The 56,643-nt window shown below is 74.2% G+C and carries 49 protein-coding genes and 1 riboswitch (2 of these 50 running past the window's edge); of the genes, 34 read left to right on the top strand and 15 right to left on the bottom strand.

Annotated features, from left to right (window positions below; all coding sequences use genetic code 11):
- Together ITX44_RS24220 and ITX44_RS24215 are read right to left on the bottom strand one after the other, a co-directional pair.
- On the bottom strand, nucleotides 1-321 hold the 5' end (the start) of the coding sequence (locus ITX44_RS24220) for a nucleotidyl transferase AbiEii/AbiGii toxin family protein (RefSeq protein ID WP_205359448.1). 984 nt of this gene lie to the left of the window's left edge; only the first 321 of its 1,305 coding nucleotides appear in the window; it begins with the start codon at nucleotides 319-321; its stop codon lies beyond the left edge, outside the window.
- Nucleotides 318-1,019: a hypothetical protein gene (locus tag ITX44_RS24215; protein ID WP_205359447.1), complete on the bottom strand. Its 702-nt coding sequence runs from the start codon at nucleotides 1,017-1,019 to the stop codon at nucleotides 318-320. Before ITX44_RS24215 ends, ITX44_RS24220 begins: the two co-directional genes overlap by 4 nt.
- A 310-nt stretch (nucleotides 1,020-1,329) precedes the next feature.
- Here ITX44_RS24215 and ITX44_RS24210 point away from each other — a divergent pair, with 310 nt between their 5' ends.
- The 3 genes from ITX44_RS24210 (at nucleotide 1,330) to ITX44_RS24200 (ending at nucleotide 4,833) form a co-directional block, all read left to right on the top strand.
- Nucleotides 1,330-3,138, top strand: a complete 1,809-nt coding sequence (locus ITX44_RS24210; protein WP_205359446.1) for an FUSC family protein — start codon at nucleotides 1,330-1,332, stop codon at nucleotides 3,136-3,138.
- A 103-nt stretch (nucleotides 3,139-3,241) separates the two neighbouring features.
- The gene (locus ITX44_RS24205; protein WP_205359445.1) at nucleotides 3,242-4,105 is read left to right on the top strand and encodes a metallophosphoesterase; all 864 of its coding nucleotides are present in this window, start codon (nucleotides 3,242-3,244) and stop codon (nucleotides 4,103-4,105) included.
- On the top strand, nucleotides 4,102-4,833 hold the full coding sequence (locus ITX44_RS24200; RefSeq protein WP_205359444.1) for a 4'-phosphopantetheinyl transferase family protein: 732 nt from the start codon (nucleotides 4,102-4,104) through the stop codon (nucleotides 4,831-4,833). The genes ITX44_RS24205 and ITX44_RS24200 overlap by 4 nt, the downstream gene beginning before the upstream one ends.
- 107 nt (nucleotides 4,834-4,940) lie before the next feature.
- On the opposite strand, the gene ITX44_RS24195 is transcribed toward ITX44_RS24200, so the two are convergent.
- Together ITX44_RS24195 and ITX44_RS24190 are read right to left on the bottom strand one after the other, a co-directional pair.
- Nucleotides 4,941-5,993: a LacI family DNA-binding transcriptional regulator gene (locus ITX44_RS24195; protein WP_205359443.1), complete on the bottom strand. Its 1,053-nt coding sequence runs from the start codon at nucleotides 5,991-5,993 to the stop codon at nucleotides 4,941-4,943.
- 215 nt (nucleotides 5,994-6,208) lie between these two features.
- Nucleotides 6,209-9,247, bottom strand: coding sequence for a discoidin domain-containing protein (locus ITX44_RS24190; RefSeq protein ID WP_205359442.1), 3,039 nt, complete (start codon nucleotides 9,245-9,247; stop codon nucleotides 6,209-6,211).
- Nucleotides 9,248-9,879: 632 nt separating this feature from the next.
- Here ITX44_RS24190 and ITX44_RS24185 point away from each other — a divergent pair.
- The 4 genes from ITX44_RS24185 (at nucleotide 9,880) to ITX44_RS24170 (ending at nucleotide 14,507) form a co-directional block, all read left to right on the top strand.
- Nucleotides 9,880-11,154, top strand: a complete 1,275-nt coding sequence (locus tag ITX44_RS24185; RefSeq protein ID WP_205359441.1) for an alpha-L-fucosidase — start codon at nucleotides 9,880-9,882, stop codon at nucleotides 11,152-11,154.
- 299 nt (nucleotides 11,155-11,453) lie between these two features.
- The gene (locus ITX44_RS24180; RefSeq protein WP_307795462.1) at nucleotides 11,454-12,638 is read left to right on the top strand and encodes an ROK family transcriptional regulator; all 1,185 of its coding nucleotides are present in this window, start codon (nucleotides 11,454-11,456) and stop codon (nucleotides 12,636-12,638) included.
- A 6-nt stretch (nucleotides 12,639-12,644) separates the two neighbouring features.
- Entirely contained in the window at nucleotides 12,645-13,166 is a 522-nt protein-coding gene (locus ITX44_RS24175) for a hypothetical protein (RefSeq protein WP_205359440.1), read from the top strand.
- A gap of 141 nt (nucleotides 13,167-13,307) precedes the next feature.
- The gene (locus ITX44_RS24170) at nucleotides 13,308-14,507 is read left to right on the top strand and encodes a glycoside hydrolase family 6 protein (RefSeq protein ID WP_205359439.1); all 1,200 of its coding nucleotides are present in this window, start codon (nucleotides 13,308-13,310) and stop codon (nucleotides 14,505-14,507) included.
- A 120-nt stretch (nucleotides 14,508-14,627) separates the two neighbouring features.
- Here ITX44_RS24170 and ITX44_RS24165 read toward each other — a convergent pair whose 3' ends face one another.
- On the bottom strand, nucleotides 14,628-15,179 hold the full coding sequence (locus ITX44_RS24165; protein ID WP_205359438.1) for a YceI family protein: 552 nt from the start codon (nucleotides 15,177-15,179) through the stop codon (nucleotides 14,628-14,630).
- A 179-nt stretch (nucleotides 15,180-15,358) separates the two neighbouring features.
- Here ITX44_RS24165 and ITX44_RS41390 point away from each other — a divergent pair, with 179 nt between their 5' ends.
- Nucleotides 15,359-15,889 carry a MarR family winged helix-turn-helix transcriptional regulator gene (locus tag ITX44_RS41390; protein ID WP_236061425.1) on the top strand — a complete coding sequence of 177 codons (531 nt, stop codon included), beginning with the start codon at nucleotides 15,359-15,361 and terminating at the stop codon, nucleotides 15,887-15,889.
- A gap of 433 nt (nucleotides 15,890-16,322) precedes the next feature.
- Entirely contained in the window at nucleotides 16,323-17,294 is a 972-nt protein-coding gene (locus tag ITX44_RS24155) for a hypothetical protein (RefSeq protein ID WP_205359437.1), read from the top strand.
- Nucleotides 17,295-17,331: 37 nt separating this feature from the next.
- Here ITX44_RS24155 and ITX44_RS24150 read toward each other — a convergent pair whose 3' ends face one another.
- The 3 genes from ITX44_RS24150 to ITX44_RS24140 form a co-directional block, all read right to left on the bottom strand.
- Entirely contained in the window at nucleotides 17,332-18,132 is an 801-nt protein-coding gene (locus ITX44_RS24150; RefSeq protein WP_205359436.1) for a DUF6227 family protein, read from the bottom strand.
- Nucleotides 18,133-18,325: 193 nt separating this feature from the next.
- Nucleotides 18,326-19,342 carry an AraC family transcriptional regulator ligand-binding domain-containing protein gene (locus tag ITX44_RS24145; RefSeq protein WP_205359435.1) on the bottom strand — a complete coding sequence of 339 codons (1,017 nt, stop codon included), beginning with the start codon at nucleotides 19,340-19,342 and terminating at the stop codon, nucleotides 18,326-18,328.
- Between the two features lie 342 nt (nucleotides 19,343-19,684).
- A complete protein-coding gene (locus ITX44_RS24140; protein ID WP_205359434.1) occupies nucleotides 19,685-20,320 on the bottom strand; it encodes a TetR family transcriptional regulator in 636 nt (211 codons plus the stop codon).
- A 103-nt stretch (nucleotides 20,321-20,423) separates the two neighbouring features.
- On the opposite strand from ITX44_RS24140, the gene ITX44_RS24135 reads away from it, so the two are divergent.
- Together ITX44_RS24135 and ITX44_RS41385 are read left to right on the top strand one after the other, a co-directional pair.
- Nucleotides 20,424-20,576: a hypothetical protein gene (locus ITX44_RS24135; RefSeq protein ID WP_205359433.1), complete on the top strand. Its 153-nt coding sequence runs from the start codon at nucleotides 20,424-20,426 to the stop codon at nucleotides 20,574-20,576.
- Nucleotides 20,577-20,734: 158 nt separating this feature from the next.
- Nucleotides 20,735-20,950 (top strand): DUF4190 domain-containing protein, encoded by a 216-nt coding sequence (locus tag ITX44_RS41385; protein ID WP_205359432.1) that lies wholly within the window; start codon nucleotides 20,735-20,737, stop codon nucleotides 20,948-20,950.
- Nucleotides 20,951-21,103: 153 nt separating this feature from the next.
- On the opposite strand, the gene ITX44_RS24125 is transcribed toward ITX44_RS41385, so the two are convergent.
- On the bottom strand, nucleotides 21,104-22,579 hold the full coding sequence (locus tag ITX44_RS24125) for a glycine hydroxymethyltransferase (RefSeq protein ID WP_205359523.1): 1,476 nt from the start codon (nucleotides 22,577-22,579) through the stop codon (nucleotides 21,104-21,106).
- Between the two features lie 21 nt (nucleotides 22,580-22,600).
- Nucleotides 22,601-22,693, bottom strand: a riboswitch (ZMP/ZTP riboswitch).
- 63 nt (nucleotides 22,694-22,756) lie between these two features.
- Here ITX44_RS24125 and ITX44_RS24120 point away from each other — a divergent pair.
- From ITX44_RS24120 to ITX44_RS24075, 10 genes are all read left to right on the top strand, one after another.
- Entirely contained in the window at nucleotides 22,757-23,812 is a 1,056-nt protein-coding gene (locus ITX44_RS24120; protein ID WP_236061424.1) for an enoyl-CoA hydratase/isomerase family protein, read from the top strand.
- A gap of 142 nt (nucleotides 23,813-23,954) precedes the next feature.
- Nucleotides 23,955-24,704, top strand: a complete 750-nt coding sequence (locus ITX44_RS24115; protein ID WP_205359431.1) for a class I SAM-dependent methyltransferase — start codon at nucleotides 23,955-23,957, stop codon at nucleotides 24,702-24,704.
- 213 nt (nucleotides 24,705-24,917) lie between these two features.
- Entirely contained in the window at nucleotides 24,918-25,943 is a 1,026-nt protein-coding gene (locus tag ITX44_RS24110) for a LacI family DNA-binding transcriptional regulator (RefSeq protein WP_205359430.1), read from the top strand.
- Between the two features lie 527 nt (nucleotides 25,944-26,470).
- Complete coding sequence (locus ITX44_RS24105) at nucleotides 26,471-28,318, top strand: ricin-type beta-trefoil lectin domain protein (RefSeq protein WP_236061422.1); 1,848 nt, start codon at nucleotides 26,471-26,473, stop codon at nucleotides 28,316-28,318.
- A gap of 349 nt (nucleotides 28,319-28,667) precedes the next feature.
- Entirely contained in the window at nucleotides 28,668-29,324 is a 657-nt protein-coding gene (locus tag ITX44_RS24100; protein ID WP_205359428.1) for a hypothetical protein, read from the top strand.
- Nucleotides 29,325-29,493: 169 nt separating this feature from the next.
- A complete protein-coding gene (locus ITX44_RS24095) occupies nucleotides 29,494-30,471 on the top strand; it encodes a lysylphosphatidylglycerol synthase transmembrane domain-containing protein (RefSeq protein ID WP_307795460.1) in 978 nt (325 codons plus the stop codon).
- Between the two features lie 257 nt (nucleotides 30,472-30,728).
- Nucleotides 30,729-32,000, top strand: coding sequence for a glycoside hydrolase family 16 protein (locus ITX44_RS24090; RefSeq protein ID WP_205359427.1), 1,272 nt, complete (start codon nucleotides 30,729-30,731; stop codon nucleotides 31,998-32,000).
- On the top strand, nucleotides 32,000-33,373 hold the full coding sequence (locus ITX44_RS24085) for a chitinase (protein WP_205359426.1): 1,374 nt from the start codon (nucleotides 32,000-32,002) through the stop codon (nucleotides 33,371-33,373). Before ITX44_RS24090 ends, ITX44_RS24085 begins: the two co-directional genes overlap by 1 nt.
- A gap of 100 nt (nucleotides 33,374-33,473) precedes the next feature.
- Nucleotides 33,474-34,208: a response regulator transcription factor gene (locus ITX44_RS24080; RefSeq protein ID WP_307795459.1), complete on the top strand. Its 735-nt coding sequence runs from the start codon at nucleotides 33,474-33,476 to the stop codon at nucleotides 34,206-34,208.
- A 13-nt stretch (nucleotides 34,209-34,221) separates the two neighbouring features.
- Entirely contained in the window at nucleotides 34,222-35,694 is a 1,473-nt protein-coding gene (locus ITX44_RS24075; protein ID WP_205359520.1) for a sensor histidine kinase, read from the top strand.
- A gap of 12 nt (nucleotides 35,695-35,706) precedes the next feature.
- Here ITX44_RS24075 and ITX44_RS24070 read toward each other — a convergent pair whose 3' ends face one another.
- On the bottom strand, nucleotides 35,707-36,099 hold the full coding sequence (locus ITX44_RS24070; RefSeq protein ID WP_205359424.1) for a cupin domain-containing protein: 393 nt from the start codon (nucleotides 36,097-36,099) through the stop codon (nucleotides 35,707-35,709).
- 45 nt (nucleotides 36,100-36,144) lie between these two features.
- On the opposite strand from ITX44_RS24070, the gene ITX44_RS24065 reads away from it, so the two are divergent.
- From ITX44_RS24065 to ITX44_RS24055, 3 genes are all read left to right on the top strand, one after another.
- Nucleotides 36,145-36,729, top strand: a complete 585-nt coding sequence (locus ITX44_RS24065) for a nucleosidase (protein WP_205359423.1) — start codon at nucleotides 36,145-36,147, stop codon at nucleotides 36,727-36,729.
- Nucleotides 36,730-36,858: 129 nt separating this feature from the next.
- Entirely contained in the window at nucleotides 36,859-37,305 is a 447-nt protein-coding gene (locus ITX44_RS24060; RefSeq protein ID WP_205359422.1) for a hypothetical protein, read from the top strand.
- Nucleotides 37,302-37,541: a hypothetical protein gene (locus ITX44_RS24055; RefSeq protein WP_205359421.1), complete on the top strand. Its 240-nt coding sequence runs from the start codon at nucleotides 37,302-37,304 to the stop codon at nucleotides 37,539-37,541. Before ITX44_RS24060 ends, ITX44_RS24055 begins: the two co-directional genes overlap by 4 nt.
- A 70-nt stretch (nucleotides 37,542-37,611) precedes the next feature.
- On the opposite strand, the gene ITX44_RS24050 is transcribed toward ITX44_RS24055, so the two are convergent.
- From ITX44_RS24050 to ITX44_RS24040, 3 genes are all read right to left on the bottom strand, one after another.
- Entirely contained in the window at nucleotides 37,612-39,282 is a 1,671-nt protein-coding gene (locus tag ITX44_RS24050) for a bifunctional 3'-5' exonuclease/DNA polymerase (RefSeq protein WP_205359420.1), read from the bottom strand.
- A gap of 113 nt (nucleotides 39,283-39,395) precedes the next feature.
- Complete coding sequence (trxA, locus tag ITX44_RS24045; protein WP_205359419.1) at nucleotides 39,396-39,764, bottom strand: thioredoxin; 369 nt, start codon at nucleotides 39,762-39,764, stop codon at nucleotides 39,396-39,398.
- Nucleotides 39,765-39,894: 130 nt separating this feature from the next.
- Nucleotides 39,895-41,151 carry a citrate/2-methylcitrate synthase gene (locus tag ITX44_RS24040; protein ID WP_205359418.1) on the bottom strand — a complete coding sequence of 419 codons (1,257 nt, stop codon included), beginning with the start codon at nucleotides 41,149-41,151 and terminating at the stop codon, nucleotides 39,895-39,897.
- A 118-nt stretch (nucleotides 41,152-41,269) separates the two neighbouring features.
- Here ITX44_RS24040 and ITX44_RS24035 point away from each other — a divergent pair, with 118 nt between their 5' ends.
- The 4 genes from ITX44_RS24035 (at nucleotide 41,270) to pspAB (ending at nucleotide 45,247) form a co-directional block, all read left to right on the top strand.
- A complete protein-coding gene (locus tag ITX44_RS24035) occupies nucleotides 41,270-42,430 on the top strand; it encodes a citrate synthase/methylcitrate synthase (protein WP_205359417.1) in 1,161 nt (386 codons plus the stop codon).
- A gap of 176 nt (nucleotides 42,431-42,606) precedes the next feature.
- The gene (locus ITX44_RS24030) at nucleotides 42,607-43,563 is read left to right on the top strand and encodes a quinone oxidoreductase family protein (RefSeq protein ID WP_205359416.1); all 957 of its coding nucleotides are present in this window, start codon (nucleotides 42,607-42,609) and stop codon (nucleotides 43,561-43,563) included.
- A gap of 230 nt (nucleotides 43,564-43,793) precedes the next feature.
- Nucleotides 43,794-44,696 carry a zinc metalloprotease HtpX gene (htpX, locus tag ITX44_RS24025; protein ID WP_205359415.1) on the top strand — a complete coding sequence of 301 codons (903 nt, stop codon included), beginning with the start codon at nucleotides 43,794-43,796 and terminating at the stop codon, nucleotides 44,694-44,696.
- Entirely contained in the window at nucleotides 44,696-45,247 is a 552-nt protein-coding gene (gene pspAB, locus ITX44_RS24020; protein ID WP_205359414.1) for a PspA-associated protein PspAB, read from the top strand. Before htpX ends, pspAB begins: the two co-directional genes overlap by 1 nt.
- A gap of 69 nt (nucleotides 45,248-45,316) precedes the next feature.
- Here pspAB and ITX44_RS24015 read toward each other — a convergent pair whose 3' ends face one another.
- Together ITX44_RS24015 and ITX44_RS24010 are read right to left on the bottom strand one after the other, a co-directional pair.
- A complete protein-coding gene (locus ITX44_RS24015) occupies nucleotides 45,317-46,780 on the bottom strand; it encodes an MFS transporter (protein ID WP_205359413.1) in 1,464 nt (487 codons plus the stop codon).
- A gap of 362 nt (nucleotides 46,781-47,142) precedes the next feature.
- A complete protein-coding gene (locus tag ITX44_RS24010; protein WP_236061420.1) occupies nucleotides 47,143-48,576 on the bottom strand; it encodes an NsdA family TPR-like regulatory protein in 1,434 nt (477 codons plus the stop codon).
- Between the two features lie 234 nt (nucleotides 48,577-48,810).
- Between ITX44_RS24010 and ITX44_RS24005 the strand changes: the two genes are divergently transcribed.
- The 6 genes from ITX44_RS24005 to ITX44_RS23980 all read left to right on the top strand — a co-directional run.
- Nucleotides 48,811-49,767: a hypothetical protein gene (locus tag ITX44_RS24005; protein ID WP_205359411.1), complete on the top strand. Its 957-nt coding sequence runs from the start codon at nucleotides 48,811-48,813 to the stop codon at nucleotides 49,765-49,767.
- A gap of 37 nt (nucleotides 49,768-49,804) precedes the next feature.
- Complete coding sequence (locus ITX44_RS24000; RefSeq protein ID WP_205359410.1) at nucleotides 49,805-51,334, top strand: APC family permease; 1,530 nt, start codon at nucleotides 49,805-49,807, stop codon at nucleotides 51,332-51,334.
- 192 nt (nucleotides 51,335-51,526) lie between these two features.
- Nucleotides 51,527-53,497, top strand: a complete 1,971-nt coding sequence (locus ITX44_RS23995; RefSeq protein WP_205359409.1) for a primary-amine oxidase — start codon at nucleotides 51,527-51,529, stop codon at nucleotides 53,495-53,497.
- Nucleotides 53,498-53,731: 234 nt separating this feature from the next.
- Entirely contained in the window at nucleotides 53,732-54,880 is a 1,149-nt protein-coding gene (locus tag ITX44_RS42735) for a helix-turn-helix transcriptional regulator (protein WP_205359408.1), read from the top strand.
- Between the two features lie 256 nt (nucleotides 54,881-55,136).
- Nucleotides 55,137-56,261 (top strand): CaiB/BaiF CoA transferase family protein, encoded by a 1,125-nt coding sequence (locus ITX44_RS23985; protein WP_236061473.1) that lies wholly within the window; start codon nucleotides 55,137-55,139, stop codon nucleotides 56,259-56,261.
- On the top strand, nucleotides 56,258-56,643 hold the start of the coding sequence (locus ITX44_RS23980; RefSeq protein WP_205359406.1) for an acetyl-CoA C-acetyltransferase. The gene runs 829 nt beyond the window's last position; the window shows 386 of its 1,215 coding nt (coding positions 1-386); its start codon is at nucleotides 56,258-56,260; its stop codon lies off the right edge, out of view. The genes ITX44_RS23985 and ITX44_RS23980 overlap by 4 nt, the downstream gene beginning before the upstream one ends.

The following is a 56,643-nucleotide window of genomic DNA, read 5'->3' as shown; positions in this document are numbered from 1 at the left end:
GAGCAGCACGCTGCCGCGCAGCACGAGATGATCACGCCAGGGCGAGGCGGCGACCGAGGCCAGCACGAGGTCCATCGCCGTGCGGCGCGCCGTCAGCCACGCCGTCCGGGCGGCCGGGTCCGCGAAGTCCGGGTCGCTCGCGCGGAAGGCGTTGGCGTGGTGCTTGAGCGCCGGATCGAAGACCGGCCGCTGGAGAGCGCTCTCGTCGTCGATCCGGCGCAGGGTCGGTGGCAGCTGGAGCCGGGCCAGCTCCTCCCCGGTCAGGGGCCCGCGCGGCACGCGCTGCTGCCACGTGCCCAGGGACTCCCAGCTCTTGCTCATCGCCGCGCCGCCTCGTCCGCCGTCATGACGATCCACCCTTCGTCGACTGCCAGGTTGCTGTCGTGGACCACGAATTCCTGCTCCACCTCGGCGATCTCGACGCCGAGGTCCACCACCGAGCGCTTCAGCGCCGCCAGCCGTGCCCGGGCGGTCGGCAGCCCGACCCCGTGGCAGCGCTGGGTGACGAACCGTTCCTCGCGGCCGGTGCCGGCACGGATCCGCCGCGCGTTCCACGACACGTGCGCGTCATGGGCGACAGCCGTCGCGGTGAGCGCGTCCAGGAGCACCGCGGCGTCCGGGGCACCCGGGGTGAGCAGCACTTTCAGGTGATGCTCGAAGTACCGGCCGGCGCCGTCGGCCCGGCCGCCGAGGCCGCCCGGCAGCAGCGCCTGCGCGTCGGAGCGCGGCACGACCGGATCCCACGGCGGGACCTCGATCTTCACCCGCACCGGCGGGAAACCCGCCGCCCGCAGCGCCCCCGCGGCCCGGCGGCAGACGCGCACCTGCTCCTCGTACGACCCGCGGCCGCGCAGCGTGACCATGGGCTGCGACGGCACGCGCCCCCGCGCCAGCACGATGTGCGTGAACTTCCAGCCCCGCTCGGCCGACCACCGCGCCAGCCGGATCGCCGCAGCGGCACCGTCGGGGCAGCGGACGGTGATGTGCGCCTCGAACTCGCCGAACTCGCCGACCGTCATGCCCGGATGATCTCAAACAGGTGTGCGGAGCAGGAAACGACTTTCCCGCGGATCGCCTGGGGCTTCCCGCCTCCGATGCGGCCGGCCGGCGCGGTGGTCCGCTCCCGACACGTCCCCTCCCGGCAGCCCGGAGCGACCGACGGGGGACAGGCCGTACGGACCCGCCGTACGCGAGCCCCAGGTGTCACCGGACCGGCACACGCGGCGCGCCGGAGCGTTACACGCCGCCCCGTACCATGGAGGAACCGCCGGGCCGAGGTCGTCCGCAGGCGAGACCCTCCGCCCGCAGCCCCTCAGGAGCCCTCCCCGTATGCGCGTACAGCGATTCACGCTGCCCGTCTGGCTCGCCCACACCCTGCACTGGCAACGCGGCCCCGTCCCCTGGCAGGCCGTCGTACGCAGCACCCTGAGCGCCGGGGCGCTGCTGGCCGTCGGCGGCGCCGCGGGCCACCCGACGAGCGGGGTGATCGCGGCGCTCGGCGCGATGCTGACCACCTTCGCCGACCGGCCCGGCAGCCGCCGCCGCTCCGTCCCGCACCTGGGCCTGCCCGCGCTGGCCGGAGCCGTCGGGATGCTCGCCGGCACCCCGCTGAGCGGTTCGCCCCTGCTCACCCTCGCGCTGACCGGCCTCGCCCTCGTGGCGGGAGCGCTCAGCGCGGCCGGCCCGGTCGCCTCGACGGCCGGCACCCAGTTCCTCATCACCGCCGTGCTCGCCGCGGGAATGCCGCTGCCCGAACCCGCCTGGCAGCGCGCCGCGCTCTTCCTGGCGGGCGCCTGCTGGACGGTGCTGCTGCGGGTGGCCCTGCCCGCCCCCGGCGCCCGGCTGGACTTCCTCGACGGGGAGCGCGCCGCGGTCGCCGCCGCCTATGACGCGGTCGCCGACCTGCTGGCGGCCGCCGGGGGGCCGCACGCCCTGGCCCGCCGGGCCGCGCTGACCGCCGCCCTGGACCGCGCCCAGGACGCGCTCGCCGCACCCCGCCGGTGGCACCGGCCGACCGCCACCGAACGCCTGCTGCGCGCCCGGTTCACCGCCGTCCTGCCGCTGGCCGAGGCCGCCACCGCCCTGACCTGGGCCGCCGCCCTTGTGCCCGCCCGCGCCGCCGAGGGCCCGCGCCGGCTGGCCGCCGCCGTACGCTCCGGCACCCTGCCCGGGCCGCTGCCCGCGCCGCTGCGGGAGGGCCCCGGGCTGCGCGCGCTGGACGACGCCCTGCTGCGGGCCGCCGTGGCGTTCGGCTCCACACCCCCGGCGAGGATGCCGCGCCATCCGCGGCCGGCCGCGCATGAGGACCCGGCGCCCCTGCGCACGGCGGCCCGTCGCGTGTTCGGACCGGCCGGACGGGAGTACGGGGTGCGTGTGGCCGGCTGCGTCGCGGCCAGCACCGCAGCCGCGCAGGCCCTGCACCCGCACCACTGGTACTGGCTGCCGGTCACCGCGGTCTTCCTGGTCAAGCCCGACCTCGGCCCGCTCGCCTCCCGCGCCATCAACCGCGCCCTGGGCACGGTCGCCGGCGCCCTGCTCTTCGCCGTCCCGGCCGCCGCGCTGCCGGCCGGCGGCCCCTGGCCCTACGCCCTCGCCCTGGCCTGCTCCGCGGCGCTCCCGGTCGCCGGTCGGCACTTCGCCGCGCAGACCGGCGTGGTCACCCTCATGGCGCTGGCCTTCGTCACCGTCGGCGGCGACAAGGGCGCGTACTGGAACCGGATCGGCGACACCCTGCTCGCCTGCGCCATCGTGCTGCTCGTCGGCCACCTGCCGTGGCCGGTACGGCGCGGCGCCGACGTCCGCGCCCGGCTGACCGACGCCGCCGCGGCCACCGACGCCTACCTCGGACACGTCCTGGACGGCCCCGGCGACCGCGAGCACCGCTTCGCCCTGCGCCGCGCCGCCTACCGGTCGCTGGCCCACGCGCGCAGCGCCGCCGAACTCGCCGCGGCCGAACTGCCGTCGCTGGCCCGGCACTCCCGGGGCGCCACCGGGCGCGTCGCCGACCTGGAACGGTTGGTCGACGCCGCCACCGCCACCGCCGTGCACCTCGACCACGGCGACCCGGCGGCCCGCGCCCGGCTGCTGGAACTGGCCGGCGAGCGCTCCCCCCGGCCCGCCGCCCGGACCGCCCCGTAGCCCCGCGACCCGCATTCCCCCAGGCCGGAGCGTACTTGGCCACCGGCCCCCGGTCTGGGAGAATGATTCACGTGCATAGACCTCCACGTGGCCGGGCGGAGCGGTGAGCGCCCCGGGCGGGGCGCAGCTCCTCGCGATCAGTGACCTGCACGTCGGATACGAGGCGAACCGCTCGATCGTCGAGGACCTCAGACCCGACACCGACGAGGACTGGCTGATCGTCGCCGGCGACGTGGGAGAGCGCTCCACCGACATCCTGTGGGCGCTCACCACGCTGAAGAACAACTTCGGCACCGTGATCTGGCTGCCCGGCAACCACGAGCTGTGGACCCCGCAGGGCGACCCGCTCCCGCTGCGCGGCCAGGCCCGCTACGACCACCTGGTCGCCGAACTGCGCCGGATCGGCGTCCACACCCCCGAGGACCCCTACCTGCTGTGGGAGGGCCCCACCGGGCCGGTCGCGGTCTGCCCGCTGTTCACGCTCTACGACTACACGTGGCGGGACGGCACCCCGGGCGCCACCACCAAGGAGGAAGCGCTCGCCCACTCCCGCGAGCTGGGCGTGGTGTGCACCGACGAGTACTTCCTGCACCCCGACCCGCTGCCCGCCATCGACGACTGGTGCCGCGCCCGGGTCGCCGCCACCGCCCGCCGCCTGGACGCCCTCGACCCGTCGCTGCAGACCGTCCTCGCCAGCCACTGGCCGCTGCGCCGCGACCCCACCGCCGTCCTGCACTACCCCTCCTTCGCCCTGTGGTGCGGCACCGAACTCACCGAGGACTGGCACCTGCGCTACCGCGCCGCCGAGGTCGTCTACGGCCACCTGCACATCCCCCGGGTGATCCACCGCGACAACGTGCGCTTCACCGAGGTCTCCCTCGGCTACCCGCGCGAATGGGGCCGCCGCCCGGCCGGCCCCTCCGGCCCGCGCCGCATCATGGCCGGCCGCCAGGGGGTGGCCCGGTGATCGAGCACCTGGTGCCCGCCGAAGTACGCTCCCGCGCCGCCTACGGCACCGAACTCGACGACGCCCCCCTGTTCCCCGAGGAAGCCGTCCACGTCGCCAAGGCCGTCGCCAAGCGCCGCGCCGAGTACGCCGCCGGACGCGCCTGCGCTCGCGCCGCGCTCGCCGCCCTGGGCACCGAACCCGGCCCCATCCTGCGCGACCCGCAGCGCGGCGCCCCGCAGTGGCCGGCCGGCGTCGTCGGCAGCATCACCCACTGCGACGGCTACCGCGCCGCCGCCGTGGCCCGCGCCACCGACATCCTCACCCTCGGCATCGACGCCGAACCGCACGGCCCGCTGCCCGAAGGCGTCCTGGACCTGGTGCTGTCCACCCCCGCCGAACGCGCCGCCCTGGACGACCTGACCGCCGTCGCCCCCGCCCTCCACTGGGGCCGGCTGCTGTTCAGCGCCAAGGAGACCGTCTACAAGGCGTGGTACCCCTACCACCGGCGCATGCTCGGCTTCAAAGAGGCCGAACTCCTCTTCGCCCGCGACCCCGGCGCCGCCGACCGCGGCACCTACACCGCCCGGCTGCTCATCCCCGGCCCGCTGCTCGCCGAGGGCACCGGCCCCGACGTGTTCAGCGGCCGCTGGATCGTCCGCGACGGTTTGGTCGTCACCGCCATCGTGGTGCCCAACGAGGACCGCGCCGGCACCGGCGGCCCCACGGACCGCCGCGTCGCCGTGTAGCTCCCGCGCGCAGGCCGGCGGACACCGCGACCGTAACTCCTGAAACGACCAGGCTGAAGCGATCAGGAGAGCGCTCTCCCGCGCCCCGGGGAGCGCCCCGCCCCCGCTCACGCCGACTCGCGCGCCACCAGCGTCGTCTTGAAGATCACCGACCGGGTCCGGTGCTCCGGGTCGTCGATCAGCGCCAGCAGCAGCCGGGCCATCTCGGCGGCCATGTCCTCCACCGGCTGCCGCACCGTGGTCAGCAGCGGCCGGGCCGCCAGCGCCGCACTGCTGTCGTCGAACCCGACCACCGCCACGTCCTGCGGCACCCGCCGTCCGAAGTCCCGCAGCACCAGCAGCGCGCCCTGTGCCATCAGGTCGTTGGCCACGAACACCCCGTCCAGGTCCGGCTGCTCGGCGAGCAGGGCCCGCATCGCCCCCTCGCCGCCCTTCTGGGTGAAGCCGCCCTCGACGCTCGGCACGTACGCCACCCCGTGCTCGGCCATCGCCTGCCGGAACCCGGTCAGCCGTTCCTGCCCGGCCGCCGAGTCGTACGGGCCCGCGATGGTCACGATCCGCCGGCAGCCGCGCGCCACCAGGTGGTCCGCGGCCAGCCGGGCGCCCGCCTGCTGCGAGATGTCCACGTAGCTCACCGGCGTCGGGGTGGGCGGCCGCCCGAACAGCACCGTCGGCAGCCCCGCCTCGGTGAGCATGAACGGCAGCGGGTCGCCCGGCGCTATCGACACCAGCACCACTCCGTCGGCGTGCTCCTGCCGCAGCGTCGAGACCAGGCTGTGCCGGGCGTCGTCGGAGTCCGCGAGCATCAGCACCGGGTGCACCCCGCGCGGCCGCAGCACCGTCAGCAGGCCGCCCACTATCCGGCCGAAGAACGGATCGCTGAACACCTGCCCCAGGAACGGGTCGTCGGCCGCCTGGTGGTCCGGCACCGAGAAGATCAGCGCCACCGAGTCGGTGCGGCGGGTCACCAGCGAACGCGCCGCGCGGTTGGGCACGTAACCCGTCGCCGCCACGGCCTCCTGCACGATCCGCTGGATCTCCGGATCGACATTGCGCGTGCCGTTGACCACCCGCGACACCGTCGCCCGGGACACCCCCGCCTCCTTGGCGACGTCTTCCAGCGTGGGCGGTCGCTGGCCGGCCGGGCGGCTGCTCGTCATGGTGCAGTTATACCACGTCGGAGAGCGCTCTCCCGAGTACGCCACGCCGCGCGAGCGCAGATGGGGCGGGGTGCGGCGGCCCACAGCAGCCCGCCGCACCTCGCCCCCGGATCACGGTCAGGACGTGATCCGCTTCACCCCTTCATCACCCCCGCGCAACCCGGGGAGAACCCCGGGCACCCGAGGAGCCACAGACGCCCGACCGGCCGGCCGGATCAGGCGTACACGCCGAACTCGTACAGCGAGTCGCCGTACGTCGTCCCGCGCTGCGTCATCGTCACCCGCACGTACCGCCCGGAGCCCGACACGTCCAGCGTGTCCACCCCGCCGCCGCCGGACGCCGTGCTGTACACGGTCGTCCACGACGAGCCGTCCGACGACACCTGCACCTGGTAGGCCTTCGCGTACGCCGCCTCCCAGCCGAGTTGCACGTGCCGTATCGCCGTCGTCTGCCCGAGGTCCACCTGGATCCACTGCGGGTCGCTCCAGTCGCTCGCCCACCGGGTGTCCCACTTCCCGTCCGTCGCGTTCGACGGCGGGTAGGGCGCGCCCGTCCCGGTCTGCTGGTACGACGAGGCGGTCGTCGGGCGGCCCAGCGCCACGTTCGTGCCCGCCACCGGCGGCGCCACCACCCGCAGCGACCTGGTCTCGATCCCGACGTTGCCGTGCCCGTCGTAGGCGTACACGTACACCTTCCACACCCCGAGTGTCTTCGGTGCGGTGACCGTGAACTGCCCGTCGCCGGTCTGCGTGAACGTCGCCTGCTGCAGCCCGGTGCCGCTGTCCACGTACTTCGAGGAGTACAGGAGCTGGTAACGCACCAGGTCGCCGTCGGGGTCGGTGGCCGGCGCGCCGACCGTGAAGGTGCCCCCGGCCGGCACCGAGGAGGTGTTGCTCAGCGTCATCGAGCCGATCACCGGCGGGGTGTTCGCCTGCGGGCTGCCGCCGTAGGCCCGCGCCACGGCGTAGTACGACAGCCGCTTCCAGCCGCCCGGGCGCAGGTTGAACCACACCCCGCCGAAGTCGTTCTCCTCGCCGTAGTTGAACAGCGTCGCGCCCAGTGCGACCCCGGTGTGCCCGGCGATGCAGTTCCACGCCGAGGTGTAGCCGTCGCGTGTCTGGGTGTCGGTCGGCTCGTTCGGCACCCCGTTGGCGTCGCCCGGCACCTCCCACTCACCCGGCTCACCGGACTCGGTCACGATGTACGGCTTGGTGTAGCCGCCGTTGATCCAGTCCTGCCGCACATTGCACACCGCGCCGTAGGAGTTGACCGCGTACAGGTCCAGCGACGGCGTGTACTGCTTGTAGTACGGCCACGCCCCCGTCCACGCGTCGGTCGACGTCACCGGGTGGTTCGGGTCGATCGCGTGGATCGCCTGCACCACCTGCTCCACGAACTGCGCGTACGCGATCCGCTCCTGCTCGACCTGCGCGCCGCTGTAGTGGTCCTGGGTGGTGAGGATGACCTCGTTGCCCACGTCCCACATCAGCACGCCCGGATGGTCCTTGTACGTCGTCACCCAGTTCCGCACGTCGCTGAGCACGCTGTTCTTGTACGCCGTGTCGTTGACGTAGTCCGCGCCCTGGTTGAGCCAGAAGCCGTTGACCACCTTCATGCCGTACGCCGCCGCCGCGTCCAGCAGCGGCTTGCTGGAGGCGTCCGTGCCCCAGGTGCGCAGCGTGTTGACGCCCAGCGCCTTCAGGTCCCGCATGTGCGCGTCCGCCGTCGAGGTCGCCGGACCCCAGGTGACGCCCTTGACCTGCCACGGCTTGCCGTCGACCGTGAGCTGCCAGTTGCCCTGCGAACCCGTGACGTGCACGTTGCTCGCCCCGGACGGCACCGGCGGGTCGGCCAGCGGCGGCGGGGTGGTGCCGGTCGCGGTGGAGACCGTCACGTTGTCGATGCTCAGCGTCCCGCCGGAGGAGGTGTCGTCCGACGGCGAGGTGCACCCGCACACCGCGTTCGGGTACGAACCGCCGATCGCCAGCGCGAACTCCAGGAACACCCCGTGGTGCACCGCCGCGTTCCAGGTGGCGGTGCCCACCTGCGACTCGCTGACCTGCCAGACCTGCCGGCCGTCCAGGTACCACCGGATCTGCTCGTCCGACAGCGTGCGGTCCACCACCTCCGCATACGTGTGGTAGCCCGCCTGGCAGCCGACGCAGCTCGCCAGGCCGCTGGTCAGGCCGTTGTACTCCGCGCAGTTGCCGCCCGGCGCGGTGCCGCAGTGGAAGGTCGCCGACAACTGGTCGCGGCCGTTGACGTCCTCCATGATGTCGCTCTCGCCGACCCCCGGCCACGCCGAGAGATTGCCCCGGTAGGCGGCGCCGATCGCCCGGAACGAGGGCCAATAGCCCAGCGCCTTTGCCGGGTTCGGCTGCTTCACGGTCGCCGAGACCTGCAACTGGCCGCCGGCCGGCGCCGCGAAGTCGGTGCGCCTGGTCTCGATCCGGCCCGAGGTCCAGGCCGAACCCGACTTCAGAGCGGTCAGGTCGAGGTGGCCGCTGCCGTCCAGGCCCACGTTCGCCGGCGCCGCCGAGGCCGTCTCCACCTCGCCGGTGCCCCAGGCCGCCGGGCCGCCCGGGTAGCCGGTGCCGGTGTCGGTGATCCAGTCGGAGGCGTTGGGGGCGCCGCCGGCCGAGCCGTTGAAGTCGTCGCTCCAGACCGTGGTCCAGTTGCCGGGCGGCGGGGTGCCGGTGCCGCCGGTCGTACCGCCCGTGCCGCCGGTCGTGCCACCAGTGGTGCCACCGGTGCCGCCCGGGGTGCCGTACACCTGGAACTCCCACAGCGAATAGCCGTAGCCGTTCTCACGCGTGGTGCCGTACATCCGCACATAGCGGCCGGTGCCGGAGACCGTCAGGGTCTGCACGCCGCCGGTGCCGGTGGTCGTCGAGTAGACGGTGCTCCACGAGGCGCCGTCGCCGGACACCTGGATCTGGTACGCCGTCCCGTAGTTCTCCCAGTTGAGGACCACTTTGTCGATGGTGGCCGTGGCACCCAGGTCCACCTGGAGCCACTGCGGGTCGCTCCACGCGCTGGCCCAGCGGGTCCCCGCGTCGCCGTCCACGGCGGCGGAGGCCGCGTAACCGGCGCCCTCGGTGCTGGAGGCCGTCGCGGGTCTGCCCTGCGACAGCAGCGAGTCCGCCGCGCGGGCCGGCGCGGCGGGAACGGCCAAGGCGTATACGGCCAGCGCCACGGCGACCAGACCGAGAACGGCGGCGCGGAGCGGCGGGGCCAGGGATGGTGCGCGCATGTCACTCCGTTGGGGGGAGGGTCGGAGGGTCATGGAGGGGACGGGGCCGGGGCCGGAGCGGGTGGGGGGAGAGGCGCCGGCGGTTCTGTGCTGGGAGAGCGGGAGAGCGCTCTCCCAGTCGCCCCGAGGTTGCCCCGGCGTTTCCGGGGTGTCAAGGGTCCGGCTCGATCCGGGCTCGGGACGGTGAGGCGGAGGGCGGGGCGCAGTGGGGCGGAGGCGGGAGTGGGGGAGCGGGCCGCTGAGTGGGAACGTGGGCGCCCCCGCGCAGGGTTGACGGGGTGCGCCGGGGGCGGAAGGGTTGGCGAAGTGAGCGGAGAGCGCTCTCCGGAGCTCCGACCTGCGGCCCGACCCGGCCCCCGGGCCGTCCCGGCGCGGGGTCGGTGCGAGGTTCGGCCAGGGGCCGGTGCGGGGTCGGCCCGGCACCGGCACCGCCGCGGTACGGCACCTGCGCCCCGTCCGTACCGCGCCCGTACCGCCTCCGCGGGGAGCGGTCGCCGCCGGCCTCGCCGTACCGCCCCGGCGCCCCGCCCCGGCGGGGATTGATCACCGATGGGAGGCCGGCTTAGGCTCGGCTCGAACCACCACACATCCGATGAATCGTCCAGTCGTCGTCCAGTCGAGGAACCGCTCCCATGCCCATGCAGCCCTGGTTTCCCGAGGCCAAACTCGGGATCTTCGTCCACTACGGCATCTACGCGGTGGCCGGCGTGCCCGAGTCGTGGTCGTTCTACCAGGGGCAGCTCAGCAGGGAGGAGTACATGAAGCAGCTCGGCTCCTTCACCGCCGCCGCCTACGACCCGGAGAGCTGGGCGGCGCTCTTCAAGCGGGCCGGCGCGAAGTACGCCGTGCTGACCGCCCGTCACCACGACGGAGTGGCGTTGTGGGACACCGCGCAGGACGGCCTGTCCGTGGCCCGCGACACTCCGGCCGGCCGCGACCTGCTCGCCGGATACGCCGACGCCCTGCGCCGCCACGGCCTGCGGGTCGGCCTCTACTACTCGCACTCCGACTGGTCGCACCCGGACTACCCGACGGTCCGCCATCCCGCGCCGGACCCCGAGCAGGTGGCGGTGAACGACAACCGGTTCAGCACCCCCGAGCCGGGCGCGGAGGACCCCGCCTGGCGCCGTTTCCTGGCCTACCGCGACGCCCAGGTCCAGGAGCTGATGGAGCGCTACCGCCCCGACCTGCTGTGGTTCGACGGCGAATGGGAACGCGCCGAGGAGCAGTGGGGCATCGACGAACTGGCCGCCCGGATCCTCGCCGTACGCCCCGACACCGTGCTCAACGCCCGCATGCTCAGCCGGGGCGACTACGCCACCCCCGAACAGGGCGTGCCGATGCGGGCGCCCGACGGCCCGTGGGAGCTGTGCCTGACCGTCAACGACTCGTGGGGTTACCAGCACCACGACCACCGCCACAAGTCGGTCGGCCAGCTCGTGCGCTACTTCACCGAGACCATCGGCGCCGGCGGCAACCTGCTGCTCGACGTCGGCCCCCGCGAGGACGGCACCATCACCCCCGAGCAGACCGCCCGCCTGGAAGGGCTCGGCGCCTGGATCGCCCGGCACACCGACGCCGTCCACGGCACCGTCGCAGGGCCCCCGGCTGGCCACCACTACGGTCCCGGCACCCTGTCCGCCGACCGCCGCACCCTGTACCTGACCTGCTTCGACGCCCCGCGCGAGACCGTGTCCGTGCGGGGCCTGCGCAACGCGGTACGCAGGGTGTCCGTGGTCGGCACCGGCGCCGCACTCGGCCACCACGTGACCGGCGGCCTGGGCGAGGTGCCCGGCGTGCTGTGGATCGACGCACCCGCCGCCGCCGATCTCGACCCGCACGCCACCGTGCTGGCCGTCGAACTCGACGGCGAACTCGACCTCTACCGCGGCACCGGCCGTGTCTGACCCGCCGGCGCCGCCGCGCCCGCGGTCCGCGCCCCTGCCCGCGGCGGCGGCCCGCCCGCCCTTACCGGCGGCCAGGCATCGGATCTCTGCGCGAGCGGCTGGCTACCGGCCGTTCGGAGAGCGCTCCCACACCGGCGTCGGTCCGTCCCCGATCTGGCACTATGTGCCTGTAGGGCGATCCGACGGGGGATGTCGTGTCACGTAGCGGATCCGCGGCGTCACCGTCGGCCGACCCCTCGTCCCGGGCGGTCCGGCCGGTCCGCCGGGGCGCCGGTGCGGACATCGTGAGGGGGATCCCGGTGAAGCGCGACGGGCGCCAGACCACCAGAGATCTGCGCCGGCACAACCGTACGGCCGTGCTGGCCCGGCTCTACCTGCACGGCCCCGCCAGCCGTTTCGACCTGATGGGCGCCACCGGCCTGTCCTCGGCCACCGTCAGCAACGTCGTGACCGACCTGGTCGCCGACGGCCTGGTCGCCGAGGCCGGCCTGCTCGACTCCGATGGTGGCCGCCCCCGCACCCTGCTGGAAGTACGGCCCGGATACGCGCAGGTCGCAGGCGTCGACATCGGCGAGACCCACGTCGAGGTCGGGCTGTTCGACTGGACCCTGGACGACACGCTGGCCACCGCCACCTACCCCATCGACGAGGGCGCCCCCGACCCCGCGGTGCTCGCCGGCCTGGTCACCGCCGGCATCGAGGAGGTCACCGCCAAGGCGGGCGCCGACCCGGCCGGGCTGCTCGGCGTCGGTGTCGGCGTGCCCGGCACCGTACTGCCCGACGGCCTGGTGCACGCGCCCACCCTCGGCTGGTCCGGCGTGCCCTTCGACACCCTGATCAAGCCGCACGTCGCCGCGCCTTTGCACCTGGACAACTGCGCCCGCACCCTCGGCCAGGCCGAGATGTGGCGGGGCGCCGGGCGCGGGGCCGAACGCGCCATCGTGGCCCTGCTCGCCGTTGGCGTCGGCGCCGCGGTCGCCACCGGCTCGCCCAGCGGAGTCACCAGCACCACCAGCGAGTGGGGGCACACCGTCGTCGAGGCCGGTGGCGCGCCGTGCCGCTGCGGGTCGCGCGGCTGCCTGGAGGCCTACGTCGGCGCCGACGCGATTCTGGCCCATTACGATTCGCTGCCCGGCGCCCCGGCGCTGCCCGGCACCGGCTCCGAGGCCCGGATCACCGCCCTGGGCGACGCCGCCGCGCACCCCGGAGCCGCCGCCGACACCGTCCGCCGCGCCGCGGAATACCTCGGGATCGGCATCGCCAACCTCATCAACCTCCTCAGCCCCGACCGCGTCATCCTGTCCGGCTGGACCAGCGCGACCCTCGGCCCCGCCATGCTGCCCGCCGTCCAGGACGCGGTCCGCCGCCACGCCCTCGACTACATGGCCGCCGCCACCAGCCTCGACCTCGGCCGCCTCGGCCCCGAAGCGGTCGCCCTGGGCGCGGCCACCCTCCCGGTCCATGAACTGCTGACCGCGCAATAGCGCCGCATGGACCCGCACGACGCCGCCCCGGACGAGCCCGCCGAACACCTCCGCTTCGCCGCCTGGTTGCGCGACCTGGAGCAGGTCGCGGACGCCGACGAGGCCGCCCTGGTCGGCGCCGTCCTGCGCGATCCGGACCGGGTGATGGCCGAGTCCGCCGTCGTACGCCACCTGGACCGCCGGGCCGGCGACCTCCACCTCGGCCCGGCCTGGGAACCCTGGGCGGAATCGATGGCCCGGGCCACCACCGGCCGCCCCTTCCTGGCCCGCCGCCTGCGGGAATGGGCTCTCCTCCGGGCCATCGCCCTGCGCCGGCCCTGGTGCTCCGACGCCCTGCTCGCCGCGTCCGACTGGCTCCAGCGCAAAGCGGCCGCCACACCGAACGCCACCGCCCTGGAGATCCTCGCCGAGCACGGCCGCACCAGGCGGATCCGCAACGCCGCGAGGACGGGCCTTCGGGAGAGCGCTCACCGCACCGTCCCGCGCCCGGCGCCGGGTTCACTTTCTGAAGGCGGCACAGGGGATTGACGCCGCGCCGGTACGAGGAGTTAATTCCTTGTGCCGCACTGTGGGAGCGCTCCCAAGGTTGCTCGGGCTCCCCAACCGCGGCCGGTCCGGACCCCGTTCGGACCCGACCGGCCCCACCCGGAACCCGAGGAGCTCACCCGCATGACCGTACGCGCCCGCCGCGCCCGTACCCTGGCCGCCGTTGTGGCCGGGGCGGCGCTGGCCGCCGTCTGCGCCGCCCTGCCGGCCTCCGCGCACACCCCGCCGCCCGTGCCCGCGCACCGCTCCGCCGCCCTCTACACCCCGCCGGCCAACGCGCAGGCCGGGCCGCAGATCGCGGACCTGCTCAAGCAGGGGCAGGTACGGGACGCGGCAGGCGTCGCGGCCATGGTCCGTACGCCCCAGGCGGTCTGGTACACCGGCGGCACCCCCGACCAGGTACGCGCGTCGGTCGACAGCACGGTCACGGCCGCGAACCGCCGGCACCAGTTGCCCGTGCTCGCCGTGTACGACATCCCCGGCCGCGACTGCTCGCAGTACTCGGCGGGTGGCGCCGCGGACACCGCCGCGTACCAGGCGTGGATCGACGCGATCCGGGCCGGCATCGGCGGCCGCCCGGCCGCGATCATCCTCGAACCCGACTCCCTGGCCCTGCTGCCCTCCGACTGCGGCCAGGACGACGCGCAGGGCAGCCGTACCGCCGACCGTTACGCGCAGATCCGCTACGCCGTGCACGCCCTGGAACCGCTCTCCCGCACCAAGGTCTACCTCGACGCCGGGCACAGCGGCTGGCACAGCGTCAACGACATCGTGCCCCGCCTGGTCGCCGGCGGCATCGACGAGGCCAGCGGCTACTTCCTCAACGTCTCCAACTACCGCAGCGACGACGAACTCGCCTGGTACGGCACCCTCGTGTCCTCCTGCCTGGCCTACGTGGCCGGCGGCGGCGCGGCCGCGGACTGCCCCAACCAGTGGTGGCCGCAGGACGACGCCCGGGCCTGGCTGATCGCGAACGTGCACACGGCGCCCGCGGCGATGAAGCACTTCGTCACCGACACCAGCCGCAACGGGCAGGGCCCGTGGACCCCGCCGGCCGGCGTCTACTCCGACCCGCAGGACTGGTGCAACCCGCCCGGCCGCGGCCTCGGCGCCCGCCCGACCCTCGACACCGGCAACCCGCTGCAGGACGCCCGGTTCTGGATCAAGATCCCCGGCGAGTCCGACGGCCAGTGCACCCGCGGCACCGCGGGACCGGCCGACCCCGAGCGCGGCTACCAGGACCCGGCGGCCGGCGCCTGGTTCCCGCAGCAGGCCCTGGAACTGGTGCACCAGGCCGTCCCCCCGCTGCTGCCGACCCGGTGACAGCCGTGACGGGGCCGACGGTCGCGACGGAGGTACGGGGTGTCGCCGCGGTACGGGCGCAGGCGACGCGGCCGGTGACGGTGCGCGTCGCCGCCCGGGCGACGACCTCGGGCCCGCCTATCAGCCCTCGTGACGGAAGCGGGCCGCGATGGTGACGGTGGTCGCGCCCTTGATCATGCCGAGCTGGTTCCAGGTCATGCCGAACTCGGCACGGTCCAGGGCCGTCTCCGCCTCCAGGGTGACGTCCTGGGCGGAGGAGACGGTCAGCCGGGCGGCGAAGGCCACCGGGCGCGAGACGCCGCGCACCGTCAGTTCGCCGGCGACCTCGGCGGTGCCGTTGCCGCTCGGGGTCACCGAGCGGGCGGTGAAGACCAGGTCGGGGTGCTCGTCGGCGCCGAAGAAGTCGGCCGAGCGCAGGTGGGTGTCGCGCTTGGCGTTGCCGGTGTCGATCGAGGCGGCGCGGACGGTGAGGCTGCCGCTCGCCGTGCCGCCGGGCAGCACCTCGCCCTGGCCGGTCACGTCGGCGAACTCGCCCTTGACGGTCACGAGCCCCCACATCGTCTTGCTCGCGATCCGCACCGAGGACTGCGCCGGGTCCAGGACCCAGTGGCCGGCCGCCGCGTCCGTGGCGGCCGGGCGGTCGGTGTTCGGGGTGCCGGTGGGGTTCGACATGGCAGTGGTCCTTCCAAGGGGACGGCGGGAGAGCGCTCCACCCCCGCATTTGATTGAGCGCTCAATACGCTACCAGATATTAGGTAACCAGCGAGATATTAGCCGGATGGCTATCCTGGAAGCGGCGGGTCACGGGGCAGCCGGCCGAAGGCGAGCGGTGGAAGCGGGGAGTGTGCGGCATGGCGGAACCGGTGCGGACGCGCCCATCCGAAGCGGCGTGCCCCGGGGACGAGTCACCCGTCGAGGCCCTGGCGATCGGGGTGGACGCCGCGGATCTGGCGCTGCTCCAGCAGTGGCACACCCTGGAGTCGGGGGTCCGCCGGCTGACCGACGGCCTGTTCGCCGACGTCGAGGCGGCCAACGGCCTCGCGCCCTCCTCCTACAAAGCCCTGCTCTACCTGGTCGCCGCCCCCGGCCGGGCCGCCCCCATGAACCAGCTCGCCCAGACCCTCGGCTTCTCCACCGCGGGCACCACCAAAGTGGTCGACCGGCTCGCCGAGGCCGGGCTGGTGGAACGCCGCCCCTCGGACGGCGACCGCCGGGTCACCTTCACCGCGCTGACCCCGGCCGGCACCGCGACCGTGCTCGCCGTCACCCGCTCCCTGGCCAAGGCGCTGCGCGCCCAGGTGGTCGACCGGGTCGGCGAGGACCTGGTCGGCTCCTTCGCCGAGGCGGTGCAGAAGCTCGACCCCGCGGCCGGCGAGTGCTGAACCGCGGCCCGGCTGCCGCGTTGCCGGTGTGACTGCTGTGACGTTTTATGTCTCCTGTGCGCTGTGAGGTCTGGGACCGCGTGCCCGAGGGCGGTACGCGGTCCCGTCACCGCGCTGCAACCCCGCCCTCGATCCGACGGAAGGGGGCAACCGCGTGACAAACGCATCCGCCCCCGGCGAGCGGCCCCGCGAACGCCCGCGGGAGGAGCGGCCCGCCGCCGGGGCGTCCCGTGACCGGCGGGTCCTGGAAGAGGAGAGAGAGCGCTCTCCGGACCCCGCGGCGGCGGGGACCGCTTCGGGCCCTCCGCGAGCCCTGGACGTTTCGGGTGAGCGCTCTCCCGGCCCCCGCTCTGATGATTCGCCGCACCGCCCGTCCCCCCATCCGCACGCCCGCACCCCGGGCCCGCCCGCGCCCTGGCCGGCGCCGGGCCGGGTGGAGGACCTGCTCGCGGGCGCCCCGGCCGACCCGGGCGATCCCGGCGAGGCCCGGCTCGCCGGGGTGATCCGGGCGTTGGGTGCCGCCCGCCGGGACGAGGTGCCGGACCCGGACCGGGAAGACGCCGCCGTGGCGGCGTTCCGGGCCGCGCGTTCCCGCCCGGACGGCGGCCGCGCGGCTCGCCCCGATCTGCCGCCGGTGCCCGCGGCGCCGGAAACACGCAGGGAAACGGCCGGTGCGCTGCTCACCCGTACCCCGCCGTCCGGCACAGTGGACGCCATGCTCACCGAAGTGCCCTCGCCGCACGACCCCCACCTGCGGCACCTGCGCCGGCTGTTCCTCGCCGTGGTCACCGCGAGCTTCCTGTTCCTCATCCCGTGGATCGGCTACCTGTCGGCGAGCCTGCCCAACCACCACGAGGTCAGCCAGTGGCGGCTGGCCTGGGTCGGCTTCGACGCCGCGCTGATCGTGGTCATCGGGGTGACCGCGGTGTGCGCGTGGCGGCGGCTGCAGATCTTCATCCCGTGGGCGGTGATGACCGCCACCCTGCTGTGCTGCGACGCCTGGTTCGACATCGTGCTGGACTGGAACAGCGACGAGTTCACCGGCGCGGTCCTCACCGCCGTCTTCGCCGAACTCCCGCTCGCGCTCCTGCTTTTCTACGTCGCCCGCAAGGTGATCCGGCTGACCGTGATCATCGCCTGGTACCGGGCCGGCCGCACCGAACCCGTGCCCCCGCTGTCCCGGCTGACCATGTCGGTGCTCACCGAACAGGAGGAGTCCGAGCGGGAACGCGAGCTGCGCACCACCGTCGGCACCGCGCGGCCCGCCGCCCCCGGCCGCACCCCGGGCGAGCCGGACCACCCCCTGGGCCGGCCCGCCGGACCGGGCCCGCACGGCGCGCACCCCGCGGACCGTATCGACCACGCCCACCCCGCCGACCCCGCCGACCGGGACACCGGCCACTGAAACCGCCGCGCCCGCGCCCGGCGGGGCCGTACCGGAGTCAGCCGGCCTCGATGCGGCGGATCGCGGTGTCCAGCGCCGCGTCCTGGGAGACGTACACCTCGCACACCGGTGCGCCGCTGGGCGTCCGCGTGTGGTCGATCTCCCACAGGCTCAGCTCGGTGCCGTCCATCAGCAGGAACGCGTGCTCGTAGAGCGACCAGCACACCAGGCGCCCGGCGATCAGGGCACTGCGCCGGGCGACGATGGCGATGTCGTGCGCGATCGCGGCGTGCAGCCGGGCCGCGATGCCCGGGCCCGGGGCATTGGGGTTGGCCGCGCGGCGCAGCAGCCGGCGGGCGTGCTCGGCGGATTCGCCCTCGGGGTACGGGCGGCGCCGCCGGCGACCGGGGTCCGGCACCGCGGGCTCGTCCGGAACGGAGAGCGCTGTCCCGAGGCCGTACGGGTCGTCCGCCGCCAGTTCGGGCACCCCCACCGGACCGCCGAAGGGCAGGTCGGCGTCCCACTCGGCCAGCGCCAGGGTCTCCCGCTCGGTGACGAGGCTGCGCCGCGTCACCCCGTCGGCGCCGGTGTCGTACTCCAGCTCCCACACCACCCGTACGTCACCGTCGGGCAGCAGGAAACTGTGCCGGAAGGTGCGCCGGTCCATCCGCCGCGGCGGCCCGTTGGTGTGCCGGCACGACTGGAGTCCGCAGTAGTGCATCAGCGCCGATTCGGCCCCGGCCAGGTGCCGTTCGGCCTGCTCCCGGCTGTCCGCCCGCGCCAGCAGCGCGGCCAGCTGATCGGCCGGGCACCCCCCGGTCCGTACCACCGGCCCCGCCCGCCCGGGTTCCGCCTCCATGCGTCCGCCTCCTGGCTCCGGCGTCCACCGCGGCGTGCCCGGCCGCGACTCCCGGCCGCCGCGCAATTGCATTGCCCTGATGGGGAATCAGATTAGCGGTCCCGGGCCCGGTTTGGCGCGTCGCGTACCCGAATTGCGGGCGCGCGGTGAAGACGCGCGCCCCCCGGTCCGGCGGCGCGGTCGGACGGTGCGGTCAGACGGCGTCGCGGTCGCGGGCGTCCCAGCGGTTCATCGCACGGCGCAGCGACCGGGACTCGGCGAAACCGAGCCGGGCCGCGCGGGTCTGGGCGCAGCTGCCGTCGGGCCACAGGCCGGCCGATTGCTCGCGGCGCACCGCGTCCAGTTCGGCCCGCCAGGTCGTGCCCGCCTCGGTGAGCCGGCGCTGAAGAGTGCGGGTGCTGACCGCGAGCCGCCGGGCCGCCTCGGCCAGCGAGGGCCGCCCGCCCGGCAGTTGAGCGATGATCACCTCGCGCAGCCCCGGTACCGGGCCGCCGTCCGGCGGCCGGGGCGGCCGGACGGCCTCGGCGGCGCGCCGGATGATCGCCGCGAGCGCCGGGTCGGCGGTGACCAGTGGCCGCTCGAGGTCGGCCCGGCGCAGCGTGATCGAGTCCGCCGCGGCGCCGAACTCCAGCCCGGCCGGCCCGAAGACCCGCCGGTACGCGCCCGCCCGGCGCGGCGCTCGGTGGGTCAGGGACACCCGGAGCGGGGAGAGCGCTGTCCCGGTGGCCCAGCGCAATTGCGCGGTGACCACGCCGAGCGCGAACTCGGCCACCACGCCCCGCAGTTCCTCGTCCCCGCACAGCACCCCGTAGCCGATCTCCACCTCGTCGCCGCGCACCGTCGTGCTCAGCGCCGAGTTGCTGCTCACCAGGTGGATGCCGGCCGCGGCCCGGGCCAGGCCCTCACCGACGGTGGGCGCGGTGCTCAGCAGGTAGTCGAACAGGTCCAGCCGGCCCGGCCGGTAGTCCGCGGCGGCCAGCAGCCCCGCATCCGGCCGCCCGTGCGCCGCCAGCACCGCGCCCCACAGCCGGTACGTGGCCGCCGACGGCGAGCGCGCGGTCTCCGGATCGCGCAGTACGGTGGGCAGGCCCGCCGCCCGCAGCAGCGCCTCGGCCTCACGCGGCCCGCGGGCGGACGCGGTGGCGATGAATCGGGGCACCATGACGCTCTCGGTGAGCGAGGCGGCGGCAGGCACCGGCGCGGGGAGCATTCCGGGCACCTCCTGCGGACGACGAACGGTGGCCTCCTGGCGGGCGGTGGAGGTGTTCCCGCAGCTTACGCGTGATGTGGCGCGTTGAGTCCGCCGCTGACGCGTTCCGTCCTCCCCACCTCGCCCAGGGCGGTGCAGGATCGAGGCCGGTCGCGCCCGCGGGCACGGCCGGCCACGTTGGGGAGGGCGTGGTGGCAGCGGGGGAGAGCCGGTGCGGGCCGAGGGCGTCCGTACCGGCTCGTCCGTTTGCGGGGTGAGGGGCCGGCGGGTGTCGGCGGCTGCGCAGGGGAGAGCGCTCTCCCCGCCTGCCGCCCCCCTACCGCCCACCGCGGCCCCGCACCCTCACACCGTTTCGTCCAGCCAGTGCGCCCGCCCCAGGCTGATGATGCGCAGCCGCATCCGGGCGGCGTGCACCAAGTGGTCGCGGGCTTCGGGGTCGTCGGCGGGCACGTCGAGGAAGGCCGCGGCCGTGGACACCATGTGGTCCACGTAGAGTTCGGCGAGCACCCGCAGTTCCTCGGGGGTCCAGCCCGCCGACAGCGGCTGGGCGGCCAGGCCCGAGGCCACTTCGTCGGCGAACCGGTGGAGTTGGGCTGCGATCGCCGCCCGTACCTCGCGCACCCCGCCGTACCGCTCGCGGGCGACGAAGCGGATGTGCGGGCGGTGGCGTTCGACGTACTCGGCGATGATCGCCACCGCGCGGTCGATGAGGTCGCCCGAGTCGCTCGTCTGTGCCATCACCGCGCGCACCACGCCGTGCAGGCTGCCGAGCGCCTCCTCGACGAGGGCGACGCCGAGGGCGGCCAGGTCCGGGAAGTGGCGGTAGAAGGCGGCGGGGGAGACGCCCACTTCGCGGGTGAGTTCGCGCAGGCCCAGGCTGCTGAGGTTCTGCTGCTCCAGCAGCCGCAGGCCCGCGTCGAGCAGGGCCTGGCGTGTCTGCCGCTTCTGGGCCTGACGGACCCCGGAAGTGTGACTCATGTCATTCAGTAAACAACCGTTCGCCGAATTTCGCCACCGTAGACTGAAGAAGTCAGTGAACAAGTGTCAGCCGAAACTTCAACTCCCCGGAGACGCAGCCGACATGAGCCTCGTCGTTCTCCTGCTGGGCATGGGCATCCTGATGGGCGCCGCCGCCCACACCTCGCTCACGGTCTTCACCGTGGCCGCCGCCGGTATCGCGCTGTGGCTGATCGCCTTCGCCGTCCGCGAGCGGATCGGCCGCCATCGCGGCTGACCCCGCCGTCACCCCACGACCGTTCCACGACCGCTCCGGAGAGGAACACCGTGAAAACCGCAGCCACCGAACCGCCCGTCACCCCGACCCCGGCCCCGACCCCGGCCCGGGGAACGGAACCGGCCCCGTCCGCACCGCGGACCCGTGACGCCGACGGTATGGCCGTCGCGTCCTTCCTGCTGGGCCTGCCCGGCCTGCTCGTCCTCAACTTCGTGCTCGGCCCGGCCGCCGTCGTGCTGGCCCTGGTCGCGCTCTCCCGCGGCACCCGCCGCCGCGGCCGCGCCCTGCTGGGCCTGGCCCTGGGTGTCGCCGACCTGCTGATCGTGGTGGGACTGACCGTCGCCAATCACGGCGTCATCTGGTCCTTCGCCTGACGGGCCCTTCGCCTGACGGGCCCTTCGCCTGACGCGCCGCCTCAGCCGCCCGACGGCACAGCCCGCACAGGCCCGCACCAGCCCGGAAACGCGCCGGGGCCGTACGGTTCGGCGAACCGTACGGCCCCGGCGCATCGTCGTCCGGCCCCGGCGTCAGCTCAGGTCGATGCCCGGGTAGAGCGGAAAGCCCGCCAGCAGGTCGGAACCCCGCTTGGCCACCTGCTCGGCCACGGCCGCGTCCAGCACGTGCTTCGCCTTGGACAGACCGCCCTTGGCGGCCGGCGCGGCGCTCGCCGCCGACAGCACCGTGTCCAGCAGCCCTGCCACCTCGTCCATCTCCGCTGTGCCGAGGCCCCGCGTGGTCAGCGCCGGGGTGCCGATCCGGATGCCCGAGGTGTACCAGGCGCCGTTCGGGTCCCGCGGCACCGAGTTGCGGTTGGTGACGATGCCCGCCTCCAGCAGCGCCGCCTCGGCCTGACGGCCGGTCAGCCCGTAACCGGACACGTCGATGAGCACCAGGTGGTTGTCGGTGCCGCCGGTCACCAGCTTCGCGCCGCGCCGCAGCAGCCCCTCGGCCAGCGCCCGCGCGTTGTCCACGATCGCCTGCGCGTACGTACCGAACTCCGGGCGGCCGGCCTCCGCCAGCGCCACCGCCTTGGCCGCCATCACGTGCGGCAGCGGACCGCCCAGCACCATCGGGCAGCCCCGGTCCACGTGCTCGGCCAGCGAGTCGTCGCACAGCACCATGCCGCCGCGCGGCCCGCGCAGCGACTTGTGCGTGGTGGTGGTGACGATCTGCGCGTGCGGCACCGGGTCGAAGTCCCCGGTCAGCACCTTGCCCGCGACCAGGCCCGCGAAGTGCGCCATGTCGACCATCAAGGTGGCGCCCACCTCGTCGGCGATCTCCCGCATCAGGCGGAAGTTGACCAGCCGCGGGTAGGCGGAGTAGCCCGCCACCAGGATCAGCGGCCGGAACTCGCGGGCCGCGGCGCGCACCGCGTCGTAGTCCAGCAGTCCCGTCTCCGGGTCGGTGCCGTAGCTGCGCTGGTCGAACATCTTGCCGGAGATGTTGGGGCGGAAGCCGTGCGTGAGGTGGCCGCCAGCGTCCAGCGACATGCCGAGCATCCGCTGGTTGCCGAACTCGGCGCGCAGTCGCGCCCAGTCCTGCTCGGACAGGTCGTTGACCTGCCGGACGCCCGCCGCCGCCAGCGCCGGGGTCTCCACCCGCTGGGAGAGCACCGCCCAGAAGGCCACCAGGTTCGCGTCGATGCCCGAGTGCGGCTGCACGTACGCGTGCGCGGCGCCGAAGACCGTACGGGCGTGCTCGGCGGCCAGCGCCTCCACGGTGTCCACGTTGCGGCAGCCGGCGTAGAAGCGGCGCCCGACGGTGCCCTCGGCGTACTTGTCGCTGAACCAGTTGCCCATGGCAAGCAGCGTGGCCGGGGAGGCGTAGTTCTCGCTGGCGATCAGCTTGAGCATCTCGCGCTGGTCGGTGACCTCCTGCGCGATGGCGTCGGCCACCCGCGGCTCCACGTCGCGGATCACGTCCAGCGCGCTGCGGAAGGCGACCGAGGCGGTGGACCGCGCGGCGCCCGGCGGCGTCGTGGTGGTGGACGGCTCGATGGCCATGGGCTCCTCCGGGTTCGAGTACGGGACGGCCCAGGCGCACGGCACTTCGGCTTGGCGTTCGAGCCGCTCCCCGATGGTTGCACCCATCCCAGCGCGCCAGTCACGGCCCGTGCCGAGCCTATCCCACGACCGGGGCGGGGTGCGGCACCGCCGAACCCGGATGCTTGGATGGTCCGCATGGACCACCCGATCGATCCGGCAGCACCCACAGCACCCATGGCCGGCGCGGCCGGCGGGCGATTCGTCCGCGCCCGCGCCGCGCACGGCGCCGGGGTGATCGCGCTCGACCGCCCGGCCGCGCTCAACGCCCTGGACCTGGAAATGGTGCGCGAGCTCACCGCGACGCTGGAGGACTGGCGCAGCGACCCCGGGGTGTGGACGGTGGTGGTCCGCAGCACCTCGCCCAAGGCGTTCTGCGCCGGCGGCGACATCCGGGCGATGCGCGAGGCCGGGATGCGCGGCGACGACGCGGCCGTGACGGCGTACTTCTCCGCCGAGTACGCGCTCGACGCGCTGATCGCCGGCTACCCCAAGCCGTTCGTCGCGCTGATCGACGGCTACGCCATGGGCGGCGGCCTGGGCATATCGGTGCACGGCTCGGCCCGGGTGGTCACCGAACGCGCCGTGCTGGCCATGCCGGAGACCTCGATCGGCTTCTTCCCCGACATCGGCGCCAGCTTCTTCCTGCCGCGGCTGCCCGGGGGCCTCGGGATGTACCTCGGGCTGACCGGGGTGCGCATATCCGGCGCGGCGGCCGTCGAGTGCGGTCTGGCCACGCATTACGTGCCCGCCGCCGATCTGCCCGCGCTGGAGCGGGCGCTGACCGGTCCCGGGGCGGGGGACTGGGACCCGGAACTGCTGCTCGACCGGTTCGCGGTCGTGCCGCCGCCCTCCGAACTGGCCGGCCGGCGCGCGGCCGTCGACCGCTGCTTCGGCCCGGACGTGCCCGACCTGGCCGCGGTACGGGCCCGGCTGGCGGCCGAGGAGCAGCACCGCGAGTGGGCCGCGGACACCCTCGCCGCCCTCGACGCCGCCTCGCCGATGAGCCTGGCGGCGACCTTCGACCTGCTGCGGGCCGGCGCCGGCGCGCAGCTGTGGGAGTGCCTGGACCGCGAACTCGCCCTGGCCCGCCGGGTCGCCCGCGACCCGGACTTCCACGAGGGGGTGCGCGCGGCCTTGGTGGACAAGGACCGCGCGCCGCGCTGGCCGTCCCGGCCGGCCACCGCCATCTGACGCATCCGATCGATCCGACCAATCTGACCAATACGTGAGACGAGGGTGTCACCATCCGGACCGACCGGCGTACGGTGCCGACGGGCCGTGACCACCGGGTCCGCCGTGGCCCGGCGGGCCGCAGCAGGCAAGGAGTGACGCCATGACCCGGGACTGGGACGCGACCACCTACGACGCGCTGCCGCTGCCGCACCTGCGCTGGGGCCGGCGCACCCTGGACCGGCTCGCGCCCCGCGGCGACGAACGCGTACTGGACGCCGGATGCGGCACCGGGCGGGACACCGAAGGACTGCTGGACCTGCTGCCGCACGGGCGGGTGGTGGCCGTGGACGGTTCCGTCCGCATGCTGGACCGGCTGCGCGAGCGGCTGGCCGGCCGACTGGACCGGGTCGAGGTGGTGCACGCCGACCTCACCGGGCCGCTGCCGTTCGAGGGCGAGGTCGACGCGGTGTTCAGCGTCGCCGCCTTCCACTGGATCGAGGACCACGCCGCCCTGTTCGCGTCCCTGGCCGCCCGGATGCGGCCCGGCGCCCGGCTGGTCGCCGAGTGCGGGGGCCGCGGCAACATCGACGCGGTGAACGCGGCCGTCGCCGACGTGCTCGGCACACGCTCGGACACCTGGGAGTTCGCCGGCGTCGACGACACCCGGCAGCGGCTGAAGGCGGCCGGCTTCACCGACATCGACGTGACACTGCGGCCCGACCCCGCGGTCTTCGAGCCCGGCGCACAACTGGAGGCGTTCCTCGCCACCGTGATCCTCGGCCCGTACCTGGACGACATGGCCGAGGACGAGCATGCCCCGTTCGTGACGGCCGTCGCCGCGCGGCTCGCCGAACCGGTCGCGGACTACGTACGGCTGGAGATCGGCGCGGTGCGGGGCCCCGGGAGCTGAGGGTGCGCGGCGCCGGGAGCCGAGCCGGCACCGCGGCGGGGCGGTGGCCCCGTAAAGGACGAGGCAGGTGAGAGGCGGTGAACCGGTTCACGACCGGTTCCGTCCCGGCCGCCCGGGCCCGCTTACGGGCGCCGATTCAGCGTTGTTAAGGTGAACGAGGCATTACCTCACGTCACGGCCCGCCGGACGGGCCCCGCCCCTTGCGAGGCCCGTATGAGTCCCGTCAAGCGCCCCACGATCGCGGACATCGCCGAGGCGGCGGGCGTGTCGAAGGGCGCGGTGTCGTACGCGCTCAACGGCAAGGCGGGCGTGTCGGACCGGACCCGGGAACGGATCCTGGAGATCGCCGCGCGCATGGGCTGGCACCCCAGCAGCGCCGCCCGCGCCCTGTCCGACGGGCGGGCCGGGGCGGTCGGCCTGGTGGTGGACCGGCCGGCCTGGGTGCTGGGAATCGAGCCGTTCTTCATGCAGTTGATCGCCGGGGTGCAGGCCGGGCTCGCCGAGACCGGGACCGCGCTGCTGCTCCAGGTGACCGAGGACGCCGGCGCCGAGGAGGCCGCGTACCGCCGCTGGTGGGGCGAGCGCCGGGTGGACGGGGTGCTGCTGGTGGACCTGCGCGAGTCCGACCCGCGGCTCGCCCTGCTGACCCGAGTCGGGCTGCCCGCCGTGGTGGTGGGGCACGCGACCGGCACGCCCGGGGTGCCGTCGGTGTGGATCGACGACGCGGCCGCGGTGCGCGAGACGCTGGCGTACCTGGCCGCCATGGGCCACCGCCGGATCGCCCGGGTGGCCGGACCCGCCCACTTCGTGCACACCCGCGAGCGTGGCCGGGCCTTCGACAGCGCCGCCGAGGAGGTCGGCCTGTCCGGGGTGCGCTGCGTGTACACCGACTACTCCGGCGAGGACGGCGCCCGCGCCACCCGCCGGCTGCTGTCCGGCGCCGACCGGCCCACCGCCATCGTCTACGACAACGACGTGATGGCCGTCGCCGCGCTCGGCGTCACCCAGGAGATGGGCATCGCCGTCCCGGCCGAACTGTCGGTCGTGGCCTGGGACGACAGCGAACTGTGCCGCCTGGTGCACCCCGCGCTCACCGCGGTCAGCCGCAGCGTGCCCGAGTACGGGCGGCGCGCCGTCACCGCGCTGCTGCACCTGCTCGACGGCGCCGAGGTCGGCGACATCCTCCTGCCGGCCCCGGTCCTCGTCCCGCGCGGCAGCACGGCGCCCGCCCGGCGCTGAGCGCCACCTCCGACGCCGACCGCACACCCACCCCGACGCCGATCGGAGCCCGTACCCGTCCGCGGGCCCTCCGCGGACCTTCCGCACCCCGGCCCGACCTTCGCCGCGCCCCGGCCCGAACCCCGGCCCGAACCCCGCCGCGCGCCCGCCCGTACGCCCCCGCGCACCGGCCCGCAGCCGACCCTCTGTCACATCCTTTTTGTTTCACGGCGTTTCACGCCCGCCCCTGAGGTCCAAACCTGTCGGATGCCTTGACGCACCTGAGGCCCGATAGTTAAATCACGACGCGATATAAGGCGTGAAACAAGGGGTGAAACAAGCGTGCGGACCCCCTCGCCGCACGGTCGCCGCCCCACCTCCCGCACCGGGTGCCTCCCGGCCGGGATGCATGTCAGGCACATGCCACTCATCTGCCCGCTCGGCCGCGATCGGCCCGAGTCCAGGCCCCGAGAAAGGCAACGACCCACATGAGCGCAGCAACCCGCCCCCACACGGGCAGAACGCGCCTGAGGCGCACTCTCGTCGGGATGCTGGCCGCCGGAGCGGCGGCCGTCACCCCCATGCTGGCCGCCCCGGTGGCCGCGCATGCCGCGGGGGAGAGCGTCCAGGTGTACCTCACCACCACCAACGACTCCGGCGGCCGCAACGTCGTCCAGGGGCTGGCCCAGCAGGCCCCGCTGACCTTCGGGTCGGGCACCGGGGGCTCCGGCACCAACGTCTCGGTGGACGAGGGCACCACCTACCAGCAGTTCACCGGCGGCGGCGCCTCCTTCACCGACACCGCCGCCTGGCTGATGAACTCCAGCGGCGCGCTGTCCGCGGCGACCCGCACCTCCGTGATGCAGAAGCTCTTCGACCCGGTCAACGGCATCGGGCTGGACTTCCTGCGCAACCCGATGGGCGCCTCCGACCTCGCCCGTTACAGCTACACCTACGACGACATGCCGTCCGGCCAGACCGACCCGAGCCTGGCGCACTTCTCCATCGCCCACGACCAGGCCGACGTGCTGCCGCTGACCAAGCAGGCCAAGCAGCTCAACCCGAGCCTTAAGGTGATGGGCACCCCCTGGACCCCGCCGCCGTGGATGAAGGACAACGGCAGCTACATCCAGGGCTGGCTCCAGTCGCAGTACTACGCCGCCTACGCCCAGTACTTCGTGAAGTACATCCAGGCGTACCAGGCGGCCGGCGTGCCGATCGACTACGTCACCGCGCAGAACGAGCCCACCGTCGGCGGCGACTACCCCGGCGCGAACTGGAACGGCTCGGGCCTGGCGTACTTCACCAAGAACGACCTGCTGCCCGCGCTGCACGCGGCCGGCCTGTCCACCAAGGTGCTGGCGCTGGACTGGAACTGGGACAGCTACGACAGCTATGCCGCCCCCACGGTCACCGACTCCTCCATCCGCAACGACCCGAACTTCGGCGGCGTGGCCTGGCACGGCTACGAGGGCAACGTCTCGGAGCAGACCACGATCCACAACCAGTACCCGACCCTGCCCGCCTTCGACACCGAGCACTCCGGCGGCACCTGGATCGGCAACCAGCAGAAGGAGGACATGGAGAACCTGATCGACTACACCCGTAACTGGGGTCAGAGCTGGGTCAAGTGGAGCCTGGCCGTCGATCAGAACATGGGTCCGCACAACGGCGGCTGCGGCACCTGCACCGGCCTGATCACCGTGCACAACGGCGACAGCCGCAGCGGACAGGTCGACTACACCGTCGAGTACTACACGATGGGCCACCTGACCAAGTTCGTGAAGCCGGGCGCGGTGCGGATCGCCTCCACCGACAACTCGACCATCCGTAACGTGGCCTGGAAGAACCCGGACGGCTCCAAGGCGCTCATCGCCTACAACGAGTCCTCCTCCCCGCAGCAGCTGCGCGTCAACTGGGGCAACGAGAACTTCGCCTACACCCTGCCCGGCGGCGCCTCGGCCACCTTCACCTGGGCCGGCACCCAGGGCACCGGCGGCGGCAGCACCGGCCACACCGGCACCATCACCGGCTACGGCGGCAAGTGCGTGGACGTGGCCGGCGCTAACTCCGCCAACGGCACCGCGATCCAGCTCTACGACTGCAACGGCACCACCGCCCAGCAGTGGACCGCCTCCGGCACCGCCCTCCAGGCGCTCGGCAAGTGCATGGACGTGACCGCGGCCGGTACCGCCAACGGCACCCAGGTGCAGCTCTACGACTGCAACGGCACCGCGGCCCAGCAGTGGACCAGGGGCGCGAACAACTCCCTGGTCAACGTCGGCTCCGGCCGCTGCCTGGACGCCACCGGCCCGAGCTCGGCCAACGGCACCCGGCTGCAGATCTGGGACTGCACCGGCGCCGCCAACCAGCAGTGGACGGCGCCCGCCGCCTGATCGTCGCCCACCCCTGAACGGCCGGCCGGTGGCCCTCTCAGCGCCGGCCGGTCGCACCAAGGATCAGCCGCCGGTACGTCCGCCTGTCACGGACCGGCGGCTGATCGCGCATGCCCGCAATGTGAGATACATGGCACTCGTCAGTGCTCGTCGGTGCTGGTAAGCGTTTGCCCGCATTCAGAATCGTATGGCGGCGTCTGGCGGTATATGCCGTTCGGATGCACTTCCTACGCTCTTTGACGGGCTGATGACCGTGCGCGGTGCTGCTGTTGAACAGCGGTCCCGTACGGTGGTACGGCAGGCGGGCACCGGGTGCGCCGAGGTGCCCGCACCCCCGCACGGAGGCACCATGCGCATCTCCCCGGCGGCCGGTCCGCCGGACCGCAGCGCCCTCGACCCCTGGACGACCGCCGCCGCGACGGCCGCAGTCGCGGTGTCGGTGGTGGTCACGGTCCTGGCCTCCAACGCCGGGGCGGGCGGCGTGCGCGCCTACCCGGTGGGCGACGACGGCGGGGCGGCCACCTCGGTCGCCGCCGAGAGCCATCCGGTCGGCCGGGTCTCCCGCAGCACGGTCTACCAGCCCTTCTCCCGGGCCGGCTTCAGCCTCGACGTGCCGTCCACCTGGCAGCGCACCGAACGCGCCGGGTACGCCGGCTTCGCCGACCGCCTCGACGTGGCGACCGTGGAGTGGGCCGCCGCCAAGGGCCCCCTGACCGTCAACGGCGCCACCACCAAGGAGATACCCGCCCTGGCCACCCAGGCCCGGACCTTCACCCTGCAGGCGGTCGCGCAGGTGCGGCGGCCGGCCGGCACCGCGCTGGAGATGGTGTATCTGCAAGGGGGTGCCCCCGACCTGGTGACCGGCAAGGTGGTGATCCACGCGGTGGAACGGTACGTCTTCTTCCACGACGGCACCCGCGTCACGGTGACGCTGGCCGGGCCCGAGGGAGCCGACAATTCGGCCGCCTGGCTCAGAATCACCGATTCGTTGCGCTGGGTTCACTGAACGTGCCCACCCGTGTGGCCCTGCGCGGGTAGGTCCGGGTACGTCCGGCCGCTTAACCTGGTCGAACGGCCTCACCCGATTGGTGCCCGAAGGTGACCGATCGGCACGATCGCCCCGACTCTTCCGTTCCGTCCCGCGCCGCCGTCCCTCCCCGCGACGAGGAGAACCCGTGTCCATCGCCCGCAACGAGGATGCATTCCGGCAGCGCGCGGCGGTGAAGTCGCTGGTCATGCTGGTGCCGGTGCTCGCGGTCGCGGCGCTGGCCGCCGCCAAGTGGCCGCTGATCGACTCCAGCGCCGGCCGGCTGGGATCGGCGGACGCCGAGTGGATGACGGTGGCGGGCGCGGCCGCGTTCATGACCTGGGTCTGCTCGGCCACCGCCCAGCAGGGCGCCGTGGTCGAACGCCTGCCGCCAGGGCGCCTGCTGGCCACCCAGTTCGCCGCCTCCGCGGCCAATCACGTCCTGCCCGCGGGCGTCGGCGGCAACGCGGTCAACCTGCGCTTCCTGGTGCGCCGCGGACTCACCCCGGCCCGCGCGGTGGCCGCGCTCGCGGTACGCGCCGGGTCCGCCGTGGTCGGCCGCCTGGTGCTGCTGGCGGCCCTGTTCGCGGCCTTCCCCGGGGCACTGCGGGTGAGCCGGCTGGTCTCCGGCGGCCCCGCACTGCCCGCCCATCCGCTGCTGCTGGCCGTGGGCGTGGCGCTGACCCTCGCGCTGGTGGCGGCGCTGCTGCGGTACGTGGGCCGGCTGCGCGACCGGCTGCGGGAGTTCGCCGCCGCGGCGGTCTGCGACCTGCGCATCCTGCACGGCAACCCGTCCCGGGTGGCCGCCCTGTGGGGCGGCTCGGTGGCCTTCCCCGCCGCCCACGCGGCCGTGGTCGTGGCCGTATCGCGCGCGGTGCACATGGGCGTGCCGGTGGGCGCGGTCGCGGTGGCGTACCTGTTCGCCAGCACCGCCGCCGGCTGGCTGCCCACCCCGGCCGGGCTCGGCTCGCTCGACGCGGTGCTCGCCCTGACCCTGGTGACCGCCGGCGCCTCCGGGGTCACCGCGACCTCGGCCGTGCTCGGCTACCGCTTGATGACCACCTGGCTGCCCCTGCTGCCGGGGGTTCTGGTGCTGGCGGTGCTGGTGCGGCGCCGGGTGCTGTGACCCGCCGCGCTCCGGCCCGGGTCCGTAAAAAGGTACGGACCTTCGCCGGATCTCTTGACGGCTCCGGGCGGTCCCATTTAAATCACGTCCTGAACTAAGACGTGACGTAAGTCGCCGCGCGATTCCGGAGACTTCCGCGGCACCCTTTTGCGCCCCGCGTACCGGGGTGCCCGTGTGCCTTCTCGCGTGTCAGGGGCATGACCACCCCCATGGGTCATGCCCACCCAGCCCCGCCGCCCCCGACCGAGGAGCCCGGCATGTCGGCATCACCCCCCACCCGACGGATCCGCCCGCTCGCCCTGCTCGCCGCCGCGGTGCTGCTGCTGGCCGGCTGGCTGCAGCAGTCGGCCACCGCCGCGCCGGCGGCCGTCACCCCGCACGCCGCGGCCGCGGCGGCCACCGCGACCTTCACCGACGACTTCAACGGCGCGGCCGGCAGCGCCGTGGACGGCTCCAAGTGGGGCTACGAGACCGGCGACAACGTCAACAACCACGAGCGCGAGTACTACACCAGCGGCACCCACAACGCCGCCCTCGACGGCCAGGGCGACCTGGTGATCACCGCCCGCAAGGAGAACCCGGCCAACTACCAGTGCTGGTACGGCACCTGCCAGTACACCTCGGCCCGGCTGTCCACCGCGCAGAAGTTCACCCAGGCCTACGGCCACTTCGAGACCCGGATGAAGCTGCCCCGCGGCCAGGGCATGTGGCCCGCGTTCTGGATGCTCGGCGACGACATCGGCACCGTCGGCTGGCCCAACAGCGGCGAGATCGACGTGATGGAGAACGTCGGCTTCGAGCCGGGCAGCGTCCACGGCACCATCCACGGCCCGGGCTACTCCGGTTCGGCCGGCATCGGCGCCGGCTACACCCTGCCCGGCGGGCAGAGCTTCTCCGACGCCTTCCACACCTTCGCCGTCGACTGGTCGCCGAACTCCATCTCCTGGTCGGTGGACGGAAACGTCTACGAGACCCGCACCCCGGCCGACCTGAACGGCAACCACTGGGTGTTCGACCACCCCTTCTACATCATCCTCAACCTGGCGGTCGGCGGGTACTGGCCCGGCGACCCCGACGGCAGCACCTCCTTCCCGCAGCAGCTCGTCGTCGACTACGTGCACGTCACCACCAGCTCCACCGGCACCGGAACCGGCCACGCCATCACCGGCTACGGCGGCAAGTGCGTGGACGTGGCCGCCGGCAGCTCGGCCAACGGCACCGCGGTCCAGCTCTACGACTGCAACGGCACCGCGGCCCAGCAGTGGACCGTCGGCTCCGACGGCACGCTGCGGGCGCTGGGCAAGTGCATGGACGTGACCGCGGCCGGCACCGCCAACGGCACGAAGGTGCAGCTCTACGACTGCAACGGCACCGCGGCCCAGCAATGGGTCGTCACCGCCGCCCACGACATCGTCAACCCCGCGGCCAACAAGTGCCTGGACGCCACCGGCCCCAGCTCCGCCAACGGCACCCGGCTGCAGATCTGGGACTGCACCGGCGCCGCCAACCAGAAGTGGACGGTCAACTGATGAGGAAGACCACCGGCCTGCTCGCCGCGGCCGGCCTGGCCGCCGGCCTGCTGACCACCTTCGGCCTCGCCCCCAGCGCCTCGGCCGCCGACCCCACCGGCGCCATCACCGGCTACGGCGGCAAGTGCGTGGACGTGGCCGCCGCGAGCTCCGCGAACGGTACCGCGATCCAGCTCTACGACTGCAACGGGACCACCGCCCAGCAGTGGACGGTGAGTTCGGACGGCACGCTGCGGGCGCTGGGCAAGTGCATGGACATCACCGCGGCCGGCACCGCGAACGGCACCAAGGTGCAGCTCTACGATTGCAACGGCACCGGCGCGCAGCAGTGGACCGCCAGCGGCGGCCGGCTGATCAACCCCGCCTCCGGCCGCTGCCTGGACGCCACCGGCCCGAGCTCGGCCAACGGCACCCGGCTGCAGATCTGGGACTGCACCGGCGGCGCCAACCAGAACTGGACCCTGCCCACCGGCGGCGGCACCACCCCGCCGCCCGCCACCGGGCAGGCCGTGGCGCCGTACCTCTACAACGGCTGGGGCAACCCGCCGGACCCGACCACCATCATGAACGCCACCGGCGTCAAGCGCTTCACCCTCGCCTTCGTGCTCAGCAACGGCTACTGCAACCCCCAGTGGGACGGCAGCCGCCCGCTGACCGGCGGCGTCGACCAGGCCACCATCACCAAAGTACGCAACGCCGGCGGCGACGTGGTCCCGTCCTTCGGCGGCTACAGCGGCAACAAGCTGGAGTCCTCCTGCGGCAGCGCCGGCGAACTCGCCGCCGCCTACCAGAAGGTGATCAGCGCCTACGGCCTGAAGGCCATCGACATCGACATCGAGGCCGACGCCTACAGCAACGGCACCGTCCAGCAGCGCACCGTCGACGCGCTCAAGACCGTCAAGGCCAACAACCCGGGCCTGGCCGTCTACGTCACCATCGGCACCGGCCAGAGCGGCCCCGACACCAGCCTCATCAACCGGGCCGCCGCCTCCGGGCTGACCGTCGACGCCTGGACCATCATGCCGTTCGACTTCGGCGGCGCCGGCCAGAACATGGGCAACCTCACGACCCAGGCCGCCGAGGGCCTGAAGAACGCCCTGAAGAGCGCCTACGGTTACAGCGACGACACCGCGTACCGGCACAGCGGCATCTCGTCGATGAACGGCATCACCGACCAGAACGAGACCGTCACCGTCGCCGACTTCCGCACCATCCTCGGCTACGCCCAGACCCACCACCTGGCCCGGCTCACCTTCTGGTCGGCCAACCGGGACCGGCCGTGCGCGGGTGCCTACCCCAACGACGACACCTGCTCCGGTGTGTCGCAGGCGGCGTGGGACTTCACCCGCACCTTCGCCGCGTACACCGGCTGACCCCGGCAGACCCCCGGGAGAGGGCCCTCCGCTCCCCGGCAGTGCAGCATGGTTTCCCGCGATGCAACCATGCTGCGGCCGGGGAGCGGAGGTGTGTGCGGTGACGGGAACGGTGACGGGGCCGCCGGAAGCGGGGCTTGGGCCCGCGGGCGGCGGACGGGTGCTGGTGGTCGACGACGACGCGGCCATCCGCCGCTCGCTCGGCCGCGCGCTGCGGCTGCGCGGCTTCACCGTCGCCGAGGCCGGCGGGGGACAGGCCGCGCTCGACCTGCTCACCCGTACCCCGCCCGACGTGCTCGTGCTCGACATATCCATGCCCGGCGTCGACGGCATCGAGGTCTGCCGCACCCTGCGGGCCGGCGGCAGCGACCTGCCCGTCCTGGTGCTGTCCGCCCTGGACCAGGTCGCCGACCGGGTCGCGGGCCTGCAGGCCGGCGCCGACGACTACCTCGTCAAGCCGTTCGCCCTGGAGGAGCTGGTATTGAGGCTGCACGCCCTGCTGCGCCGCCGCCCGCCGCGCCCCGACGACCAGGTACGCGCCTGCGGCCTCGTGCTCGACCCGGCCGCCCGTACCGCCACCCGGGACGGCGAACCGCTGGACCTGACCCGCCGTGAGTTCGAACTCCTCGAAGTGCTCGCCCGCAACGAGGGCCTGGTCCTCACCCGCGACCAGTTGCTCGACCGGGTGTGGGGCTACGACTTCGACGTGCGCACCGACGCGGTCGACACGTTCGTCAGCTACCTGCGCCGCAAGCTGGAGGCCGGCGGACGCCCCCGCATCCTGCACACCGTGCGCGGGGTCGGCTTCGTACTGCGGCCGGCGGCGGGGGGATGATGCGGCGGTGACGATGCGACTGTCCACCCGGATCGCGCTGGCCGTCGCGGTGGTCGTGCCGCTGCTGGTGCTGGCCTCGGGATGGATCATGGTGCGGCTGGTCGCGCACGACGTGCACGCGGCCGCCGACGCCCATTTGCGCGAGCGCGCGACGGCGGTACGTACCGACGCCCGCAATCTGCTGCGCGCGATGGCCAACGACCGCCCGGTGAGCGTGGAACAGGCCCGGCAGCGGCGGCTGTTCACCGCGGCGCTGGACGTCGGCATCCGCGTGGTGGCACCCGGCGGCACGATCACCGGCGGCCCCCAGCCCGCGGCCTCGATGCCGCTGCCGTCGCCGCAGGCCGCGGCCGGCCCGGTCACCGTGGTCGCCGGCGGCCGCAGTTGGCGGGTGCTGGCCGAACCCGTCTCGGTGCTGCGGCCGGCGGTGAGCGGCACCTTGTGGCTGTTCTCCGCGGACACCGCCGGCCAGGACCAGATCGACCGGGTACGGCGCCGGGTGCTCACCGTGGCCGTGCTGACCGCGCCCGTGGCCGGCGCCGCGGCCTGGCTGGCCGCGACCCGGCTGGCCCTGCCGCTGCGGCGCCTCCAGCGCAGCGCGAGCGGCATCGACCCGCGGGTCAGCGCCGCGCGCCTGGAGCACACCCCCACCCGGGTCGCCGAGGTCGACGAACTCGCCGGCACGCTGCGGACGGTGCTGGCCCGCTACGACGAACAGGCCGCCCGTACGGCCGAGGCGCTGGCCACCGCCCGGTCCTTCTCCGCGGCGGCCTCGCACGAACTGCGCACTCCGCTGATGAGCATGCGGATCAACCTGGACGTGCTCGACGGCTCGCCCGAGCCCGACGCGGCCGAGCGCGCCGAGATCGTCGCCGATCTGCGCGCCGAACACGCCCGCCTGCTGGGCCTGCTGGTGATGCTGCGGGCGCTGGCCGAGGGCGACCTGGTCGAGGCCGACGCCTTCGGCCCGGTGGACCTCGCCGACGTCCTCGACGCCGCCGCGGCCGACCTGCGCCGCGCTCACCCGCACGCCGAGGTCACGGTGACCGCCGTCGCGGGCTCGGTCGTCCACGGCTGGCCGCCGGGCCTGCGCTCGGCGGTGGACAACCTCCTGGTCAACGCCGCCGTGCACGGCGTCTCTCCGGACGGCACCGCCCGTATCGACGCCCGCCTCACCCCCGGCCCCGACCCGGCCACCCTCCGCCTGACCGTGGACGACGCCGGCCCCGGCATACCCCCCGCCGCCCGCGCCGCCGTCTTCCAGCGCTTCCACCGCGGCTCCACCAGCCCCGGCTCCGGCCTCGGCCTCACCCTCGTCGCCCAGCAAATGGCCCTCCACGGCGGCGCCGTCACCATCGAGGACCCGCCCACCACCCCGGGCACCCGCTTCACCCTGACCTTCCCCCGCACCCCTCCTCCCCCCACCCCCCTGCCCGGCCCCCGCACCTGGCTCACCGACCGGCCACCCCCCGACGCCGGCAGGTGACCCGGCGTCAGTTCACTGCCAGGGGCCGGCGACCGGGGTGGCCTCGTCGGGGCTGTCGGCGGGCCAGGGGGGTACTGTCGCGGCGGCCACGCGCAGGCCCTGTGCGTGGGCGCGGAACTGGAAGGCGGTGCCCAGGGGGATGGTCAGGCAGACGCCGGGGGCGAGCGGGGTGATCTCCTCGTGGCCGTCCTGGGCGCGCCAGATGTCGCCGGTGCCCGAGGTGACGAACCAGATCTCGGCCACGGTGGCGTGGGTCACCGCACGAGCCACCTGATGCGGGGCGAGTTCGAACTGCGCGAAGCTCGCCGCTCCCGGCAGTACGGACAGGGGCCGCACCGCCGATCCGTCGGGTGCGGTGACCTCGGGGGCCTCGTCCAGCCGTACCGTAGTGAAGCGCTCCGTCATGATCCCCAGAGTAGGGGCGCGGGGCGGGCCGCGTAGCGTGCTGCCATGCAGCTCACCGGAGAAATGAGCGGCGACCGGCCCCTGCTCGTGCTGGCCGTCGCCGAAGAGGCGCAGTACCTCGACACCTCACTGCCCGTCCTGCTGACCGGCATGGGCAAGGTCAACGCCGCCACCGCGCTGGCCGCGGTCCTGGCCCGGGGTCCGCTGCCCTCGGCCGTCATCAACCTCGGCACCGCGGGCGCGCTGAGCCCCGGGTGGACCGGAACGCACGTCGTGGGCACCGTGATCCAGCACGACCTGGACAGCGCCACCCTGCGCGCCCTCACCGGCGAGACGTACGGCGCGCCGCTGGCCCTGTCCGACGCGGCCGGGCCGACCCTGGCCACCGGCGACACCTTCGTCGCCGACGAGACCGCCCGGGCCCGCCTCGCCGCGCACGCCCACCTGGTCGACATGGAGGGCTACGCGCTGGCCACCGCCGCCCGCCGGGCCGGCGTCCCCGTACGCATCGTCAAGCACGTGAGCGACGACGCCGGCGAGGGTGCGGCCGGGAGCTGGCGGGAGTCGGTCGCCGAGTGCGCCCGGGCGCTGGCCGAGTGGGCGGCCGGCGCGGTCCCCGCCTACGCCTGACCGGTCCGGGACCCGGGGTCAGGGCCCGGGCGAGGCCCACAAGGTTTCCACAAAGAACGTTCCTACGGTGCGGGTCGAGCCGGCGCGGACGACGCCGGAACCGGACACGTGCTGACGGAGGAAACCCTCATGCGCACCACCCGTACCACCGTCGCGGCGGCGGCAGCCGCTGTCGCCCTGCTCGGCGCCGCGGGCCCCGCGGTGGCCGACTCCACCACCGCTCCCGCCCCCACGGCCACCACGTCCACGCCCGCCCCCGCGGCCAAGGCACCCACCGGGGACGGCGCCCGTGCCCTGTGCCGCCGCGTCCCGCGCATCGACGCGCGCATCGACCGGGCGCTGCGCCGGCTGGGCGGGCCCGCCACGGTCAAGGGTTCCGTCGCCCGGCTGCAGAAGCGGGTGGACAACGCCGCGGCCAAGGGCGACACCGCCGTCGAGACGTACCTGAAGGACCGCCTGACCTTCCGCAAGTCCCTGGTGCCGATGCTCAACCAGCGCAGCACCGACCTGGACGCCGTGCGCACCTGGTGCGCCTCGCGGGGCCAGAACACCGCAGGGGCGGGGACCGCCAAGTGACCGCCCGCACCAGGGCCCTGGCCGCACTGCCGGCCGCCGCGCTGGCCGCGGCCCTGCTCGCCGGCTGCGGCTCGGGCCCATCCGCGGGTTCGTCCGGTACGCCCGGAACCTCCGCTACGGCCGGCTCGTCCGCCGCCCCCGCGAGCTCGTCCGACCTGGCCCGGATGCAGAAACTGGTCGATCAGGCCGACTCGGCGGCGGCCCGCGCCGACTCGGACGCGGCCTCCGACAAGTGACCGGTCGGATCCGGTCGTACGGTGCCGGGCCCGGTCCGCGGCTTCGCCGACAGGCCGCCCGCCCGCCTCGCTACTTCGCGTCCGCGTAGCACTCCACCACATGGGTGTGCAGCGGGAAGACGACCCGCGTGGGGCCGAAGATCAGGCGGCGGGCCTCGTCGCCCGCCGCCGTGACCGCCGAGGAGACCGCGGGGGCCAGCTCGGCGGGGGTGTGCACCACGACCTCGTCGTGCTGGAAGAACACCAGCCGCGGGCCGGGACCGAGGGGGGTCAGTTCCCGGCGCAGGGCGGCCAGCATGGCCAGCGCCCATTCCGCGGCGGTGGCCTGGATCACGAAGTTGCGGGTGAATCGCCCCCAGGAGCGGGCCGCCCGCCGGTCCGTCCCCGGACCGTCGTCGTCGCCCGCGTCCCGCAGCCACTCCGCGGAGGGCGCGGGCGAGGTGCGGCCGAGCCGGGACCGTACGATGCCGCCCGCCTCGCCGGTGCGGGCCGCGGCCTCCACCAGGGCGAGCGCCGCGGGGAAACGGCTGCGCAGCACCGCGAGCGGCGCCGCCGCCTCGCCGCCGGTCTGCCCGTACATGGCCGCGAGCAGCCCCACCTTGGCGCGCGCCCGGTCACCGGCGAAGGCGTCCTGGGCGAGCGCCGCGTAAAGGTCGCCGTCGCCGGCCGCCCTGGTCAGGCCCGCGTCCCCGGACAGCGCGGCCAGCACCCGCGGCTCCAGCTGCCCGGCGTCCGCGACGACCAGGCGGTGCCCGGGATCGGCGACCACGGCGGCCCGCAGCAGCCGGGGGATCTGCAGCGCCCCGCCGCCGCGGGTCGCCCATCGCCCGGAGACCACGCCGCCGACCACGTACTCAGGCCGGAACCTGCCGTCGCGCACCCACGCCTCGCGCCACGCCCAGCCGTGCGCCGCGTGGATCCGGGACAGCTCCTTGTACCGGAGGAACAGCGCCGCCGCCGGGTGGTCGACCCGGCGCAGTTCGTGGGACCGGGTGGAGCTCAGCCGCACCCCGGCGCGGGCGAAGGCGGACAGCATCTGGGCGGGCGAGTCGGGGTTCACCGGCCGGCCGAGCGCCTCCTGGAGGCCCAGTGCCAGTTCGCCGAGCAGCATCGGCCGGGCGCCGCCCGCGGGCCGGGGGCCGAGCAACGAGGTCAGCAGCCGGTCGTGAACGTCCGCGCGCCAGGGAAGACCGTCGCGGCCCATCTCCACCGCGGCCAGCGCGCCCGCCGACTCGGCCGCGCACAGCAGCCGCATACGGTCCGGGTGCTCGCCCGCGGCGATCCGTTCCTGCTGACCCGCGTGCACCGCGACCAGCGCGGCCATCGGATCGGCCGCCGGAGGCAGGTGGTGGCGGTCGGCGGCGAACAGCACCGGCTGCCCGTCGGCGCCGTGCTCGGGCGAGTCCTCGGGCTCCGGGCGGCCCTCCAGCCGGGCCCAGGCCGCGCCCAGCGAACGCGGCCGCCGGTGCCGGCCCTCCTGCCCGAGCAGCAGCGATTCGACCAGTTTTACGTCATGGCAGCGGGCGAGCCGCTGTGCGCCGCGGTCCAGCAACCATGCGTACGCCTCGTCGGTGGCCGCCCATACCCAGCGCGGTGCGCTTTCTCTTTCCCGGCGGCTCACCTCTGCGGCGAGGTCGGCGTACGCCTGGGGTGGGCCGGCCGGGGTGCCGTCCTCCGTCAGCGAGAGCAGCCGTCCGCCGGACCCCACCGGGTCCGGTACGACGGCTGTTCGCTGTGTCATGCGGGCAGGCTAAAGCCGGGCACTGACAATCGGGCCGCACCCGCATTTCGACCACAGCCCCGCGCCCCTTCGGGGGGCGTCCGGCGAACCCGCTGCCAAGCGGGAGCCGACGGTCAGGAACCCTGGCGGGCGGCCTCGACGGATTTGCGGACCTCGTCCATGTCGAGGGCGCGGGCCTGGGAGATGACGTCCTCGAGGGCGGGGGCGGGGAGGGCACCCGGCTGGGCGAAGACCGCAACCTTGTCGCGGACGATCATCAGGGTGGGGATGGACTGGATCTGGAAGGCGGCGGCCAGCTCCGGCTGCGCCTCGGTGTCGACCTTGGCGAAGACGAGGTCGCCGTGGGTCTGGGACGCCTTGTCGTACACGGGCGCGAACATTTTGCACGGCCCGCACCAGTCGGCCCAGAAGTCGATGAGAACGAAGTCGTTGTTCGAAACGACCTCGTCGAAGTTCTCCTTGGTCAGCTCCACAGTGCTCATGCAGCCGTGAACGAGTGGCACCCGCCGGAAATTCCGGACCGCTCGCGTGTTCCGTGCACGCTTTTCGGCCGATGTTCCGGTGGGCCCGGCCGTGCCCGTTTCCCGTGCTCAGGGCGCGCCCGGGGCACGCTCAGGGCAGCGGCTGGTCCGGCCGGGGCCCGTCGTAGGCACCACCCAGGCGCATCCGCAGCGGGCGTTCGCCGTACTCCTCCAGGGCGTGGGCGATCCAGCCGGCGGTGCGGGCCACGGCGAAGACGGTCTCCCCGGCCTCCGGGGGCATCCCGGCGGACAGCGAGAGCACGCCGAGGGCCAGGTCGACATTGGCGTACAGCGGGGTGCGGCGGGCGGTGACGGCGATCACGTCGTCCGCGGCGGCCAGCGGTCCGGCTGCCGCGGGCACCTGGCGCAGCAGGGACAGCAGCAGGCGGGCGCGGGGATCCTCGCCCTTGTAGAGGCGGTGGCCGAGCCCGGGGACGCGCCGCCCGGCCCGCAGGTGGTCGGCGACCACGGAGGCGGCGCCGCGTTCCAGGACGTCGTTGAGCATCCGGTGGGCCAGGGCGCTGGCCTGGCCGTGCAGCGGGCCGTCGAGGGCGCCCAGTCCGGCGGACACCACCGCGTAGGGGTGGGCGCGGGCAGAGGCGGCGACCCGGGCGGCCAGTGTGGAGGCGGCCAGGTCGTGGTCGATGAGCAGCGCGAGCGCCGCGTCGAGAGCGCGCAGCGAGGCGGTGTCCGCGGGCGCGGCGGTCAGCCGGGACCACAGCCGCGCGGCCAGCGGACCGTTGGCGGCCTGCGGCTGTCCGGCGAGCGGCAGGGCGTCCACCAGGGTCGGGATCAGGGTGCGGGCCGAGCCCAGCACGGTGTCCCGGGACAGGTCGAAGCGCAGCGGGTCGCCCCCGGCGGCAGCGATGACGGCCACCCTGATCCGGTCCATCGGACCGCTGCCGGCGGGCAGGGCGGCGGCCACCTTGCGGGCGGCGGCGAGCGGCTGCGGGGCGGCGCTGAACCGGGCGCCGCGCCGCAGCACCCCGGTCCACACCCACTCGGCGACCTCCTCGTAGGTGTACGTCTCCGCGAGCGCGGTCGCGTCCACCCCGCGGTAGTAGTAGCGGTCGGTGTCGATCAGGGTGATCGAGGTGCGCACCCGGCCGCCCCAGCCGGTCTCGGTGCCGCCGTCCCCGGCCGCCGCGGGCCGCCCGCGCCGGGCGAGCTGCGCGATCTCGGCCGGGTCGAAGGTACTGCCCCGTCCGCCCGCCGCGCGGCGGCTGCTCAGCAGACCGCGGCTGACGTACGCGTACAGCGTCTCGGGCTTCACGCCCAGCCGCCGCGCCGCCTCGCGGGTGTCGATCCGGCCGTGGTCGTCCACCGGGTCCGCCGATTGCTCCGTCATGGGGTCACCGTATCCGGATGTGTCTGCCTATCGATATTGATCGGATCGCCGTTCAATCAACATTGACATCCATTCAATCAATCATGGACAGTCAAGTCCATACCCAAGGAGGACAACCATGCCGATCAACCCGCCCGCCGCCCCGATCGACGTACCCCGCGGTCTGAAGGGCGTGATCGTCACCGAGACATCCCTCGGCGACGTCCGGGGGAGCGAGGGCTTCTACCACTACCGGGAGTTCTCGGCGGTCGAACTGGCCGAGACCCGGACGTTCGAGGACGTCTGGCACCTGATGTTCCTGGGCGAGCTGCCGGACGCGGCCGGGCGGGCCGAGTTCACCGCCCGGACCGCCGCGCTGCGCCACCTGCCCGCGGACGTCCGTACGGCGCTGCCCGCCGTGGCGCGGGCGACCGCGCGCTCCGGACCGCTCGCCGGGCTGCGCACCGCGCTGTCGCTGACCGGGGCCGCGGCCGGATTCCGGCCGCTGTACGACATCGACGCCGAGCGCCGCCGGGAAGACGCCCTGGCCGCCTGCGCCGCCGTGCCGACGCTGCTCACCGCGCTGCACCGGCTGAGCCGCGGCCTGGAGCCGGTCGAGCCGCGCGACGACCTTCCGTACGCGGCGAACTACCTCTACATGCTCACCGGGCAGGAGCCGGACCCGGACCGGGCGCGGGCGATCGAGCGCTACCTGATCTCGACGGTCGACCACGGCTTCAACGCGTCCACCTTCACCGCCCGGGTCATCGCCTCCACCGGCGCCGACCTCGCCGCCTGCCTGACCGGCGCGATCGGCGCGCTGTCCGGCCCGCTGCACGGGGGCGCGCCCAGCCGCGCGCTGGACACCCTCGACGCGATCGGCACCCCGGACCGGATCGACGGCTGGCTGCGCGAGCACATCCTGGCCGGCGAGCGGATCATGGGCTTCGGACACCCCGTCTACCGCACCGAGGACCCGCGCTCGCGGATGCTCAAGCGCATCGCCCGCGGCTTCGGCGGCGACCTGGTGGACTTCGCCGTCCGGGTCGAGGAGCGCGCCGAGGCACTGCTCGCCGAGCTGAAGCCGGGCCGCGAGCTGCACATCAACGTCGAGTTCTACGCCGGCGTCGTGATGGAGCTGTGCGGGCTGCCCCGGGAGATGTTCACGCCCACCTTCGCCGCCGCCCGCGTGGTCGGCTGGAGCGCCAACATCCTGGAGCAGGCCGAGGACAGCAAGATCATCCGGCCGGCGGCGCGGTACGTGGGCCCGCCGCCCGCGCAGCCGGTCCCGGCGGCCTGACCGCCGCTGCGGGAACGCGCCGGGCGACGCCTCGGGGAGATGTCAGGGGGAGTCCTCGGGGAAGACCGCGCCATGCCGTGAGGCACGCCGGGTGGCGACATACCGACCAGTCGGTAGCATGGGAGGCCGGGCCTGGCGGAGCGCCGGGGCCACCGCGGACCACCGGAGGAGCCATCGTGCGCGCGATCCAGATCACCGAGTTCGGCGGCCCGGAAGTGCTGCACGAGGCGGAACTGCCGGACCCGGTGCCCGGCCCGGGCGAGGTGCTGGTCGAGGTGGACCACGCCGGCATCAACTACGCCGACACCCACGCGGTGGAGGACTCGTACCTCTCCCGGACCGAGCTGCCCCTGGTGCCCGGCGGGGAGATCGTCGGCCGCACCGGCGACGGGCGCCGGCTGGTCGCCCTGCTGCCCCGTAACGGTGGCTACGCACAGCGGGCCGCCGCCACCGAGGCGCTGGCCCACGAGGTGCCCGACGAGGTGACCGACGGACAGGCGCTCGCCCTGATCGTCCAGGGCGTCACCGCCTGGCACCTGCTGCGCACCTGTGCCCGCCTGGTGCCCGGCGAGAGCGTGGTCGTGCACGCGGCGGCCGGCGGCACCGGATCGCTCGCCGTCCAGCTCGCCAAGTCGTACGGCGCGGGCCGGGTGATCGCCACCGCCTCCAACGAGCGCAAGCGGGACCTCGCGCTGGAGCTCGGGGCGGACATCGCGATCGACGCCGCCCCGGAGGACCTCGAGGAACGCCTGGTCGAGGCGAACGGCGGGCACAAGGTCGACATCGTGCTGGAGATGACCGGCGGCCCGGTCTTCGACGCCTCCCTGGCCGCGCTGGCCCGCTTCGGCCGGCTGATCACCTACGGCCTGGCCTCCCGGGTCCCGCCCACCCCCGTCGCGCCCGCGAGCCTGATGGCCCACTCCCGGACGGTGACCGGCTTCTGGCTCGCCCACTGCCTGCGCCGGCCCGGCATGTTCCGCGAACCTCTCGGGGAGCTGCTGGGCATGACCGTCAAGGGGGACCTCACCCCGCGCGTCGGCGGCGTCTACCCGCTGTCGCGCGCCGCCGACGCCCACACGGACCTGCGGGCCCGCCGCACCTGGGGCAAGCTCGTCCTCGATGTGCGCCAGTAGCTCGATGTGCGCCAATGGAGGGACGCGCGTCAACAGAGGTCGGACAGAGCTCGGTCAACAGAGGTCAAAAGACATCCGGTCGAGGGCGCGGCGCGGAACGGCTGGGCGGTGCTGGCCGTTGCAGTGGTGGTAGAGGCACAATTCGAGCAGCAACACCGGCAGCACCGAACCAACGGAGTACGTCGGGCCGCGGCCCAGCGACCCGCGCCCCGCACGTCTCGGGAGGGGCTATGAACAGGAACCGCTTCGCTCCCGACCGGGGACTGACGACACGCATGGTCGTCACCATGTTCCTGATCGGACTTGTCTATGTCGTCTTCGTGGGCGCACTGCTGGCGTTGCTGCGCGGGGCGTGGCCGATGATCGTGGTCATCGCCGGCCTGCTCTTCGTCGCCCAGTTCTGGTTCAGCGACCGCATCGCCGCCTTCAGCATGGGCGCCCGCGAGGTCACCCCGGAGCAGGCTCCGGAACTGCACGGGGTGGTGGACCGCATCTGCGCGCTGGGCGACCTGCCCAAGCCGAAGGTGGCCATCGCCCAGTCCGACGTGCCCAACGCGTTCGCGACCGGCCGCAACCAGAAGAACACGGTGGTGTGCGTCACCACCGGCCTGCTGCGCCGGCTGGAGCCGGACGAGCTGGAGGGCGTCGTCGCCCACGAGCTGTCGCACGTCGCCCACAAGGACGTGGCCGTCATGACCATCGCCTCCTTCCTGGGCATCCTGGCCGGCGTCATCACCCGTATCGGCCTGTGGGGCGGCTTCCGGCGCGACACCCGCGACCAGAACGCGGCCCTGATCGCCGTCCTGATCCCGCTGGTCAGCGCGCTGGTCTACGCGATCAGCTTCCTGCTCACCCGGATGCTGTCCCGCTACCGCGAGCTGTCCGCCGACCGCAGCGCCGCCCTGCTGACCGGCCGGCCCTCCTCGCTGGCCTCGGCGCTGACCAAGGTCAACGGCGCGATGGCGGCCATCCCCACCGAGGACCTGCGCAAGGCCGAGCCCTTCAACGCCTTCTACTTCGCCCCGGCGCTCAGCTCCGGCCCGAGCCTGGGCAAGCTGCTCTCCACCCACCCCACCCTGGAGCGGCGTCTGGAGCAGCTCGCGGGGATCACCCGTGAGCTGGACCGCCGCTGATGGGGCTGCTCGACGTGCTGCTCGGCCGCAGCAAGCCGGTCAAACCCGACCTCGACCAGCTCTTCGGACTCACCTCGGCCGCCATCACCCTCGAGGCGGCCAGTGAGATGCGGCCCACCGGCCTCGGCTCGGTGTGCTTCGCCGCGGTCGAGGGCGGTGCCTTCGCCGAGATCCAGCAGGACCTGCACACCCTCCTGGGCGTGGAGTCCAGCCAGGACTCGTACGGCTACACCTGGCTGCTCTCCCGCCACCGGCCCAGCGAGGTCACCGATCTGGTCACCGACCTGCACGCGGTGAACTCCAGCCTGGAGGAGCACGGCTTCGGTCCCCAGTTGCTGTGCTCGCTGGTGGGCTTCAAGGACCCCGAGGGCCGCTCCCTGGCGCTGGTCTACCTCTACAAACGCGGTTCCTTCTACCCCTTCGCCCCGCTGCCGGGCGAGAAGCGGGACAGCGCCCTGGAGCTCCAGATCAACGCCCTGGTGGCGAACGACCTGCGGCAGGAGAAGGACCTCAGCCGCTGGTTCCCGGTGTGGGGCGCCCCGGGTCTGTGACCCCGGACGCCCCACCACCGGGCGCCTTGCCTTCGGGCGCTCTGCCACCGGGCGGCGGGCCCGGCGCCGTCACCCCTCCCGGCGCTCCGCCACCGCCATCGCCCCGGTCAGCGCGGCCAGCGTGACCTCCAGGCCGATCAGGCACAGCAGGCTCAGGCCCAGGGCGTGCGGGTAGCGGGCCGGGCCGCCGCCGTCGCCGACCGCGCCGTAGAACACGATCCCGATCAGCGCCACCCCCAGCGCGCCGCAGATCTGCTGGATGGTGGTCACCACGCCCGACGCCGCCCCCACCAGGTGCGGCGGCACCGGCGCCAGGGCCGTACGGGTCAGCGGGGCGATCACCATGCCCATCCCGACGCCGTCGGCGAACAGCCCCGGGGTCAGCTCCCACAGGCTTCCGGTGGTCCCCGAGGCGTGGACCGCCGCCCACAGCAGCCCCAGCCCCGCGGCCATCAGCAGGGCGCCCACCGGCACCGTACGGCTGCCCAACCGGGCCGCGATGCGGTGCGCGGCGGTGGAGGTGATCAGGTAGCCGATGCCGATGGACAGGAACACCGCGCCCGAGGTCAGGGCGGCCAGGCCGCGGCCCGCCTGGAGGTAGAGCGCCAGCACCAGGAAGAAGGACGCCTGGCCGGTCCAGAACACCACCTGCGCCAGCGCGCCGGGCCGAAAACCCCGATGCCGGAACAGCGCCGGATTCAGCACCGGGTCGCCGCCCGCCGCGCCCAGCCGGGACTGGTGGACGACGAAGCCCGCGGCGAGCACCGCGGCGCCCACCGGGCACAGCCAGGTCCACAGCGGCCAGCCCAGGCTGCGGCCCTGGATCAGCGGCAGCACCAGCGCGACCGTGGCCGCCGACGACAGCAGCACCCCGGTGTTGTCCAGACGGGGCCGGCGCGGCGCCCGCGACTCGGCCAGCGCCCTCGGCACCAGGGCCAGCGCGACCGCGCCCACCGGCACATTGATCAGAAAGCAGGCCCGCCAGCCCAGCCCCAGCAGGTCGGCCCGGATCAGCAGGCCCCCGATGAGCTGGCCGAACACCGCGCCGATCCCCATCACCAGCCCGTACACGCTGAACGCCCGGGCCTGCGCCCGACCTGTGTACGCGGTCTGCAGGACGGCCAGCACCTGCGGGCTCATCAGTGCGGTGGACAGCCCCTGCAGCACCCTTGCCGCGACCAGCGTCCCGGCGCCCGGCGCGCAGCCGCACGCCGCCGAGGTCACGGTGAACAGCGCCAGCCCCAGCGTGAACATCCGCCGCCGGCCGAACATGTCGCCCAGCCGTCCCGCGGTGATCAGCCCGGTGGCGACCGCCAGCCCGAAGCCCGCCACCACCCACTGCACCGACGCGCTCCCGGTGTGCAGGTCCCCCTGGATCGCGGGGATCGCCACATTGACGATGAAGATGTCCAGCGCGGCCATGAAGGTCGCGGCCATCAGGACCAGCAGGCCCAGAACCGGCCGCTCGCCGCTTTCCGGTGGCGTTCGCGGACCCGCGGCCTGGGACACGGCGATGGAGGGGGCCGAAGCCATGACGGTGCTCCTGTCTGTTCGTCCACGGATGACGGCGCCCGTCCGGCGCCTTCTTCCTGTGGGTCACGACGCTATGGAGCGCCGGCCGCGGCCGAATCGGTCGCCGTTAGGCAATGCGTACGGGGCCCTGCGGGCCGGTATCGGTAGCCGGGGGAGGGCACGACGGGGGAGCGAGGGGAGTACGGCGCCGGTCCGCCGGCGCCGGGCGCCCTCCGGAAGCGCATCGCCTCAGCGACGGGCTGAGCAATGTGTGCCGGGGCCCGCGGCTCGTATCGGTGGCTGAGGAAGTGCAGGACGGGGAGGTGACGCGGGGAATACGGTCCCGGTCCCTCGGTGCCCGGGCCCTGCGGAAGCGCATCGCCTCAGCGCCGCGCGTCGACCGCTTCCTTGAGCGTGTCCAGCGCGTCGGCCAGGCGGGGGGAGCCGCAGTAGCGGGAGAGGCGGGACGCCTCGCGGCCGAGTTCGAGGGCGGTGTCCAGGTCGCCGGTCAGGGCGTGGGCCTGGGCGGCGCGGACCGAGTAGAGGCTGCGGTCCCGGAGGAAGGCCGGGTCCTGCGCGGCCAGCGCCTTCTCCAGCAGCGGGGCGGCTTCCGCTGCCGCGCCCAGGTCGAGCAGGGCCAGTCCGGTCTGGGCGGTCAGTTCCGCCGGGTCGAACCAGTACAGCCAGGGCGGGCCCGGGTCGGTGCGGGCGGCCTCGAGGCGGCGTTCCGCCTCGGCCATCGCCCGGCGGAAGGCGCCCTCGGCGCCGAGGGCGGCGTGCGCCCGGGCCAGCCGGCTCGCGGCCAGTGCCCGTACGGCCGGCGGCGCGCTGCCGGCCGCGCGTACCGCCGCCTCGGCCGCGGCCACCGCGTCGTTCGGGCGGCCCGCGATCACCTCCTGGAGCGCCAGCCCGCCCCACAGGGCGACCGCCATCGGCCGGTCGCCGGCGGTGTGGGCCAGCCGCAGACCGGTCAGGTAGTGCCGCTGCGCCGCCCCCAGCCGGCCGGTGTCGGTGGCCGCCCACCCGCCGAGCTGCGCCAGGTCCGCGGCCACCCGCAGCAGCCGAGCCCGCGTGTCCCGCCCGCTCGGCTGTCCCCGGCGCAGCAGCCCGCACACCAGCCGCAGGTCCGCCGCGACCCGGTGCCGTACCGCCCCTCCGCCCAGCCGGTCGTCCAGCCGCCGCAGCCCCAGCACGCCGGTCTCCAGCCACTCCACCACTGTGCCGTCCACCCCGACGGGGTCGTCCCCGGGACCGACCGGGCCGCCGCCGGGCCACCCGAAGGCCTCACCGGCCGTGTCCTGCGCCGCGGGATCGTCCGCGTCGGTCAGCAGCCGCGGCGCCTCGCCCTCGCGCGGCAGGGACGGGTCAGGGGCCGGGCCGGCCTGGGCGGCGGTCCAGTCGGCCACGGCCCCGCGCAGCGTGCGCTCGTCGGTGATCGGATAGCCGCGGGGATCGTCGGCGGCGTCGTCGACCAGTGCGGACAGGGCGGTGAGGCTGCCGTCGAGGGTCCAGGCCAGCTCGTCCGGCATGCCGCCGTGCGCGGGGAGCCAGCGCGGCCAGGGCCGCAGTTCCAGCTCGCGGAAGGGGACGCCGAGCGCCCGGGCCAGTGCCCGCTGGCTGTCCGCCTCGGGCACCACGCCCCAGTGCTCCCAGCGCCACACCTTCTCCCGGCGCGCCGCCATGGGCACGCCCAGCGCCCGGGCGTGCTCGGCGATCACCTTCGCCAGGTCCTGATAGCTCCACCCGTGACGGCGCCGCACGTACGCCAGCGGATGCGTCGAAGCGGCAGAGCCCTCGCGTGCCACCTTCCCACCCATCCGCCCGTCCCAACTGCCGCGTCACGCCGCCACGATCAGGCCATCGAATACCAGGTGCTGCGGTGCCCGCGCCAGCCGGACACCCCCGTCCACACGTCCGTCCGGGGTTCAAACCCCTGCAACGATACGGGACTACACCGAGACAACAGGTGCGGCCTTGTCGATGGCGACCGCCTACCGGTTGGCTGTCTGCGATCACAAGACGTAACGCGTGCCGTGGAGGGCAGCCCGCGGATGACACCACCGCCGCCACCCTTCCGCTTCACTCGCGGCAAGGACGACCTGGCCCTGGACCCCGCGCTCGGGGACGGGGAACTCATCGCCGCCCGGGCCGCCTTGAGCCAGGGCCGGTGGACGGAGGTCCGTGCGCTGCTCGCGCGTACCGGCAGCGACTGGGACAGCCGCGGCCACCGGCTGGTCGTCCTGGGCGAGGGCCGGTCCGCCGCGGCCTGGGCGGAGGAATGGCTGATGGCCGAGCCGGAGAGCCCGGACGCCGTGGCCCTGTACGCCTGCGCGGCCGTCTTCCGGGCCGCCGACGGCAAGCAGAGCCCCGACTCCGCCCGCGAGGCGTGCCTGCGCGCCGCCCGCATGACGCCCCGCGACCCGACGCCCTGGCTCGGCCTGCTCATCCTGGCCCGCCGCACCGGCACCGACGACGAGCAGGTGCGCGCCTTCGACCAGGTCCGTGGCCGGCACCGCGGCCACCACCACGCGCACTACCTGATGACCCAGGTGCTGGCCGAGCGTCAGAAGACCGACGGCGACGACCCGTTCCACGAGGTGTACGAGTTCGCCGAGTGGGCCGCCGACGAGGCCGGGCCCGGATCGCCGCTGGCCGTCCTGCCGTTGGTCGCCCTGGTCGAGCGGTACCGGGCGCTGGCCGCCGACGGCGCGCTGCCCGCCGACCCGGCCGGACTGCCGTACTGGACCAGCGGGCGGGCCCGTACCAGCCTGCGGGCCGCCTTCGACTGGTGGCTGGACTGGGACGACCGCAGCCATCCGCGCCTGCCGCTGGACCTGAACTACCTGGCGTTCGCGAAGTTCCACTCGGGCGACACCGTGGCCGCCGCCGCCCTGTTCAACCGGATCGGCACCCTTGCCACGCAGGCGCCCTGGGCGTATCTGAACCACGACCCGAAGAAGTCGTTCCGCGCCGCGCGCAACTACGCGCTCGGTTTCGGTTCCTCGTAAGTCCCCCACCTCGAACTTCCAGGAAGGAACCGCACTCATGCTGACGGGCAGTACCTCGGAGATCAGTACCTTCAAGGGCGAGCAGAGAGCCCTGCGTGCGGACCGGATCGGTACTCCCGGCCTGCTGCTGTCGGTCCTTGCCGCGACCGCCCCGCTGATGGTCGTCGCCGGGGTGGTGCCCACCACGTTCGCCGCCGTCGGGATCGTCGGGGTGCCGCTCATCTTCCTGATCCTGGGCGTCGTCCTGGTGCTGTTCAGCTTCGGGTACGCCGAGATGAGCCGGCACGTGCACAACGCCGGTGCCTTCTACGCCTACATCGCGCGGGGCCTGGGCGGCACGGCCGGCGCCGCCGCCTCCTACGTGGCGCTGTTCTCGTACAGCATCCTCCAGATGGGCATCTTCGGGATCTTCGGCTTCGAGATCTCCAGCCAGATCGCCCAGCACTGGCACCACAACGTGGACTGGTGGTGGCCGGCGCTCGGCGGAGTGCTGCTCACCGGCGTCTTCGGTGCGCTGAAGATCGACGTCAACGCCCGGGTGCTGGGTGTGCTGCTGCTGGTGGAGACCACCCTCGTGGTGATCTTCGACATCAGCTTCCTGTCCGACGCCGGCCCGCAGGGCGTGTCGCTGCACGCCTTCGACCCCGGCACGATAGGCGGCGCCGGCTTCGGCACCGCGCTGTGCTTCTGCATCGCCGGCTTCACCGGCTTCGAGCAGGCCCCGGTCTACGCCGAGGAGACCAGCCGGCCGCAGCGGGTGGTGGCGCGCGTGATGTTCCTGGCGGTCGGATTCGCCACCCTGCTCTTCGCGTTCAGCGCGTGGGCGATCACCGTGGCCGCCGGCCCCGCGCAGGTGGTGGGCATGGCCCAGAAGAGCCCCACCATGCTGTTCGACCTCAACCAGGCCCGGATCGGCGGCACTTTCACCGACGTGCTGAACGTCTTCTTCATCACCGGGATCTTCGCCTCGATGCTGAGCTTCCACAACGTGGTGGCCCGGTACGCCTTCGCCATGGGCCGCGACGGCCTGCTGCCCGCCGCCGTCAGCCGCACCACCCGGTCCGGCGGCGCGCCCGTGGTCGGCTCGCTCATCCAGTCCACCGCGGCGCTGATCGCGGTGATCTGCTTCGCGGTGACCGACGACAAGCCCGGCGGCGACCCCTCGTTCGCCCCGATGATGCGGCTGTTCACCTGGGCCGGGAACGTCGGCGCGCTCGGTGTGGTGCTGCTGATGGCGGCCGCCTCGATCGCGGTCATCGCGTTCTTCGTCAAGCGCGGCGCCGCCCGCGTGCAGGCCTGGCGGCTGGCCACCTCCGGACTCGCGGCCGCCGCCCTGCTGGCCATCGCCTTCTACGCGGTCAAGGACTTCCGGGTGCTGCTCGGCGCCGACCCCGGCCACGGCCTGCGCTGGATCCTGCCCGGCATCATCGGGCTGGCCCTGCTGATCGGCCTGGTCTACGGTCTCGTGCTGCACAGCAAGAACCCCGCCGCGCACGCCAGGATCGGCCTGGGCAACGAGGCGTTCCAGCTGGACAAGGCGGCAACTGCCGCCGAACCCACCGCCTGACGCCGCGCGACAGCATCCCCCGAGGCCCCGGCGAACACTCCTCCCGACGCCGTACGCCCCTCCGGCCGGTGCCCCGCCCCCACGCGGGTCGCCGGCCGGACGCGGACCCAACGGCACCTGCCGGACGCGAGCCGTACGCCACCGGCGCGGGCCCGTACGGTCGCACAGCCCCCTTCGTGGTGAGGAATCCCCATGACCGACACCCCCGCGGGCACCGCGACCGGCGTCCCGCACCCGCTGGACCCGCTGACCGCGGACGAGATCGCCGCCGCGCGCGCCGTCCTCGAGGCCGCGGGCAAGGTCGGCCCGGCCACCCGCTTCCCGCTGCTGCTGCCCGACGAGCCGCCCCGGTCCGAGGTGCTGGCCCACCGCGACGGTCACCACGCCTCCCGCCGGGTCCGCGTCACCCTTCTCGACACCGCCACCGGCCGTTCCGCCGAGGCCCTGGTCGACGTCACCGCGCGGCTGCTGCTGGCCCACCGGGACCTGGACGCGGCGGCCGACGGACAACCCCCGGTGCTGTTCGAGGAGTACGAGACCTGCGACGCGATCGTGAAGGCCGACCCCGGCTGGCGGGCCGCGATGGCCGCGCGCGGGATCACCGACCTCTCGCTGGTCGTCGCCGCGCCGCTGGCCGCGGGCAACTTCGGGCGCCCCGAGGAAGCCGGCCGCCGCATGCTGCGCTCGCTCACCTTCCTGCGGTGCGAGGCCGGTGACAACCCGTTCGCCCACCCGGTCGGCGGCCTGGTCGCCGACGTCGACCTGACCGAGCGCCGGGTGATACGCCTCACCGACACCGGAATCGTCCCCACGCCGGTCGAATGCGGCCGCTACGAGCCGGAGTTCACCGGACCGGCCCGCACCGACCTGCGCCCGCTGGAGATCGTCCAGCCGCAGGGCCCCTCCTTCACCCTCGACGGCTCGTCCTTGAGCTGGCAGAACTGGCGGCTGCGGCTGGACTTCAACGCCCGCGAGGGGCTGGTGCTGCACCAGGTCGCCCACCGCGACGGCGACCGCGAACGCTCCGTGCTGCACCGCGCGTCCATCGCCGAGATGGCCGTCCCGTACGCCGAGCCCGACCCCGCCCGCAATTGGGTGTGCTACCTGGACGCGGGGGAGTACCTGCTCGGCCGCAACGCCAACGCCCTGCGCCTGGGCTGCGACTGCCTGGGCGAGATCACCTACCTCGACGCGGTCGTCGCCGACGACGAAGGCCGCCCGCAGACGCTGCCCAACGCGATCTGCGTCCACGAGGAGGACACCGGCCTGCTGTGGAAGCACACCGACATCTTCGATGGCTTCACCGCCCACAGCCGCCGCTCGCGCCGCCTGGTGATCTCGTACCTGGCCACCCTCGGCAACTACGACTACGGCTTCTACTGGTACCTGTACCAGGACGGCACCATCGCCTTCGAGGCCAAGGCCACCGGGCTGCTGCAGACCTCGGCCGCGCCGCCCGGGGCGGGCTCGCCGTACGCCACCGAGGTCGCGCCGGGCCTGCTCGCGCCCTTCCACCAGCACCTGTTCTGCGCCCGGCTGGACGTGGCGCTCGACGCGAGCGCGGAGCATCCCGGCAACACCGTCGAGGAGATCGACGTGGTGCCGCTGCCGATCGGCCCGGACAATCCCCATGGCAACGCCTTCACCATCAGGGCCACTCCCGTCGCCGACAGTGGCGAGGCCGGCCGCGTCGCCGACCCGGCGGCCGGCAGGCGCTGGCGGATCAGCAACCCGGGCGCGCACAACCGGATGGGACAGCCGGTGGCCTACACGCTGCTGCCCGATCCGCAGCCGCTGCTGCTCGCCCGGCCCGGCTCGGCGGTCGCCCGGCGCGCCGCGTACGCCACCCGGCACCTGTGGGTGACCCGCTACCGGCCCGAGCGGCACTATCCCGACGGCGATCACCCGAACCAGCACCCGGGCGGGGCCGGCGTGGCGCAGTGGTCGGAGCCGGGTGAGACCCTGACCGACACCGACCTGACGCTGTGGCACACCTTCGGCCCGACCCACCTGCCCCGGCTGGAGGACTGGCCGGTCATGCCGGTCGACATCTGCGGCTTCACCCTGAAGCCCACCGGCTTCTTCGACCGCAACCCGGCCCTGGACCTGCCGGAGTCCACCGGGCACACCGAGGGCGACCACGGTCGGCACTGCCATACCTGACGGTCTTCGCGTGACGACGCGCCGCCTGTCTCCGGTACGCCGGCCCGGGCCGTCACGTACCGGAGACAGGCTGTGGCCGCGCAACCCCCCCTGCGGGCGCGGCCGTGAACGGCAGCCCGTACGGCCGACCGAGCGGTCCCTCCCCGGCCCGCCGGTCGAACCAGTGGTCACATTAGCGGGACGTTCGCCCCGATCCCATCCCAGATGTCTGGGGTATCGCCGTACGCTGCTCGGGTGACCTCCACGCGATTAACGCGTCCCGCCGCCCGGGACGCGCTGGCCGGCGACCTCACCCGCCGGTTGTCCGGCACCGCCGGGTGCGGACCGCTGGACGTGCTGCGGACCGCGGCCTCCGTACTGCTGGCCGCGGTGCCCGCCGACGTCTGGTGCGCCGTCATGTTCGACCCGGCCACGCTGCTCGACACGGGTGGGCTGCACGAGCACGGCTTCCCCGACGAGGTGATGCCGCGGCTGTTCGAGATCGAGCACGCCGAGCAGGCCGGCGCCGACAACATCCGCGCGCTGGCCCGCCGGGCGTCGCCGGTGAGCCTGCTCAGCCGCTCGGCCGGCCCGGACCTGACCGGGAACGTCTACTACCGCGACGTGCTGCGCCCCGCCGGCCTCGCCGACGAGTTGCGGGTGCTGCTGCGCGACGGTCGCCGCGCCTGGGGACTGCTCGCGCTGTGCCGGGAGGCCGGCGCGCCGCCCTTCACCGCGGCCGACGTGGACCTGGCCGCGGCCGCCGTGGCCCCGACCACCACCGCGCTGCGCCGCTCCCTGCTGGTGTCCGGCGCCGCCGCGGACGACGGCGAGGTGCCCGACGCGGCCGGACTGGTCGTCCTCGACGACGACCGGCGGGTACGGATGAGCACGTCCACCGCCGAACGCTGGCTCGGCCTGGTCCAGGAGGCCCGGGCGGGCGGGGACGCCGGGCACCCGCGGGCGCTCGGCGCGCTCGCGGGCCGGGCGCGTACCGCCGGTCCCGGCGTGCAGGTGCGGTCCCGGGCGCTGACCCGCACCGGGCAGTGGGTCACGCTGAGCGGCTGGCGGGAGAAGGCCGGCGCCGAGGAGCTCACGTACGTCGCGCTCACGCCGAGCACCCCCGGCGAGCTGACCGCGATCGTCCTGGACGCCTACGGCCTGACCCCGCGCGAGCGAGACGTCGCCCAGCGGGTGCTGCTCGGCCGGTCCACCGCCGAGGTGGCCGCGGAGTTGCACATCGCCGAGTACACCGTTCAGGACCACCTGCGGAAGGTGTTCGACAAGGCGGGCGTGCGCAGCCGCCGCGAGTTCAGCGGCGAGTTGTTCCGGCGCTGCTACCTGCCCCGGCTCGCCGACCCGCCGCTGACCACCGACGGCCGGCTGCGTACGCGGGCGGGCTGAGACGTAGGGCCGCCGGCCGGCTCCGCGACGCACCAGTGCCGTACGGTGCCGGTCCGGGGTGTCTCGCGCCGTGGTACGCGCCGGTCCGGCGGCGTACCACAGCCGTATGGGGCGGCTGTGCACCTCACCCGGACGGCCCGCGCGAGGTGAGCGAGCGCTCAGTCAGACCTTGCCAAGACCCGAACACGTTCCTAGCATCCTTGATGTGACATCAGGACTGTCAAACCGGTCGGCGGCGCCCGCCGTCGCCGGACCGCTGGCAGACGTGCGCGTGGTGGAGCTGGCCGGCATCGGCCCCGGACCCTTCGCCGCCATGCTGCTGGCCGACCTCGGGGCCGACGTCGTGCGGGTCGACCGGCCCGGCGGCCCGGACCTGGGCATCGACCCGGCGTACGACCTGACCAACCGCAACAAGCGCTCCGTGGTGATCGACCTGAAGTCCGACGGCGGACCGGCCGCCGTGCTGGACCTCGTCGAACGCGCCGACATCCTCATCGAGGGCTACCGGCCCGGGGTCGCCGAGCGCCTGGGCGTCGGTCCCGACGCGTGCCTGGCCCGTAACCCGCGCCTGGTCTACGGCCGGATGACCGGCTGGGGGCAGCACGGCCCGCTGGCCGCCACCGCCGGCCACGACATCGGCTACATCGCCGTCACCGGCGCCCTCGGCCTCACCGGCCCCGCCGACGGCCCGCCCGCCGCGCCCGCCAACCTCCTCGGCGATTACGCCGGCGGCTCCCTCTACCTGGTCACCGGCCTGCTCGCCGCCCTCCACCACGCCCGCCTGCACGGCGAGGGCCAGGTCGTGGACGCGGCGATCGTGGACGGCACCGCCCACCTGACCACCATGATCCACGCCATGCGCGCCGCCGGCGCCTGGCAGGACCGCCGCGCCGCCAACCTGCTCGACGGCGGCGCCCCCTTCTACGGCGTCTACGAGACCGCGGACGGCGGCTGGATGGCCCTCGGCGCCCTGGAGGAACGCTTCTGGGCCCGCTTCGCCGAACTGCTGGGCCTGACCGCGGCGCAGGCCGGGCTGCGCGCGGATCCCGCCCGCTGGCCCGAACTGCGCGCCGCGGTCGCCGCCCGCTTCAAGACCCGCACCCGGCAGGAGTGGACGGGCGTGTTCACCGGCACCGACGCGTGCGTGGCGCCCGTACTCCCGCTCGGCGAGGCGCCCGACCACCCGCACCTGGCCGGGCGCGGCACCTTCGTACGGGCCGGCGGCGTCACGCAGCCCGCGCCCGCGCCCCGCTTCTCCGTCACCCCGACCGCGGTACGCCGCCCGCCCGCGCGGCCCGGCGAGCACACCGAAGAGGTGGCCCGCGACTGGGCCGCCCCCGCTCCGGCCACTCCGCCCCCTCACCGAAAGGCACGACGTTGAGCACCGAGGCCTACGTCTACGACGCCGTACGCACCCCGCGCGGGCGCGGCAAGGCGACGGGATCACTGCACGGGACCAAGCCGATCGACCTGGTCGTCGGCCTCATCCACGAGATCCGGCGGCGCCTGCCCGGCATGGACCCGGCGGCCATCGACGACATCGTGCTGGGCGTGGTCAGCCCGATCGGCGACCAGGGTTCCGACATCGCCCGGATCGCCGCCATTGCGGCGGGTCTGCCCGACACCGTGGCCGGCGTCCAGGAGAACCGCTTCTGCGCCTCCGGCCTGGAGGCGGTCAACCTGGCCGCGGCCAAGGTCCGTTCCGGCTGGGAGGACCTGGTCCTGGCCGGCGGCGTGGAGTCGATGTCCCGGGTCGCCATGGG

The sequence above is a fragment of the Actinacidiphila acididurans genome (genome assembly GCF_016918855.1).
Lineage (GTDB): Bacteria > Actinomycetota > Actinomycetes > Streptomycetales > Streptomycetaceae > Actinacidiphila > Actinacidiphila acididurans.
Note: the sequence above shows the minus strand (reverse complement) of the source record. Positions and strands in the feature narration are given on the sequence as shown.

Bases quoted from the DNA above. Each gene is read 5' to 3' on its own strand.
- ITX44_RS24215 (WP_205359447.1), bottom strand. From the start codon at position 1,019: ATGACGGTCGGCGAGTTCGGCGAGTTCGAGGCGCACATCACCGTCCGC.
- ITX44_RS24210 (WP_205359446.1), top strand. From the start codon at position 1,330: ATGCGCGTACAGCGATTCACGCTGCCCGTCTGGCTCGCCCACACCCTG.
- ITX44_RS24195 (WP_205359443.1), bottom strand. From the start codon at position 5,993: ATGACGAGCAGCCGCCCGGCCGGCCAGCGACCGCCCACGCTGGAAGAC.
- ITX44_RS24190 (WP_205359442.1), bottom strand. From the start codon at position 9,247: ATGCGCGCACCATCCCTGGCCCCGCCGCTCCGCGCCGCCGTTCTCGGT.
- ITX44_RS24185 (WP_205359441.1), top strand. From the start codon at position 9,880: ATGCCCATGCAGCCCTGGTTTCCCGAGGCCAAACTCGGGATCTTCGTC.
- ITX44_RS24175 (WP_205359440.1), top strand. From the start codon at position 12,645: ATGGACCCGCACGACGCCGCCCCGGACGAGCCCGCCGAACACCTCCGC.
- ITX44_RS24170 (WP_205359439.1), top strand. From the start codon at position 13,308: ATGACCGTACGCGCCCGCCGCGCCCGTACCCTGGCCGCCGTTGTGGCC.
- ITX44_RS24165 (WP_205359438.1), bottom strand. From the start codon at position 15,179: ATGTCGAACCCCACCGGCACCCCGAACACCGACCGCCCGGCCGCCACG.
- ITX44_RS41390 (WP_236061425.1), top strand. From the start codon at position 15,359: ATGGCGGAACCGGTGCGGACGCGCCCATCCGAAGCGGCGTGCCCCGGG.
- ITX44_RS24150 (WP_205359436.1), bottom strand. From the start codon at position 18,132: ATGGAGGCGGAACCCGGGCGGGCGGGGCCGGTGGTACGGACCGGGGGG.
- ITX44_RS24145 (WP_205359435.1), bottom strand. From the start codon at position 19,342: ATGCTCCCCGCGCCGGTGCCTGCCGCCGCCTCGCTCACCGAGAGCGTC.
- ITX44_RS24140 (WP_205359434.1), bottom strand. From the start codon at position 20,320: ATGAGTCACACTTCCGGGGTCCGTCAGGCCCAGAAGCGGCAGACACGC.
- ITX44_RS24135 (WP_205359433.1), top strand. From the start codon at position 20,424: ATGAGCCTCGTCGTTCTCCTGCTGGGCATGGGCATCCTGATGGGCGCC.
- ITX44_RS41385 (WP_205359432.1), top strand. From the start codon at position 20,735: ATGGCCGTCGCGTCCTTCCTGCTGGGCCTGCCCGGCCTGCTCGTCCTC.
- ITX44_RS24125 (WP_205359523.1), bottom strand. From the start codon at position 22,579: ATGGCCATCGAGCCGTCCACCACCACGACGCCGCCGGGCGCCGCGCGG.
- ITX44_RS24120 (WP_236061424.1), top strand. From the start codon at position 22,757: ATGGACCACCCGATCGATCCGGCAGCACCCACAGCACCCATGGCCGGC.
- ITX44_RS24115 (WP_205359431.1), top strand. From the start codon at position 23,955: ATGACCCGGGACTGGGACGCGACCACCTACGACGCGCTGCCGCTGCCG.
- ITX44_RS24110 (WP_205359430.1), top strand. From the start codon at position 24,918: ATGAGTCCCGTCAAGCGCCCCACGATCGCGGACATCGCCGAGGCGGCG.
- ITX44_RS24105 (WP_236061422.1), top strand. From the start codon at position 26,471: ATGCTGGCCGCCGGAGCGGCGGCCGTCACCCCCATGCTGGCCGCCCCG.
- ITX44_RS24100 (WP_205359428.1), top strand. From the start codon at position 28,668: ATGCGCATCTCCCCGGCGGCCGGTCCGCCGGACCGCAGCGCCCTCGAC.
- ITX44_RS24090 (WP_205359427.1), top strand. From the start codon at position 30,729: ATGTCGGCATCACCCCCCACCCGACGGATCCGCCCGCTCGCCCTGCTC.
- ITX44_RS24085 (WP_205359426.1), top strand. From the start codon at position 32,000: ATGAGGAAGACCACCGGCCTGCTCGCCGCGGCCGGCCTGGCCGCCGGC.
- ITX44_RS24075 (WP_205359520.1), top strand. From the start codon at position 34,222: ATGCGACTGTCCACCCGGATCGCGCTGGCCGTCGCGGTGGTCGTGCCG.
- ITX44_RS24070 (WP_205359424.1), bottom strand. From the start codon at position 36,099: ATGACGGAGCGCTTCACTACGGTACGGCTGGACGAGGCCCCCGAGGTC.
- ITX44_RS24065 (WP_205359423.1), top strand. From the start codon at position 36,145: ATGCAGCTCACCGGAGAAATGAGCGGCGACCGGCCCCTGCTCGTGCTG.
- ITX44_RS24060 (WP_205359422.1), top strand. From the start codon at position 36,859: ATGCGCACCACCCGTACCACCGTCGCGGCGGCGGCAGCCGCTGTCGCC.
- ITX44_RS24050 (WP_205359420.1), bottom strand. From the start codon at position 39,282: ATGACACAGCGAACAGCCGTCGTACCGGACCCGGTGGGGTCCGGCGGA.
- trxA (WP_205359419.1), bottom strand. From the start codon at position 39,764: ATGAGCACTGTGGAGCTGACCAAGGAGAACTTCGACGAGGTCGTTTCG.
- ITX44_RS24040 (WP_205359418.1), bottom strand. From the start codon at position 41,151: ATGACGGAGCAATCGGCGGACCCGGTGGACGACCACGGCCGGATCGAC.
- ITX44_RS24035 (WP_205359417.1), top strand. From the start codon at position 41,270: ATGCCGATCAACCCGCCCGCCGCCCCGATCGACGTACCCCGCGGTCTG.
- htpX (WP_205359415.1), top strand. From the start codon at position 43,794: ATGAACAGGAACCGCTTCGCTCCCGACCGGGGACTGACGACACGCATG.
- pspAB (WP_205359414.1), top strand. From the start codon at position 44,696: ATGGGGCTGCTCGACGTGCTGCTCGGCCGCAGCAAGCCGGTCAAACCC.
- ITX44_RS24015 (WP_205359413.1), bottom strand. From the start codon at position 46,780: ATGGCTTCGGCCCCCTCCATCGCCGTGTCCCAGGCCGCGGGTCCGCGA.
- ITX44_RS24010 (WP_236061420.1), bottom strand. From the start codon at position 48,576: ATGGGTGGGAAGGTGGCACGCGAGGGCTCTGCCGCTTCGACGCATCCG.
- ITX44_RS24005 (WP_205359411.1), top strand. From the start codon at position 48,811: ATGACACCACCGCCGCCACCCTTCCGCTTCACTCGCGGCAAGGACGAC.
- ITX44_RS24000 (WP_205359410.1), top strand. From the start codon at position 49,805: ATGCTGACGGGCAGTACCTCGGAGATCAGTACCTTCAAGGGCGAGCAG.
- ITX44_RS23995 (WP_205359409.1), top strand. From the start codon at position 51,527: ATGACCGACACCCCCGCGGGCACCGCGACCGGCGTCCCGCACCCGCTG.